56 protein-coding genes and 4 pseudogenes are annotated in these 55,640 nt (G+C 72.3%); 22 read left to right on the plus strand and 38 right to left on the minus strand.

Features of this window, described 5'->3' with window-relative positions:
• Both ABZV31_RS26085 and ABZV31_RS26090 read right to left on the minus strand, forming a co-directional pair.
• The coding region (locus ABZV31_RS26085; RefSeq protein ID WP_355898316.1) for a maltotransferase domain-containing protein at nt 1-578 on the minus strand (578 nt) is incomplete at its 3' end.
• A gap of 71 nt (nt 579-649) precedes the next feature.
• On the minus strand, nt 650-955 hold the full coding sequence (locus ABZV31_RS26090) for a DUF5133 domain-containing protein (protein ID WP_355898319.1): 306 nt from the start codon (nt 953-955) through the stop codon (nt 650-652).
• A gap of 305 nt (nt 956-1,260) precedes the next feature.
• Between ABZV31_RS26090 and ABZV31_RS26095 the strand changes: the two genes are divergently transcribed.
• Both ABZV31_RS26095 and glgX read left to right on the plus strand, forming a co-directional pair.
• The gene (locus ABZV31_RS26095) at nt 1,261-1,770 is read left to right on the plus strand and encodes a pep a2 (RefSeq protein ID WP_355898321.1); all 510 of its coding nucleotides are present in this window, start codon (nt 1,261-1,263) and stop codon (nt 1,768-1,770) included.
• Nucleotides 1,767-3,908, plus strand: coding sequence for a glycogen debranching protein GlgX (gene glgX, locus ABZV31_RS26100; protein ID WP_355898324.1), 2,142 nt, complete (start codon nt 1,767-1,769; stop codon nt 3,906-3,908). The genes ABZV31_RS26095 and glgX overlap by 4 nt, the downstream gene beginning before the upstream one ends.
• Nucleotides 3,909-3,996: 88 nt before the next feature.
• On the opposite strand, the gene ABZV31_RS26105 is transcribed toward glgX, so the two are convergent.
• Complete coding sequence (locus ABZV31_RS26105) at nt 3,997-4,800, minus strand: VOC family protein (protein ID WP_355898327.1); 804 nt, start codon at nt 4,798-4,800, stop codon at nt 3,997-3,999.
• Between the two features lie 186 nt (nt 4,801-4,986).
• Between ABZV31_RS26105 and ABZV31_RS26110 the strand changes: the two genes are divergently transcribed.
• Nucleotides 4,987-5,319 carry an ANTAR domain-containing protein gene (locus tag ABZV31_RS26110; protein WP_355898330.1) on the plus strand — a complete coding sequence of 111 codons (333 nt, stop codon included), beginning with the start codon at nt 4,987-4,989 and terminating at the stop codon, nt 5,317-5,319.
• Between the two features lie 59 nt (nt 5,320-5,378).
• Here ABZV31_RS26110 and ABZV31_RS26115 read toward each other — a convergent pair whose 3' ends face one another.
• A complete protein-coding gene (locus ABZV31_RS26115) occupies nt 5,379-6,170 on the minus strand; it encodes an RNA polymerase sigma factor SigF (protein WP_355898333.1) in 792 nt (263 codons plus the stop codon).
• Nucleotides 6,171-6,541: 371 nt separating this feature from the next.
• On the opposite strand from ABZV31_RS26115, the gene ABZV31_RS26120 reads away from it, so the two are divergent.
• The 4 genes from ABZV31_RS26120 to ABZV31_RS26135 all read left to right on the plus strand — a co-directional run bounded on the left by ABZV31_RS26120 (nt 6,542) and on the right by ABZV31_RS26135 (nt 9,237).
• The gene (locus ABZV31_RS26120) at nt 6,542-6,997 is read left to right on the plus strand and encodes a MarR family transcriptional regulator (RefSeq protein ID WP_355898336.1); all 456 of its coding nucleotides are present in this window, start codon (nt 6,542-6,544) and stop codon (nt 6,995-6,997) included.
• Complete coding sequence (locus tag ABZV31_RS26125) at nt 6,994-7,851, plus strand: ATP-binding cassette domain-containing protein (RefSeq protein ID WP_355898339.1); 858 nt, start codon at nt 6,994-6,996, stop codon at nt 7,849-7,851. Before ABZV31_RS26120 ends, ABZV31_RS26125 begins: the two co-directional genes overlap by 4 nt.
• Nucleotides 7,811-8,515, plus strand: coding sequence for an ABC transporter permease (locus ABZV31_RS26130; RefSeq protein WP_355898342.1), 705 nt, complete (start codon nt 7,811-7,813; stop codon nt 8,513-8,515). Before ABZV31_RS26125 ends, ABZV31_RS26130 begins: the two co-directional genes overlap by 41 nt.
• A 191-nt stretch (nt 8,516-8,706) precedes the next feature.
• On the plus strand, nt 8,707-9,237 hold the full coding sequence (locus tag ABZV31_RS26135; protein ID WP_355898345.1) for a hypothetical protein: 531 nt from the start codon (nt 8,707-8,709) through the stop codon (nt 9,235-9,237).
• Between the two features lie 76 nt (nt 9,238-9,313).
• On the opposite strand, the gene hemC is transcribed toward ABZV31_RS26135, so the two are convergent.
• The 5 genes and pseudogenes from hemC to ABZV31_RS26160 all read right to left on the minus strand — a co-directional run.
• Nucleotides 9,314-10,249, minus strand: coding sequence for a hydroxymethylbilane synthase (hemC, locus tag ABZV31_RS26140; protein ID WP_355898348.1), 936 nt, complete (start codon nt 10,247-10,249; stop codon nt 9,314-9,316).
• 81 nt (nt 10,250-10,330) lie between these two features.
• Nucleotides 10,331-11,107: an NPP1 family protein gene (locus ABZV31_RS26145; RefSeq protein ID WP_355898351.1), complete on the minus strand. Its 777-nt coding sequence runs from the start codon at nt 11,105-11,107 to the stop codon at nt 10,331-10,333.
• Between the two features lie 137 nt (nt 11,108-11,244).
• On the minus strand, nt 11,245-12,228 hold the full coding sequence (locus tag ABZV31_RS26150) for an ATP-dependent DNA ligase (protein WP_355898354.1): 984 nt from the start codon (nt 12,226-12,228) through the stop codon (nt 11,245-11,247).
• Between the two features lie 86 nt (nt 12,229-12,314).
• Nucleotides 12,315-13,002, minus strand: a pseudogene (locus ABZV31_RS26155) (response regulator transcription factor).
• Nucleotides 12,999-13,259 (minus strand): annotated as a pseudogene (locus ABZV31_RS26160) (ATP-binding protein); the annotation flags it as partial. The pseudogenes ABZV31_RS26155 and ABZV31_RS26160, both read right to left, overlap by 4 nt.
• A 149-nt stretch (nt 13,260-13,408) precedes the next feature.
• On the opposite strand from ABZV31_RS26160, the pseudogene ABZV31_RS26165 reads away from it, so the two are divergent.
• The 4 genes and pseudogenes from ABZV31_RS26165 to ABZV31_RS26180 form a co-directional block, all read left to right on the plus strand.
• A pseudogene (locus tag ABZV31_RS26165) lies at nt 13,409-13,594 on the plus strand (hypothetical protein); the annotation flags it as partial.
• Between the two features lie 104 nt (nt 13,595-13,698).
• A complete protein-coding gene (locus ABZV31_RS26170) occupies nt 13,699-14,079 on the plus strand; it encodes a hypothetical protein (RefSeq protein WP_355898357.1) in 381 nt (126 codons plus the stop codon).
• Nucleotides 14,076-14,543, plus strand: coding sequence for a peroxiredoxin (locus tag ABZV31_RS26175; RefSeq protein ID WP_355898360.1), 468 nt, complete (start codon nt 14,076-14,078; stop codon nt 14,541-14,543). The genes ABZV31_RS26170 and ABZV31_RS26175 overlap by 4 nt, the downstream gene beginning before the upstream one ends.
• A gap of 79 nt (nt 14,544-14,622) precedes the next feature.
• Nucleotides 14,623-16,953, plus strand: a complete 2,331-nt coding sequence (locus tag ABZV31_RS26180) for a SpoIIE family protein phosphatase (RefSeq protein ID WP_355898363.1) — start codon at nt 14,623-14,625, stop codon at nt 16,951-16,953.
• On the opposite strand, the gene ABZV31_RS26185 is transcribed toward ABZV31_RS26180, so the two are convergent.
• From ABZV31_RS26185 to ABZV31_RS26200, 4 genes are all read right to left on the minus strand, one after another.
• A complete protein-coding gene (locus tag ABZV31_RS26185; RefSeq protein ID WP_355898366.1) occupies nt 16,954-17,388 on the minus strand; it encodes a cupin domain-containing protein in 435 nt (144 codons plus the stop codon).
• Nucleotides 17,389-17,899: 511 nt separating this feature from the next.
• Entirely contained in the window at nt 17,900-18,835 is a 936-nt protein-coding gene (gene ligD, locus ABZV31_RS26190) for a non-homologous end-joining DNA ligase (protein WP_355898589.1), read from the minus strand.
• Between the two features lie 92 nt (nt 18,836-18,927).
• Nucleotides 18,928-19,542, minus strand: a complete 615-nt coding sequence (locus ABZV31_RS26195; RefSeq protein WP_355898368.1) for a DNA polymerase ligase N-terminal domain-containing protein — start codon at nt 19,540-19,542, stop codon at nt 18,928-18,930.
• 79 nt (nt 19,543-19,621) lie between these two features.
• Nucleotides 19,622-20,452, minus strand: a complete 831-nt coding sequence (locus ABZV31_RS26200) for an aldo/keto reductase (protein ID WP_355898371.1) — start codon at nt 20,450-20,452, stop codon at nt 19,622-19,624.
• Between the two features lie 272 nt (nt 20,453-20,724).
• Between ABZV31_RS26200 and ABZV31_RS26205 the strand changes: the two genes are divergently transcribed.
• The gene (locus tag ABZV31_RS26205; RefSeq protein ID WP_355898374.1) at nt 20,725-21,741 is read left to right on the plus strand and encodes a TauD/TfdA family dioxygenase; all 1,017 of its coding nucleotides are present in this window, start codon (nt 20,725-20,727) and stop codon (nt 21,739-21,741) included.
• A gap of 13 nt (nt 21,742-21,754) precedes the next feature.
• Here the strand turns inward: ABZV31_RS26205 and ABZV31_RS26210 are convergent, their stop codons facing one another.
• From ABZV31_RS26210 to ABZV31_RS26230, 5 genes are all read right to left on the minus strand, one after another.
• Nucleotides 21,755-22,819, minus strand: a complete 1,065-nt coding sequence (locus ABZV31_RS26210; protein WP_355898377.1) for an LLM class flavin-dependent oxidoreductase — start codon at nt 22,817-22,819, stop codon at nt 21,755-21,757.
• A gap of 67 nt (nt 22,820-22,886) precedes the next feature.
• On the minus strand, nt 22,887-24,389 hold the full coding sequence (locus ABZV31_RS26215) for a metallophosphoesterase (protein WP_355898380.1): 1,503 nt from the start codon (nt 24,387-24,389) through the stop codon (nt 22,887-22,889).
• 258 nt (nt 24,390-24,647) lie between these two features.
• A complete protein-coding gene (locus ABZV31_RS26220; RefSeq protein ID WP_355898383.1) occupies nt 24,648-25,841 on the minus strand; it encodes a glycoside hydrolase family 64 protein in 1,194 nt (397 codons plus the stop codon).
• A 154-nt stretch (nt 25,842-25,995) separates the two neighbouring features.
• The gene (locus tag ABZV31_RS26225; RefSeq protein ID WP_355898386.1) at nt 25,996-26,751 is read right to left on the minus strand and encodes a dienelactone hydrolase family protein; all 756 of its coding nucleotides are present in this window, start codon (nt 26,749-26,751) and stop codon (nt 25,996-25,998) included.
• Nucleotides 26,752-26,879: 128 nt separating this feature from the next.
• Nucleotides 26,880-27,500, minus strand: a complete 621-nt coding sequence (locus ABZV31_RS26230; protein ID WP_355898389.1) for an L-threonylcarbamoyladenylate synthase — start codon at nt 27,498-27,500, stop codon at nt 26,880-26,882.
• 452 nt (nt 27,501-27,952) lie between these two features.
• Between ABZV31_RS26230 and ABZV31_RS26235 the strand changes: the two are divergent.
• A pseudogene (locus tag ABZV31_RS26235) lies at nt 27,953-29,486 on the plus strand (helix-turn-helix domain-containing protein).
• 695 nt (nt 29,487-30,181) lie between these two features.
• On the opposite strand, the gene ABZV31_RS26240 reads toward ABZV31_RS26235, so the two are convergent.
• The 8 genes from ABZV31_RS26240 to ABZV31_RS26275 form a co-directional block, all read right to left on the minus strand.
• Nucleotides 30,182-31,414 carry a cytochrome P450 gene (locus ABZV31_RS26240; protein WP_355898392.1) on the minus strand — a complete coding sequence of 411 codons (1,233 nt, stop codon included), beginning with the start codon at nt 31,412-31,414 and terminating at the stop codon, nt 30,182-30,184.
• Nucleotides 31,411-32,649, minus strand: coding sequence for a cytochrome P450 (locus ABZV31_RS26245; RefSeq protein ID WP_355898395.1), 1,239 nt, complete (start codon nt 32,647-32,649; stop codon nt 31,411-31,413). The genes ABZV31_RS26240 and ABZV31_RS26245 overlap by 4 nt, the downstream gene beginning before the upstream one ends.
• Nucleotides 32,646-33,251, minus strand: coding sequence for an ATP/GTP-binding protein (locus ABZV31_RS26250; protein ID WP_355898398.1), 606 nt, complete (start codon nt 33,249-33,251; stop codon nt 32,646-32,648). The genes ABZV31_RS26245 and ABZV31_RS26250 overlap by 4 nt, the downstream gene beginning before the upstream one ends.
• A complete protein-coding gene (locus ABZV31_RS26255) occupies nt 33,226-33,585 on the minus strand; it encodes a DUF742 domain-containing protein (protein WP_355898401.1) in 360 nt (119 codons plus the stop codon). Before ABZV31_RS26255 ends, ABZV31_RS26250 begins: the two co-directional genes overlap by 26 nt.
• Entirely contained in the window at nt 33,582-34,004 is a 423-nt protein-coding gene (locus ABZV31_RS26260) for a roadblock/LC7 domain-containing protein (RefSeq protein ID WP_355898403.1), read from the minus strand. The genes ABZV31_RS26255 and ABZV31_RS26260 overlap by 4 nt, the downstream gene beginning before the upstream one ends.
• Nucleotides 34,001-35,614 (minus strand): ATP-binding protein, encoded by a 1,614-nt coding sequence (locus tag ABZV31_RS26265; protein ID WP_355898406.1) that lies wholly within the window; start codon nt 35,612-35,614, stop codon nt 34,001-34,003. The genes ABZV31_RS26260 and ABZV31_RS26265 overlap by 4 nt, the downstream gene beginning before the upstream one ends.
• 294 nt (nt 35,615-35,908) lie before the next feature.
• Nucleotides 35,909-36,376 (minus strand): hypothetical protein, encoded by a 468-nt coding sequence (locus ABZV31_RS26270; protein ID WP_355898409.1) that lies wholly within the window; start codon nt 36,374-36,376, stop codon nt 35,909-35,911.
• A gap of 187 nt (nt 36,377-36,563) precedes the next feature.
• Entirely contained in the window at nt 36,564-37,040 is a 477-nt protein-coding gene (locus ABZV31_RS26275; RefSeq protein ID WP_355898412.1) for a TIGR00725 family protein, read from the minus strand.
• Between the two features lie 186 nt (nt 37,041-37,226).
• Here ABZV31_RS26275 and ABZV31_RS26280 point away from each other — a divergent pair, with 186 nt between their 5' ends.
• On the plus strand, nt 37,227-38,576 hold the full coding sequence (locus ABZV31_RS26280; protein ID WP_355898415.1) for a transaminase: 1,350 nt from the start codon (nt 37,227-37,229) through the stop codon (nt 38,574-38,576).
• Between the two features lie 50 nt (nt 38,577-38,626).
• On the plus strand, nt 38,627-39,067 hold the full coding sequence (locus tag ABZV31_RS26285) for an Lrp/AsnC family transcriptional regulator (RefSeq protein WP_355898417.1): 441 nt from the start codon (nt 38,627-38,629) through the stop codon (nt 39,065-39,067).
• Nucleotides 39,068-39,356: 289 nt separating this feature from the next.
• Here ABZV31_RS26285 and ABZV31_RS26290 read toward each other — a convergent pair whose 3' ends face one another.
• From ABZV31_RS26290 to ABZV31_RS26300, 3 genes are all read right to left on the minus strand, one after another.
• Entirely contained in the window at nt 39,357-40,484 is a 1,128-nt protein-coding gene (locus ABZV31_RS26290) for a PP2C family protein-serine/threonine phosphatase (protein WP_355898420.1), read from the minus strand.
• A 60-nt stretch (nt 40,485-40,544) separates the two neighbouring features.
• Nucleotides 40,545-41,747, minus strand: a complete 1,203-nt coding sequence (locus ABZV31_RS26295; RefSeq protein ID WP_355898422.1) for a glycoside hydrolase family 64 protein — start codon at nt 41,745-41,747, stop codon at nt 40,545-40,547.
• 367 nt (nt 41,748-42,114) lie between these two features.
• Nucleotides 42,115-43,002, minus strand: a complete 888-nt coding sequence (locus ABZV31_RS26300) for a Gfo/Idh/MocA family oxidoreductase (RefSeq protein WP_355898424.1) — start codon at nt 43,000-43,002, stop codon at nt 42,115-42,117.
• Between the two features lie 157 nt (nt 43,003-43,159).
• Between ABZV31_RS26300 and ABZV31_RS26305 the strand changes: the two genes are divergently transcribed.
• Nucleotides 43,160-43,447 (plus strand): hypothetical protein, encoded by a 288-nt coding sequence (locus ABZV31_RS26305; RefSeq protein ID WP_355898427.1) that lies wholly within the window; start codon nt 43,160-43,162, stop codon nt 43,445-43,447.
• A gap of 149 nt (nt 43,448-43,596) precedes the next feature.
• A complete protein-coding gene (locus ABZV31_RS26310; protein WP_355898430.1) occupies nt 43,597-44,415 on the plus strand; it encodes an SAM-dependent methyltransferase in 819 nt (272 codons plus the stop codon).
• A gap of 102 nt (nt 44,416-44,517) precedes the next feature.
• Here the strand turns inward: ABZV31_RS26310 and ABZV31_RS26315 are convergent, their stop codons facing one another.
• Nucleotides 44,518-45,438, minus strand: coding sequence for a helix-turn-helix transcriptional regulator (locus ABZV31_RS26315; protein ID WP_355898432.1), 921 nt, complete (start codon nt 45,436-45,438; stop codon nt 44,518-44,520).
• A 100-nt stretch (nt 45,439-45,538) separates the two neighbouring features.
• Nucleotides 45,539-45,769, minus strand: a complete 231-nt coding sequence (locus ABZV31_RS26320; protein ID WP_355898435.1) for a DUF397 domain-containing protein — start codon at nt 45,767-45,769, stop codon at nt 45,539-45,541.
• A gap of 315 nt (nt 45,770-46,084) precedes the next feature.
• Here ABZV31_RS26320 and ABZV31_RS26325 point away from each other — a divergent pair, with 315 nt between their 5' ends.
• The gene (locus tag ABZV31_RS26325) at nt 46,085-46,540 is read left to right on the plus strand and encodes an ATP-binding protein (protein WP_355898591.1); all 456 of its coding nucleotides are present in this window, start codon (nt 46,085-46,087) and stop codon (nt 46,538-46,540) included.
• A gap of 28 nt (nt 46,541-46,568) precedes the next feature.
• The gene (locus ABZV31_RS26330; protein WP_355898439.1) at nt 46,569-47,114 is read left to right on the plus strand and encodes a hypothetical protein; all 546 of its coding nucleotides are present in this window, start codon (nt 46,569-46,571) and stop codon (nt 47,112-47,114) included.
• Between the two features lie 37 nt (nt 47,115-47,151).
• Here the strand turns inward: ABZV31_RS26330 and ABZV31_RS26335 are convergent, their stop codons facing one another.
• Complete coding sequence (locus ABZV31_RS26335) at nt 47,152-48,024, minus strand: oxygenase MpaB family protein (RefSeq protein WP_355898442.1); 873 nt, start codon at nt 48,022-48,024, stop codon at nt 47,152-47,154.
• Nucleotides 48,025-48,275: 251 nt separating this feature from the next.
• Here ABZV31_RS26335 and ABZV31_RS26340 point away from each other — a divergent pair, with 251 nt between their 5' ends.
• Both ABZV31_RS26340 and ABZV31_RS26345 read left to right on the plus strand, forming a co-directional pair.
• Nucleotides 48,276-48,521, plus strand: a complete 246-nt coding sequence (locus ABZV31_RS26340; RefSeq protein WP_355898444.1) for a WhiB family transcriptional regulator — start codon at nt 48,276-48,278, stop codon at nt 48,519-48,521.
• A gap of 145 nt (nt 48,522-48,666) precedes the next feature.
• Nucleotides 48,667-48,924, plus strand: coding sequence for a DUF5133 domain-containing protein (locus ABZV31_RS26345; protein ID WP_355898447.1), 258 nt, complete (start codon nt 48,667-48,669; stop codon nt 48,922-48,924).
• A 108-nt stretch (nt 48,925-49,032) separates the two neighbouring features.
• Here the strand turns inward: ABZV31_RS26345 and tgmB are convergent, their stop codons facing one another.
• The 3 genes from tgmB to ABZV31_RS26360 all read right to left on the minus strand — a co-directional run bounded on the left by tgmB (nt 49,033) and on the right by ABZV31_RS26360 (nt 50,684).
• Nucleotides 49,033-50,016 (minus strand): ATP-grasp ribosomal peptide maturase, encoded by a 984-nt coding sequence (gene tgmB / locus ABZV31_RS26350; protein WP_355898450.1) that lies wholly within the window; start codon nt 50,014-50,016, stop codon nt 49,033-49,035.
• A gap of 15 nt (nt 50,017-50,031) precedes the next feature.
• A complete protein-coding gene (gene tgmA / locus ABZV31_RS26355) occupies nt 50,032-50,223 on the minus strand; it encodes a putative ATP-grasp-modified RiPP (RefSeq protein WP_355898453.1) in 192 nt (63 codons plus the stop codon).
• A gap of 119 nt (nt 50,224-50,342) precedes the next feature.
• The gene (locus tag ABZV31_RS26360; RefSeq protein WP_355898456.1) at nt 50,343-50,684 is read right to left on the minus strand and encodes a YkvA family protein; all 342 of its coding nucleotides are present in this window, start codon (nt 50,682-50,684) and stop codon (nt 50,343-50,345) included.
• 260 nt (nt 50,685-50,944) lie between these two features.
• On the opposite strand from ABZV31_RS26360, the gene ABZV31_RS26365 reads away from it, so the two are divergent.
• Nucleotides 50,945-52,042: a hypothetical protein gene (locus ABZV31_RS26365; protein WP_355898459.1), complete on the plus strand. Its 1,098-nt coding sequence runs from the start codon at nt 50,945-50,947 to the stop codon at nt 52,040-52,042.
• Nucleotides 52,043-52,195: 153 nt separating this feature from the next.
• Here ABZV31_RS26365 and ABZV31_RS26370 read toward each other — a convergent pair whose 3' ends face one another.
• From ABZV31_RS26370 to ABZV31_RS26380, 3 genes are all read right to left on the minus strand, one after another.
• Complete coding sequence (locus ABZV31_RS26370; RefSeq protein ID WP_355898462.1) at nt 52,196-53,398, minus strand: hypothetical protein; 1,203 nt, start codon at nt 53,396-53,398, stop codon at nt 52,196-52,198.
• A gap of 3 nt (nt 53,399-53,401) precedes the next feature.
• Nucleotides 53,402-53,770 carry a hypothetical protein gene (locus ABZV31_RS26375; RefSeq protein ID WP_355898465.1) on the minus strand — a complete coding sequence of 123 codons (369 nt, stop codon included), beginning with the start codon at nt 53,768-53,770 and terminating at the stop codon, nt 53,402-53,404.
• A gap of 146 nt (nt 53,771-53,916) precedes the next feature.
• A complete protein-coding gene (locus tag ABZV31_RS26380) occupies nt 53,917-55,017 on the minus strand; it encodes a YihY/virulence factor BrkB family protein (RefSeq protein WP_355898467.1) in 1,101 nt (366 codons plus the stop codon).
• Between the last annotated feature and the right edge of the window lie 623 nt (nt 55,018-55,640).

The following is a 55,640-nucleotide window of genomic DNA, read 5'->3' on the forward strand; positions in this document are numbered from 1 at the left end:
ACCAGCAGCACCAGCGGCTCGGAGGCGGTCACCAGCTCCCGCAGCGGGTGACGGGCCAGCACCGCCTCCACCTCCGGCGTCAACGCCGCCGCCAGGCGCGTCATGACCGGCAGCGAGTCGTCGTGCATCACCTCGGCGGCGGCCAGCACCGTGTCGCGCTCCGGCCCCTGAGGTACCCCGGCCGCCGCCCGGGTGTGGAGCTCGGCGCCCTCCTCCAGCACCAGCCCGGTGTCGATGCCGGCCGGGACCTTGATGCAGGCGGTGTGGCGCCAGGTGGTGATCGGATCGCTCCAGGACTCCACGTGGTACGTCCAGCGCCCGGTCGAACCCGGCGTGACCTCGGCACACCAGCGGTCGGTACCGGCGGCCGGTTCGCGCATCGGGGTCCAGGGGCCGGGGCGGCCCTCCGGATCCGTCAGCACGACGTTCGCGGCCACGGCGTCGTGGCCCTCGCGGAACACGGTGGCCGAGACCTGGACCGTCTCGCCCACGACCGCCTTGGCGGGGCGCCTGCCGCACTCCACGGCCGGACGGACGTCCCGCACCGGAATGCGGCCGATGACCGGGGTCGAACTCATGGGTGTCACCTCCACCGTGCTTGAGGCCGGGCTCGCGCCCGGCCGGGTTTTTCGGACTGCGTCGGGAGGGCCTACCTCCCGGCTAAGGACCGTCTGTCGGACGCCTTCGGCGGCGGGCCCCGTCTCGCGACGGCGCTCACGTGCGGCCGGCCGCTCTGCTCGCTCAGATAGGTGACGAGGTTGGTCCGCAGATAGCGTTCGGCGGCGTCCGCGGCCTCCCGTGCGCAGCGCTTCCCCATCAGCACGCACAGGGTGTAGCCGGAGTCCTCGAAGGTGGCCCGGACCGTGCGGTCGTCGGGCGACGCGAGCATCGCGCGTTCCCACGCCCGGTAGCGCCGCAGATGTCGGGCGACTTCGGCTTTGGCGGGTAGCAGCATGGCGCCGTTCACCTTTCGGGAAGCTCTCGATGGGCACGTCTCCCGACGGTCGGGGCGGTGGCCGTGAACGCAGAGGCACGGTCCCGTTACGGCGCTCGAGACTTTCACTCATGGTGCACGTTCAACGACTCACCGTCCTGTTGGATCTTCAACCAGCCTTCCCACCTGCTCGTGTTGCACGAATGGCGTAGTGGGCTCAGTGTTGATCCTGACTCAGAGGCAACAAGTGCTCACGCTTCGCGTTCGGGGTCCGCGCCCGTGGGGCGAGGAGGAGCGCGAATCTCGCCGGTGAGGAGCCAACGACGATGAAGACCGCAGTGCCCTGCTACTACCACCTCGACGTGGAAGTCAGCCCGGAACGGGTCGGACAGGTCAGGCGCATCCTGGCCGCTCACCTTCGGTTCTGGGACCTGGAGGACCTCGTCGAACCCGTCTGCCGCAGTGCCGAGATGCTGCTGAAGGCCATCGACGAGCACGCGACCGACAAGCGCACGTCCATCGAGATGTGGTGGAACGGTCAGCACCTCATCACCGCCGTCGGCGGCAACGACCACGAGCTGCGCCCCGACCAGGACCTGCGCGGCTGCCTGGCCCGCATCGCGGCGATGAGCGACGGCTGGGGCTGCTGTGCCTCCGACACCAGCAAGATCATCTGGTTCTCGCAGCGGGCCCGCGCCGGTCAGCGCGTCCCGCTGGTCCCGAAGGCGCCGGCCCCGAACCTGCGCGAGGGCCTGCAGACGCCCCGCGAGGTGCCGGTCACCGCTCTGGCCTCCCCGGCCGGTACGCCGGGGGCCGTCCTGGAGGAGGCCCGGTGACCGCGCGGTCGCGCCGGAAAGGGGTGCCCGTGTGGAGCGGGTACCCCTACCCGTTGGGCGCCGCGTACGACGGGGAGGGCACCAACTTCGCGCTGTTCAGCGAGGTCGCCGAACGCGTCGACCTCGTCCTCGTGGACGACGACGGCACCCATCGCCGCGTACCGCTGACCGAGGCCGACGGCTTCGTCTGGCACGGCTACCTGCCCGGCATCGGGCCGGGGCAGCGCTACGGCTACCGGGTCCACGGCCCCTGGCACCCGGCCGCCGGCCATCGGTGCAACCCGAAGAAACTGCTCCTCGACCCCTACGCCAGAGCGGTGGCCGGGCAGGTCGACAACCATCCCTCGCTCTACGAACGCGCGCCCAACGGCCCGGACCCGGCCGACAGCGCCGGGCACACGATGCTCGGCGTGGTCACCGACCCGGCCTTCGACTGGGGCGACGACCGCCTGCCGCGGCGGGCGTACGCCGACACCGTGATCTACGAGGCGCACGTCCGCGGCCTCACCCGCACCCACCCCGACGTCCCGCCCGAACTGCGCGGCACCTACGCCGGGTTGGCCCACCCTGCGGTGATCGAGCACCTGGCCTCGCTGGGCGTGACCGCCGTCGAGCTGATGCCGGTCCACCAGTTCGTGCACGACGGTGTGCTGCAGGGCCGCGGCCTGGCCAACTACTGGGGCTACAACACGATCGGCTTCTTCGCGCCGCACGACGGCTACGCCGCCCACGGCACGCGCGGGCAGCAGGTCGCCGAGTTCAAGGCGATGGTCAAGGCGCTACACGCGGCGGGGCTCGAGGTGATCCTGGACGTGGTGTACAACCACACCGCCGAGGGCAACGAGAAGGGCCCCACACTGTCTTTCCGGGGCCTCGACAACGCGTCGTACTACCGCCTCGTGGACGGCGACTGGGCGCACTACTACGACACCACCGGCACCGGCAACAGCCTGCTGATGCGCCACCCCTACGTACTGCAGCTGATCATGGACTCGCTGCGGTACTGGGTCACCGAGATGCGCGTCGACGGCTTCCGCTTCGACCTCGCGGCCACTTTGACCCGGCAGTTCCACGAGGTGGACCGGCTGTCGGCGTTCTTCGACCTGATCCAGCAGGACCCGGTGATCAGCCGTGTCAAGCTCATCGCCGAGCCCTGGGACGTCGGCGAGGGCGGCTACCAGGTGGGCAACTTCCCGCCGCTGTGGTCGGAGTGGAACGGCAAGTACCGGGACGCGGTGCGGGACTTCTGGCGCGGGGAGGACCACACGCTCGGCGAATTCGCCTCCCGGCTGACCGGCTCCTCCGACCTGTACGCGCACAACCGGCGCCGCCCGCGCGCCAGCGTCAACTTCGTCACCGCGCACGACGGCTTCACCCTGCGCGACCTCGTGTCGTACAACGACAAGCACAACGAGGCCAACGGCGAGGGCAACCGGGACGGCGAGAGCGTCAACCGGTCCTGGAACTGCGGGGCCGAGGGCGACACCGACGACCCGGCCGTCCTCGAGCTGCGGGGCCGCCAGCAGCGCAACTTCCTGGCCACGCTGCTGCTGTCGCAGGGCATCCCGATGCTCTGCCACGGCGACGAGCTCGGCCGCACCCAGCGCGGCAACAACAACGCCTACTGCCAGGACAACGAAGTCTCCTGGGTCGACTGGCGGTTGACCGACGAGCAGCGCGCCCTGACGGACTTCACCCGGTACGTCATCGGCCTGCGCGCCGCCCATCCCGTCCTGCGCCGCCGCCGTTTCTTCCAGGGCGAGACGGCGACCCGGGACGACCAGCCGCTGCCCGACCTGCTGTGGCTGCTGCCGGACGGACGGGAGATGGCCGAGGAGGACTGGCAGCGCTATGACGCGCACTCCGTCACGGTCTTCCTCAACGGCGACGCGATCGCCGAACCCGACCCGCAGGGCCGGCCGGTGGTGGACGACTCGTTCCTGCTGCTGCTCAACGGCTACTGGGAGCCGGTCGATTTCCGCCTGCCCGACGCCACCTACGGCGAGCGCTGGACGACGCTCCTCGACACGGCCGAGCCGGGCGTGCCGGACGAGGCGGAGCACAAGCCGGGCGGGCACCTGCGCGTCGAGGCGCGCAGCCTGGTGCTGCTGTCCCGGCCGCCGGGAACCCGCCGGTGACCAACGGCCTGCCCGCGCCGCACCGCCTGTCGGTACCGCGCCATACCCCCTGCCGGCCGGGCGACAGGGGATGCGTTGGTGGCATGGCTCAGGCCACGCGGCGCGACGTCACTGTGAACTGGGCGCCGTCGGGGTCACGGAGCACGGCCTCGTCGGTGCCCTCCCGCAGGACGCTGCCGCCGTAGGCCTCCGCGGCCCGGGCACCGGCGACCACGTCGGCCACCCGGAAGTGGATCTGCCAGTGCGGCCGGATCGTGGGGTCGGGCGCCGCCTCCAGCGCCCCCGACTCGATGCGCGCCACGACCTCCCCGTGGCTGCGCAGCACCACCTCGTTCCCTTCGTAGCGCACCTCGCAGCAGCCGGGGCGCTCCGAGGCCCAGTCCAGGACCTCGCCGTAGAAGATGGCGGCGTCGAAGGCGTCGCGCGTGTGCAGCCGGAAGAAGGTCGGCGCGGCCTTGCGCCAGGTCTCCCAGTCGGTGAAGAGGTCGCCCTCCCAGATCCCGAAGGTCGCGCCGTCCCGGTCGGCCAGCAGGGCGGCCCGCCCGGGAGGAAAGGAGATCGGGCCGACTGCGGTCGTACCGCCGCGCTCCTGCACCCGGGAGACGGCGTCGTCGGCGCTGGGCACGGCGAAGTAGGGCGTCCAGGCGACCGCCGTCTGCCACATGGAGGCCACCGCGGCGATTCCCGCGACCGGTGCGCCGTCCGCCAGCGCGATCCGGAAGCGGTCGCCGAGTTTGGCCGAGCGCCACTGCCAGCCCAGCACGGCCTGGTAGAAGTCCTCCGTGGCCTCCAGATCGCGGCTGGTCAGGCTCACCCAGCAGGGAGCGCCGCACACCGAGTGCGTGGAGACGACATCCGTCGTAGGGCTGGAGGGTGTCGTGTCGTCGTTCATGGCACGTCCTGGTCTCGTCGACCGGTGGCCACCGGTCTCACACCAGTGTCCAGCCGGAACCCGTGGGAGCGCCTGTCGAGTACCCTTCCGGCTCCTTCGAAACGGCGCCGGCAGCCCGTCTCCCGCGGCGCGTTCCGGCGCGGTCGCGCACTGGCGAAGGGCTGCCCGAGTGACGACGATGGATCCGTGGCACGAGAAACGCGCGAGCCCGGCGACGAGGCGGATCGGATCTTCGAGCTCCAGGAAGAGGTCGAGCACCTGAAGGCGGCCGTCACTTCCCACGCCGTCGTGGACCAGGCGATCGGCATGATGGTCGCGCTCGGCCGCATCACGCCGGACCAGGGGTGGCTGGTGCTGAAGGACGTGTCCCAGCACACCAACATCAAGCTCCGCAATGTCGCGGAGCTGGTTCTCATCTGGGCGCGGACCGGAGACATGCCGGAGGAAATCCGGGCGGGGCTGGAAGACGCGCTCGATCGCCACGGGCCGACGCAGATTCCGGGGGCGCCGCCGGAGTGAGCCACCGGCGGCGCCGGCGCCCGCCCGCGGGGGCGGACCGGCAGGCGCCGCCGCGGGGCTCAGCCGGTCTCGGCGAGCAGTTCCTCGCGCAGCTGCGCGAAGCACCCGCTGAGCAGGCGCGAGACGTGCATCTGCGAGATGCCGAGCTGCTGGGCGATCCGGCTCTGCGTCATGCCCCCGAAGAACCGCAGGTACAGGATGGTCCGCTCGCGCTCGGGGAGCGCCTGCAGACAGGGCTTGACGGCCACCCGGTCCACGACGAGGTCGTACCGCGGGTCCGCCTCACCCAGCCCGTCGCCGAGCGCGTAGCCGTCGGTGCCCGGCACCTCGGCCTCCAGCGACAGCGTGGCGAAGCAGTCCAGGGCCTCCATCCCTGCGCGTACGTCGCTCGGGCTCAGCTGGGTGTACTCGGCGATCTCGGCGAGGGTCGGCGCACGGCCCGGCGTCGTCTGCGCCAGCTCCTTCACGGCACGCCGCACCCGGTTGCGCAGGTCCTGGACCCGGCGCGGTACGTGCAGGGTCCACATGTGGTCGCGGAAGTGCCGCTTGACCTCGCCGGTGACGGTCGGCACGGCATACGCCTCGAACGCGTAGCCGCGGGCCGGGTCATAGTGATCGACGGCCTTGACCAGGCCGAGCGCCGCCACTTGGTACAGATCCTCCAGGGCCTCGCCGCGCCCCCGGAACCGGACGGCGATCCGCTCGGCCATGGGCAGCCACACCTGGACCAGCTCGTCCCTGAGCGCCTTGCGCTCCGGTCCCTCGGGCAGGCGCGCGAGTCGCTCGAACGCCTCCGCCGTGTCGGGGGCGTCGTCGTGCGGGTGGGCCTTCTTTCTGCCGGTGGTACGCATGGGATGCGCCTCCCTCAGCAGGTGCTGCATGGACGGACACCATGGGAGGCGCGGGCTCGGACCAGGCGGAGAGACATCCGGGCCCGGCGCGCCGGCTCCCACGGACGTGCCTCCTGTCCGAAGCACTGAAAAGCCGATTCCCGATGTCACCGAATTCGAAACAACTCCGGGAATGCGGTCACAGACTGCCACCGCGCGATTCTCAATTGTCGCACCGGAAGCCGGCGAATTAGTGCGGCACAAATACTGTGCATTTCAATGACTGCGGCGGACACCCGTCCGTCGACAGCCTCCCCGCCCCGCGGCCCGGCCGACCGCTCTTGACCGTCCCTTGGGGCAATTACCTCTGACGCAGAGGTAATCTCGGTTACGTGGAACCGGAGACCTTCCCCGAAGAGCTGGCCGACGCCCTCGTCGGGGTCCAGCGGCTGATCCGGCGCCGACTGCAGGCCGGGCTGGCCGTGCCGCGGCTGCGCGGCGCCGAGGTGGAGCTGCTGCGCCTGGTCGAGGCACGCCCCGGCATCGGCATCTCGGAGGCCGCCAAGGAGCTGTACCTGGCGGGCAACTCCGTGTCGACGCTGGTCAACCACCTCGTCCGGGACGGCTACCTCGTCCGTGAGACGGACCCCGCCGACCGGCGGGCCGCGCGTCTGCTGCTGACCGGGGCGGCCGAGGCCCGGCTGCGCGACTGGCAGGAGCGGCGCGCCGCCCTCGTACGCCGCCAGGTGGACCGGCTCGACGAGGCGGACCGGGACGCCCTGCGCGCGGCGATCCCCGCCCTGCGCAGGCTGGCCGAGAACCTGCACGAGGAGGCCGAGAAGCCATGACGCGGGACGCTGCCGCCGAGCCGCCCGACGCCGTCACCTGCGCCCAGCTCGCCTATGCCTTCGGCGAGACGAACGCGGTCGACGGCCTCGACCTGTCGGTCCGCCAGGGTGAGGTGTTCGGCCTGCTCGGCCCCAACGGCGCCGGGAAGACCACGGCGATCCGCTGCATCACCACCCTCCTGCCGGTCCCCGCGGGCATGGTCCGCGTTTTCGGCCACGACGCCGCCACGGACCGCATGGCAGTACGCCGGCTGCTGGGCTACGTCCCCCAGCAGCTGTCCGCCGACGCCTCCCTCACCGGCCGGGAGAACGTCACCCTGTTCGCCCGTGTCTTCGACGTCCCCCGCCGCGAGCGCGCCGCCCGCGTCGCCCAGGCCCTGGCCGCGGTCGACCTCACGGACGCCGCCGACCGGCTGGCGAACACCTACTCCGGCGGCATGGTCCGCCGTCTGGAACTGGCCCAGGCCCTGGTCAGCGCGCCTCGCCTGCTGATACTCGACGAACCCACCATCGGTCTCGACCCGATCGCCCGCACCGGTGTGTGGGAGCACATCAACGCCGTCCGCGCCGCCACCGGCATGACCGTCCTGGTGACCACGCACTACATGGACGAGGCCGACCAGTACTGCGACCGGGTCGGCCTGATGCACCGCGGCCGCATCCGGGCCCTCGGCACCCCGGCCGAGCTGCGGCGGGGGCTCGGCGAACGCCGCCGCGCCGAGGGCACGGCCACGGACGCGCTGCCCACGCTGGAGGACGTCTTCCGCGACGTGGCCGACAGCGGCCTCGACAAGCAGTCAGGAGATTTCCGCGATGTCCGAAGCACCCGCCGCACCGCCCGCCGCGTCGGCTGACCGCGCCCGCGCGGACGGCATCGGCCTGCTGGTGCAGCCCCCGCAGCCCCGCGCGGGCTGGCGGCTGCTGCCCGCCCGGGTCGTCGCGATGTGCGTGGTCGAACTGCAGAAGCTGCGCCACGACCGCACCGAGCTGTACACCCGCGCGGTGGAGCGGGACGCCGGCGTCCTCAACAAGCTCCTGGTCACGCCGACCCCGCGCTCGGCGCTGATCACCGGCAAGGCGTTCGCGGCCGGGGTGAAGTCGCTGATCCAGGCCGTCGTCGTGATCGTCATCGCCGCCCTGCTGGGCGTGGCGCTGACCTGGAACCCGCTGCGGCTGCTCGGCGTCGCCGCGGCCGTGATCCTCGGCTCAGCCTTCTTCTCCTGCCTGTCGATGACCATCGCGGGCATCGTCCTGAGCCGGGACCGTCTCATGGGGTTCGGGCAGGCGATCACGATGCCGCTGTTCTTCGGCTCCAACGCCCTGTACCCCGTGGCCGTGATGCCCGGCTGGCTCCAGGCCGTCAGCAAGGTCAACCCGCTGAGCTACCAGGTCGATGCCCTGCGCGGGCTGCTGCTGGGCACGCCCGCGCACCTGGCTGCCGACTTCGGCGTCCTCGTGGTGGCCGCCGCCCTCGGCATCACCGCGGCCTCCTGTCTGCTCGGCCGGCTGGCCCGGTGACGGCGCCGCCGGACGTGATGTGCGGCACGCCCGCGGCGGTCGCGCAAAGCGCCCGGTGGCGGATTCTTCCTGCGCACGGCTTGATCAACGATCAGAGGCGGCGAATTCCCTGGCCACAGCGCATTCTGGCCATTTGACAGTGCGCTCGGCCCACAGATAGGAAGCAGCTCTTGGAAGTCGAGAGGTGCATTGTGTACGAGCCGAACGTGGTCGGGGACTGGCAGGAGTACGACGAGCATGCCGGTCTACGGGTCCGCGTCCACCGCCTGGAGCCGGCCGAGCCGCCGCGCGGACGCGACGACGCCGCCGAAGGGCTGACGTACTTCCGTTTCCGCGTCACCGTCGAAAACCGCGGCGGCCGGCACTTCGGCATCCACCTCGAGGACGGTCAGATCGACGTGCGGATCGGCCCCGACGGGGAGGGCGCGTTCGTCGACTGGCGCAACTCGCAGTTCATCGAGGGCTTCGACGTCTATCCGCTGCGCCGGGCCACCGCGGTCCTGTACGCGGCGGGCCCGGAGGCCTCCCTGTCCCAGGTGGACGTCCAGATCCAGCTGCGGGTCGACGACGAGTGGACCGACCGCCGGCTGTGGACCGGCGGCATCGGCGTGCACGAGGAGTCCGTCGCGGCCGGCGCGACTTGCGCCGGCGGGCCGGGCGGACTGGCGCACCAGGTGAGCACCTTCCTGCGCGACCAGGCGGAACCGGGCGCCACCGGCTGACGACGTCCGGCTCAGGTGCTCCGGCGCCAAGCCTCCGGTGCTTCGGCGCCTGTGCGCCGGCGTCCCTGCTCCCGCGTCAGTGCGGGATGCCGTCGATGATCTCGCGGGCGCCCTGACGCAGCAGGGCCACGGCGACCGACGTGCCGAGCGTGGCCGCGTCCAGGCGGCCCGCCCACTCGTGGGCGTTCAGCCGCGTCTTGCCGTCGGGGGTGAACACACAGGCCCGCAGGGCGAGTTCACCGCTGCGGTCGACCTGCGCGTACCCGGCGATCGGGCTGTTGCAGTGCCCCTGCAGGACGTGCAGGAACATGCGCTCGGCGGTGGCCGCGCGGTGGGTGTCCCGGTCGCCGAGCGCGCCGACGGCGTCGATGAGCTCGGTGTCCCCCTCGCGGCACTGCAGGGCGAGGATGCCCGCGCCGATCGGCGGCATCATCGTCTCGGGGGACAGCACCTCGCTGATCACGTCCTGTCGTCCGATGCGTTCGAGACCGGACACGGCCAGCAGCAGTGCGTCCGCCTCGCCGGCCGCGAGCTTCTCCAGCCGGCGGTTGGCATTGCCGCGGAACGGTACGCACTGAAGGTGCGGGTGCGTCGCGGCCAGTTGGGCGATACGGCGCACCGAGGACGTGCCGATCCGGGTACCGGCCGGGAGCTCGTCCAGGGTGAGCCCGCCGGGGTGCACGAGCGCGTCGCGGATGTCGTCCCGCTTCAGGAACGCGGCGAACGTGGTGCCCGCCGGCAGCGGGCGGTCGGCGGGCACGTCCTTCAGGCAGTGCACCGCGAGGTCCGCCGCACCGGCCAGCAGTGCGGCGTCGACCTCCTTGGTGAAGGCACCCTTGCCCTCCACCTTCGACAGGTCGCCCAGCCACTTGTCGCCGGTGGTCTTCACCGGCACCACCTCGGTGCGCACGCCCGGGTGCACGGCGGCCAACTCGACACGGACACGCTCCACTTGGGCGAGCGCCATGGGCGAGTCGCGGGAGACGACGCGGATCAGTTCGGGGACGGACATGCGGGACACGATAGACCGTCGGGACGGCCACCCGGTGCCGTACACCGACACGTGCCCCGCAGGCGCCGCAGGCCTGCCGGATCAGGCGTTGGGGTCGAAGGGGATGCCGGACGGCTCGGCCTTCTGCAGGTGGTAGGCGAAGTTGCCGTCCTTCAGGCCGAAGACGGCGTGGCCGAAGTCGGCCTGGCTGAGCTTGTCGCGCAGGCCCGCGGGGTAGCCGTTCCAGCCGACCAGGTCGGGGAACTGCCAGGTGTGGTAGTGGTTCTCGGGTGGCTCGTCGTTCGTGTTCGCCGGGCGGAAGCAGTGGGTGCCGATCCCGTCCTTGTGGTACACGATCTTCGGGTGGGTGCCGTCCCAGCGGATCTGGTCCCGGCTGTAGACGTTGAAGTTGCCGTGCGCCGAGGTGGAGACGTACTTGGCCTCGTTGTTCTGCACCCAGACCACGACGTGCTCCCAGTCGTGCCGGTGCCCGCCCAGACCGCTGCCGGCGACGGCCTGGTCCTTCTCGAAGTACAGGGCGTACATGACGGCGCACCAGCCGTTGTTGCACTTCTCGCGCGCGTAGCCGTTGGTGTTGTCCAGGTCCCAGGAGTCGCGGCAGTGCCCGTTGAGGGCCCCGCTCGGGTTCAGGCCGGGGTTGACGGTGCCGTCCGGGCCGATCGCGGGCGTGGGGTAGCAGCCGTCCGTGTCGTAGTCGTAGGCGGGCTGGAACGTCTGCTCCAGGCCGTCGGCGTCGGCAGGCAGTGCCTGCGGCGGATCGGCGAGCGCGGTGGCGGGGAAGGCGATGACCAGGGCGACGGCGCCGGCCAGTCCGGTGAGCCATCTTTGGCGGTGGTGTGCGAATGTCCGTGACGACACTGCGTCCTCCTCTTGGGCGCAGCCCAACGGCTGTGGGGGGCAAGGCAGTTCAGCTTCCCCTAGCCTCACTCCGATGCCAAGGGGTCGCATGCGTCACCATGGTGAAGACCGCTTCATTCTTTGCCCCTGGCACGGCGTCAGGTGTCTGCGTCGTCCGGCAGATCCGCCGCCGCATCCTCGGGGGCGAGGTCCGGGCGCAGCCGCAGCCAGGACGGCTGGCGGAGCATTCCGGCCCGGGTACGGACGCTGTAGCGGACCTCGCCGACCAGGCGAGGCAGCACCCAGTGCGCCCCGGGCGCCGCCGGTACGGGGTCGAAGGGGCACACGTCGGTCGCCAGATCCCGCAGCAGCGCGGCGAGCTCGGCCCGCTCGGTCTCGCTCCATCCCGTGCCCACGCTCCCGACGTAGCGCAGCCGCCCGGCCGCGCGCTGGCCGACCAGTACGGCGCCCGGCAGGCCCGTCAGCCGCCCCCTGCCCGGCAGCCAGCCGCCCACGACGATGTCCTCGCTGCGCATGTTGCGGATCTTGATCCAGGCCCGGGAGCGCAACCCTGGCTCGTACACCGAGTCCAGCCGCTTGCAGACCAGGCCCTCCAGTCCGTGCTCGCGGGTGGCGGCCAGGGCCTGGGCGCCGTGGCCGACGAGGGCCGCCGGCGTCGACCAGTACGGCCCCTCCAGGCCGAGTGCCTCGAGCCGCTCGCGGCGCCGGACGTAGGGGAGCGTGAGCAGGGAGCGCCCACCCAGGTGCATCACGTCGAACAGCACGAGGTGGACGGGGACCTGCGCCGCCCGGCGCGCCGCCCGGCCGGGGGCGTGGGCCAGGCCCATGCGGCCCTGCAGCAGCTGGAAGTTCGCGCGTCCTTCTTCGTCCAGCGCCAGAACCTCCCCGTCGAGGACCGCGGGCGTGGTGCCGAGGGCGTGGCCGAGGGGCCCCAGTTCGGGGTAGGCGGCGGTGATGTCCTCCCCGGAACGGGCCCGCAGCACCAGGCTGCCGTCGCCCGCGAGGTAGGCCACCACGCGCTGGCCGTCCTGCTTCGTCTCGTACGCCCAGCGCGCGTCCTGCGCGGCGGGCGGCAGGGTGCCGGGCGTGGCGAGCATGGGAGGGATCAGCGGCAGGGTCACGGCTGAGTTGTCGACGAACCGACCTGTCGCCAAGCCCTCTTCGGGGCACTTTCCCCTGAACGGGCTCGCGGGGCGCGGGCCGGCGGTCAGTGGTCGGCCGGTGGCGGTGCCGCCTGCACCAGCCCCGACTGGTAGGCGATGACGACGAGTTGGGCGCGGTCGCGGGCGCCCAGCTTGGTCATGGCCCGGTGGACGTGGGTGCGCACCGTCAGCGGGCTGACGCAGAGGCGCTCGGCGATGTCGTCGGTGGAGCGCCCCGCGGCCGCCGGCGCCGTCACCTCGCGCTCGCGGGCGGTGAGCGCGGCGAGCCGCTCCGGGGCCGCGAGGCGGGCACCCGGCGCGGGAGTGGCCAGAAAAGCGGCCGATGAGGACCCTGGTGGCCGGCCGGGAGAGCAGGGAGTCAGCGGCGGCGACCGTGCGGATCCCGTCGAGCAGGCGTCCGCGGTGACGCCCCTTGCCGAGGAAGCCGCTCGCCCCGGCGCGCAGGGCCTGGGCGACGTACTCGTCGATCTCGAAGGTGGTCAGGATCAGCACGTGGGTGCCGGACAGGTCCGGGTCGGCGCAGAGGGAGGAGGTGGCGGCCAGACCGTCGGTGCCGGGCATGCGGATGTCCATCAGGACGACGTCCGGGCGGTGGGCGCGGGCCAGGTCGACGGCCTCCGTGCCGTCCGCGGCCCCGGCGACCACCTCCATGTCGTCGCAGGAGTCGATCAGGATCCGGAAGGTGGCCCGCAGCTGGGCCTGGTCGTCGGCGAGCAGTACACGGATGGTCATGCACTTTCGTCTTCCGGTTGCCGGGGTGTCGGGTGCAGCGGCAGCGTGATGGTGACCTCGAAGCCGCCCTGGGGGCGGTGCCCGGCCTCCAGCGCGCCGCCGACGGACTGGGCGCGCTCGCGCATGCCGATCAGGCCGTAGCCGCGGCCTTGGGCCGGAGCCGTGGGGGCCGGGGTGGTGCCGTCGTCGGTGACGGTGATGGTCAGCCGGTCGTGGGCGTCGCCGAGCCGTACATGGGCGGCCGCCGCCGCGGCGTGGCACGGTACGCGGGAGCGGATCCGTCAGCCTGGGGGCTGACCGGACCCCTGCGGACACCGCGGGCTGCGGCCGGCCGTGGCGTCCGGTGTCCCGGGCTCGCGCAGTGCGCACGAGCAGCAGGCCGGTCGCTGGCAGCACGACGAGCGGCATACCGGCCGACGACACGCCGATCACCGCTGTCGCCCACCGCCGCGACCGGTCCTCCGCCAGTGCCTTCATCGATGGCTTCCGCCGCGCCGTCGGCTGCCCACCAGGGGAGCATCAGCGCCACAGGCCCCTGGACGGGGTCTGGTGCACGGTGCGCACCTGGTCGGAGCGAACGGCGTCGGCCTGAGCAGCTCGTCTGGAACCCGATCAGCTCGTCTGGAAGAGGGGAATCCGCTCCGCCTGTTCCTACCGTCGAGTAGGATCGCGCGGCAGGTCACCAGAGGAGGAACCGTGCCCCGGTCCGAACGCTCGCCCCTGCTGCTCGCCGGCCTATTGGCCACGGCGGGTGTCGCCCACTTTGCCTCTCCGCGGCAGTTCGACGCGACCATTCCGCGCGCGCTGCCGGGCAGCCCCCGGACGTGGACCTACGCCAGCGGCGTCGCCGAGCTCGCGCTGGCCGCAGGCCTGGCCCTGTTCCGGACCCGGCGGGCGGCCGCGCAGGCGACGGCCGCGTTCTTCGTCGGCGTCTTTCCCGCGAACGTGAAGATGGCCGTGGACTGGCGGCACCGCCCCGCCCGGCAGAAGGCGGCGGCCCTCGGACGGCTTCCCCTCCAGGTGCCCCTCGTGCTGTGGGCCCGCGGCGCCGCCAAGGGCGCGGAGGGCCGGTCGTGACGGCGCAGGTGAAGGTGGGCGACAAGGTCGAGGACTTCGCGCTGCCCGACGAGACGGGCACCACCCGGACGCTGTCCGAACTCCTCGGCGACGGGCCGGTGGTGCTGTTCTTCTACCCCGCCGCCCTCACCCCCGGCTGCACCGCCGAGGCCTGTCACTTCCGCGATCTGGCCGCCGAGTTTGCCGCCGTCGGCGCGCGGCCCGTCGGGATCAGTGGTGACTCCGTGGACCGCCAGCAGGAGTTCGCCGGACGGCACGGCCTCGGGATGCCGCTGCTGTCCGACGCCGACGGGACGGTCCGCGAGCGGTTCGGCGTGCAGCGCGGCTTCTCCCTGGCGCCCACCAAGCGGGTCACTTTCGTCATCGCGCAGGACTGCACGGTCCTGGAGGTCGTCCGCAGCGAACTGCGCATGAACGCCCACGCCGACCGGGCGCTGGCGGCCCTGCGCGCGCACGGGGGCTGACACCCCGAGGGCCGAGCCGCGGCCGTGTCCGTCGCCGTCGCGCTTGATGTGGTGTGACGGAGGCATCATCCTGTGTGATATGGAGCCCGCTGCGGCGATCGTCGATGCCCGTGGCATCGTGATGGGGTGGAGCGAGGGTGCCCAGGGGCTGACCGGATACCCCGCCGAGGAGGCCGTGGGACGGCCGGTGCGGGAGCTGCTCGCCGAGGAGGTGCCGCCCGGGCCCGTGGCCGCGCTGGTCGGCACCGTTGTCCTGCGGCATCGGGACGGTTCCACCGTGACCGTTCCGCTCAGGGCATGCGCCGTGCTGGGCGAGAACGGTGCGCCGGACGGTTTCGTGCTGACCGCCGAGTCGCCCGGCGGGCCGGAGCGCACGGTGGCGGGGCAGGCCTTCCAGCAGGGATCCATGGCGATGTCGGTCCTGGACACCCGCCTGCGCTACCTCCGGCTCAACGACGTGGCCTGCCAGGCTATGGGGGTGGCGGAGGAGAGCCTGCTCGGCCGGTATTTCCCGGAGACCGTGGAGGACTCCGAGCACGGCCGGGGCTTCCTGCGGCATCTGCGCCAGGTTGCCGAGACCGGCAGGCCGGTCCGCTACGAGAGCTTTATGGGCGCACCGGCCCTGAACCGGGAGCATGCCTGGGGCATCGAGATGTGGCCCGTACGCGACCCCTCCGGGGAGCTGACCGGGGTCGCCCTGGCGGCGTTCGACAGCAATGAGCAGTACTGGGCCCGGCGGCGGCTTGCCCTGCTGAACGAGGCGGCGGCCACCATCGGCACCACCCTGGACGTGGTGCGCACGGCCGAGGAACTGGTGGAAATCCTGGTGCCGCAGTTCGCCGACTTCGCCACTGTGGACCTGCTCGACTGGGTCCTCGGGGCGGACGAGCCGCCGGTGGTGACGAACGACGGGATCGTGCTGCGCCGAGTCGCTCACGGCTCCGTCACCGAGGGCACCCCGGAGGCGGCCGTGCAGCTGGGCGAGGTGGACGTCTACCCCGCCTCCTCCACTCCCGCACGGGCGATGCGGGAGGGGCGGGCTGTCCTCGGCCAGGCGGGTGAGCCGGACTTGATGCGGTGGGTCGCGGAGCGCAATGCGCGGTCCCCCAAGGGACGGGCCTACCGCAGGCGTGCCCATTCGATGCTCGCGGTGCCGCTGCGGGCCCGCGGCATCATGCTGGGCGTCGCAGTGGGCGTCCGCATGGGACAGCCGGAGGACTACACCGCCGACGACGCCGTCTTCGCCGAGGAACTCGCCAGCCGGGCCGCCGTTTGCATCGACAACGCCCGCCGCTTCGCCCGCGAGCGCAGGACCGCCGTCGCCCTGCAGCACAGCCTGCTGCCGCGGGGGCTTCCCGGACAGGCGGCGGTCGAGGTGGCGCACCGCTACCTGCCCTCCCGGTCGCGGGCGGGCATCGGAGGCGACTGGTTCGACGCGATCCCCCTGTCCGGCGGCCGGGTCGGCCTCGTCGTCGGCGATGTGGTGGGACACGGCATCCAGTCGTCGGCGACCATGGGACGCCTGCGCACCGCCGTGCGGACCCTCGCGGACGTGGACCTGCCCCCCGACGAACTCCTCACCCACCTCGACGACCTGGTGAGTCACCCGGCGATGGACGACGACGGCGGCGAAGTCCCGGAACTGGGTGCCACGTGCCTGTACGCCGTCTACGACCCCGTCTCGCGCCGCCTCACCCTCGCCGCCGCCGGCCACCTCGCACCGGCCGTCGTGCTGCCCGGCGGCACCCCTCAGCTGGTCACCATGACCCCGGGGCCACCGCTCGGCGTCGGCGGCCTGCCCTTCGAGGCGACCGAGCTGGAGCTGCCCGAGGGATCGGTCGTCGCCCTCTACACGGACGGCCTGGTCGAGGACCGCGACCGAGACGTCGACCACGCCACCGCCCAGCTGTGCCGCGCCCTGACCGCGCCCACCGGCACGCTCGAGGACCTCGCCGACATGGTGCTGAAGGCCGTCCTCCCCGAGCAGCCCGAAGACGACGTGGCCCTGCTGCTGGCTCGCACCCGCGCGCTGGGTGCGGACCGGGTCGCCACCTGGGACGTCACGTCGGATCCCGCGCACGTGGCCGCCACCCGGCAGGCCGCCACCGAGCAACTGGCCGCCTGGGGCCTTCAGGAGGCCGCGTTCGTCACGGAACTGGTTGTCAGCGAACTGGTCACCAACGCGATCCGGTACGGGCAACCGCCCATCCAGCTGCGGCTGATCCGCGACCAGGCGCTCATCTGCGAGGTGTCCGACGGCAGTTCCACCTCACCGCACCTGCGCCGGGCCCTCGCCTACGACGAGGGCGGCCGCGGACTTATGCTGGTCGCCCAGCTCACCCAGCGCTGGGGCAGCCGGCAGACGAGTGGCGGCAAGACGATCTGGGCGGAGCAGCCGCTGCCGGGGTGATCACTGGAACGGGCAGCCCGGGTTCGGCGCGTCCTCCGAGTACGGCGCGCCGTGCGGCAGGACGTAGAGCACGTCCAGGACGAGCGGAGTGTCCCCCAGGTTGCGGCCGAGGTGGACGTGGCCGGGACCGGCTGGTTCCTGAACGGTGCTCCCCGCCCGGTACACGCCGTCGGAGGCGCACGTGGGGTCGAAGTGACTGAGGGTGCCCTGCTTGACGAAGCCGTACAAAGGCCCGTCGTGGTAGTGCCAGCCGGTGCTCTGGCCGGGCGGGACCGTGATCTCCCGCAGGGTGTAGTCCGTGCCGTTCACAGTGGTCTGGCTGATCACGCGGGCGGTGACTCCCGGGCCCGCTGGGGTCGCATAGGCGGTGCCGCAGACCAGGACGGTGGCGGCGGTCACCGCCCCGGTTATGGCGGTACGGAGTGCGGTGTGCATACGGGGCCTCCTGCGGCGAGAGAGCGGGTACCGCCGTGAACATAGAGGCGTGGAGGGCCGGTTGGGGGCGGAACCCGTGCGTCCGCGTCCGGGCCCCGTGCCTCCGCGTCAGGCCCCCGTGCATCCGGGTCCGGGCCCCGTGCATCCGGGTCCGGGCCCCGTGCCTCCGGGTCTGGGCCCCGTGCATCCGGGTCTGGGCCCCGTGCCTCCGGGTCTGGGCCCCGTGCCTCCGGGTCTGGGCCCCGTGCCTCCGGGTCTGGGCCCCGTGCCTCCGGGTCTGGGCCCCGTGCATCCGGGTCTGGGCCCCGTGCCTCCGGGTCTGGGCCCCGTGCCTCCGGGTCCGGGCCCCGTGCATCCGGGTCCGGGCGTGCATCCGCGTCCGGGCCCTGTGCATGGGGGGGCCAGGCCCTGTGCCTCCGGGTCCGGGCCCCGTGCATCCGGGTCCGGGCCCGTGCATCCGCGTCCGGGCCCTGTGCATGGGGGGCCGGGCCCTGTGCATCCGGGTCCGGGCTCAGACGGCGGCGCGCCCGGACGGGCGCTCGCGCACCACCTCCCGCGGCTTCTTGTCCTCGCGTAGCCCGAGGAAGCTCGGGTGCCGCAGCATGCCGTCCCGGGTCCACTCGGTGAAGGCGATCTGCGCGATCAGCTCCGGCCTCACCCAGCGGGCGCGCGCTTCGCGCACCGGCCCGTCGAACGGCGGCGCCGAGGTGTGCAGCGCGTCGAGACGCTCGCGCAGCGTCAGCAGCGTACGGCGGTCGAAGCCGGTGCCGACCTTGCCCGCATACCGCAGCCGGCCGTCCTCGTAGTACCCGAGGAGCAGGGCGCCGAGCCCCACGCGGCTGCCGGCCGGTTCGGTGAATCCGCCGACGACGAACTCCTGACTTCGGGAACACTTGAGCTTGAGCCAGTCGGTGGACCTCCGCGGCTGGTAGGGGCTGTCGGCGCGCTTGGCGATCAGGCCCTCCCAGCCGCGGGCGCAGAAGGCGGCCAGCAGTTCCGCGCCGCCCTCGTTACGGTGCGGGGTCAGCCGGAGCGGGGAGCGGTAGGTGAGCGCACGCCGCAGCAGGGACTTGCGGGTGCGCAGCGGCAGCCGGGTGGTGTCGGTCCCCTCCAGCCGCAGCAGATCGAAGACGTAGTACGTCACCGCCACCCCGCTCGCCTCGATGTCGCGCCGCCGGGTGAGGCCCATGCGGCGCTGGAGCCGGGCGAAGTCCGTCCGGCCGCCCGTGAAGGCCACGACCTCGCCGTCGATGGTGAAGTCCGTGCACTCCTGCGCGGCGAGCGCCTCGACGATCTCCGGATAGGTGGCGTTGAGGTGCTGTCCGGTCCGGGACAGCAGCTGGACCCGGCCGCCTTCGCGGACCGCCAGTACGCGCACACCGTCCAGTTTCCGCTCGAAGATCCACCCCCCGGGGAAGTCCCGCCGGTCACTGAGCGTGGCAAGCATCGGCTTCGCGGCCAGCTCCACCCCCGGCGGGGCCTTGCGCAGCAGCCGACGCTGCTCGGCGGGCACGGCGGCCGGCAGGTCCGGCACGACCGTCACTCCTCACCGCCCTCCGCGGCCACCTGGGAGAGCGTGCGGCCGGTGCGGACCGAACGGGCCCGGCGGGGGTCGGGGCTGCCGTGCCCGTTCGCCCGGTTGCCGCCCTTCTTCACCAGAAGCCAGGCTTCCTCCTCGCCGTCGCCCCGGCCGCCACGGAAGCGCGTGAGGGCGTACTCGCCGTGCAGCTTCGAGCCGTGCAGGCGGAACGTGGCGTGCCCGCGCTCCAGCGACTCCGCGAAGTCGACGGGCCGCCCCTTGCGGTCGTGGCTCAGCGGCTCGTAGGTGCCGCGGTCCCAGACGCTCACGGTGCCGCCGCCGTACTCGCCCTTCGGGATCACGCCTTCGAAGTCCTCGTACTCCAGCGGATGGTCCTCCGTGGGCACGGCGAGCCGTTTGTCGTGTGGGTCGTCGGACGGGCCCTTCGGGATCGACCAGGACTTGAGCACGTCGTCCACCTGCAGCCGGAAGTCGAAGTGCAGGGTGCTCGCGTCGTGGATCTGCACCACGAACCGGGGCTGGGGGCCGGAGGACGCCCTGTGCCCCGACGGCTCACGGGTCCGTACGAAGTCACGCTTGCCGCGGTACTCCCGCAGCCGCTCGTCGGCACCCACCGGCGCCTCCTTCTCACGCGATCGCGTCGTGCGCTCCGAGTACCCCCCGGGTATCAGGTCCAACGCCGGGCGGTGCAGGTCAGAACTCCTCGTGCACCTCCGGATCCCCGCCGTGCCGGTGCGGGACGCGGTCGGCGAGGGCGCGCATCTGGGCGGGGCCGAGTTCGAAGCCGAAGATGTCGAGGTTCTCCCGCTGCCGCCGGGGGTCGGCCGACTTGGGGATGGGGACCGCGCCGAGCTGGATGTGCCAGCGGAGCACCGCCTGGGCCGGCGTCACGCCGTGCGCCTCGGCGACGGCGCCGACCGCGGGATCGTTCAACAGCCGGGAACCCCGGCCCAGCGGGCTCCAGCTCTCGGTGAGGATGCCCTTGTCGGCGTGGAAGGCCCGTATCTCCTGCTGCGGGAAGAAGGGGTGCAGCTCGATCTGGTTGACGGAGGGCAGGACCCCGGTCTCCTTCTCCAGCCGCTCGATGTGCTCGCGCGTGAAGTTGGAGACGCCGATCGAGCGCACCAGGCCGTCCTCGCGGAGCTTGATCATGGCCTTCCAGGACTCGACGTACCTGCCGACGCGGGGGAGCGGCCAGTGGATCAGGTACAGGTCCACGTACTCCAGCCCCAGGCGCCGCCGGGACTCCTCGAAGGAGGCGAGGGTCTCCTCGTAGCCGTGGTGCCGGCCGGGGAGTTTCGTCGTCACCACGATCTCCTCGCGGGGGACGTCGCTGCGGGCGAGGGCGCGGCCGACGCCCGTCTCGTTGCGGTAGTTCGTGGCCGTGTCGATGAGGCGGTAGCCGATGTCCAGGGCGCCGTGCACGGCCTGCTCGGCCTGGGCGTCGTTCATCGGCCAGGTGCCGAGGCCGATGGCGGGGATCTTCGTGCCGTCGTTGAGGGTGTGCGCCGGGATGCTGATCACGTCGAACCTTCCCGTTGACTGTGCCGTACGGCCAGTATGGGCAGCCCCCGTCCCACGGGTGCCGCGGTCCCGCTCGCCGACAGGGTGAGCAGCGATCAGCCTGCGGGCGCGCGGTCGTCCCGGTCACCATGTCCCCGGACGACAAAGCCACCTCCCAGGCGCGGTTTCCAGGACACGGTGATGAGGGAGTTCGCGGCGCAGCGCCCTGTCGCCGCCCGCCGGAAAGCCTGCCACCATCTCCGTGGAGCGTAACGACGACCATCGGAGCGCGCATGACGGCGGGTACGGAAGCAGCGGGTACGGAAGCAGCGGGTACGGAAGCAGCGGGTACGGAAGCAGCGGGTACGGAGCGGACCGGCGGGATCGAGGTGAAACCGGTCGCCGGGCACATCGGGGCCGAGATCACCGGGGTCGATCTGGCCGCCGACCTCGATGACGCCCAGGTCGCCGCGATCCGCGCGGCGGTGCTGCGCTGGAAGGTGGTGTTCTTCCGTGGGCAGCGGCTGGACCATGCCCGGCACGTGGCGTTCGCGCGGCGGTTCGGCGAGCCGGTGGTGCTCCGGCGGCGGGGCAGCGCGTCGCCGCCGGACGTCCCCGAGGTGGAGACGACCGCCGACCGGCTGGAGCTGGGCGGACGCTTCGGCATGGACCACGACGAGTGGCTGCAGCGCCGCCGGCACACGCTGCTGCGCGGCTGGCACTGCGACCACGGCGCGCGCGTCGACCCGCCGGCCGCGACGATCCTGCGCGCCGAGACCGTCCCGCCCTACGGCGGCGACACCACCTGGTCCAACCTGGCGGCCGCCTACGCCGGACTGTCCGCGCCGGTGCGCGCCTTCGTCGACGGACTGCGCGCCGAGCACCGGCTCGGCGTCGGCTACCAGCCCCGGCCCGGCGACGACGCGTACGTCCGGCACCTGCTGGACCATCAGATCGCCACCGTGCACCCCCTGGTGCGGGTCCACCCGGAGACGGGCGAGCGGGTGCTGTTCGTCAACGGCTACTACGTCGAGCAGATCGAGGGCGTCTCCCGCGCCGAGAGCGCGGCGATCCTCCAGATGCTGCTGGAGCAGGCGGTCCGGCCCGAGTACACGGTCCGTTTCCGCTGGGAGCCCGGCAGCGTGGCCTTCTGGGACAACCGCGCCACCATCCACCTCGCCCCGAGCGACAACGCCCACCTCGGCTCCCCGCGGATCATGCACCGGGTGATGCTCGCCGGGGACGTACCGGTGGGCGTGGACGGCAAGCCGTCGGAGCCGGTCATCGGCAGCGAGCCGGGACGCTGGTGACGCGCCCGGCGCCTCAGGCTGCCGGCCGGGTCGGCTGCCGGCCCAACGCCGGGCCCAGCTTCGTCGCCATGTCGGTGAGGATCTGCACGTAGTCCTCGTGCTCGAAGGTGAACGGCAGCGCGAACGCCACCTCGTCGACCTCGCGGAACGTGGCGTGCGCGTGGAGGCGCTCGGCGATCTCCTCCGAGGTGCCGACCAGGTCCGGCGCGAACAGCAGGCGCGCAGGGCCCTGCGGGGAGGTGGTGCGCGGCAGGCACTTGGCGGCGTACTCCTCGTACTTCGCGCGCTGCTCGGGCGAGGCGGAGTCGGTGGGGATGACGACAAGGCCCTGGGAGACGCGGGCGTCCTCGCCGTCGGGGTGGGCGGCGCGGAAGGCTCGGATGTGGGACAGCTGGATCGCGGCGAAGTCCGCCGCCTCGCCCGGCCCTTCCACCTTGACGACGCTGCTGGTCAGGAAGTTCATGCCGTGCTCACCGGCCCACTGTGCCGAGCGCAGGCTGCCGCCGCCGTACCACAGGCGGCGGCCGAGACCGGGGGAGTGTGGCTGGACCCGGTCCGAGCTGAATTCGACATGCGGCTGCCGCCGCGTGGCCTCGAACCCCTCGACGCCGCTGAAGTCGGTGGCCGGCTTGCCGCGTACGAAGTCCAGCAGCCGCCGCACCCGCTCGTAACCGAAGTCCTCGGCGTCCGCCGTGTCCGGGTACAGCGCGTCCTTGACCTGCTCGTAGTGCATCGGCGGGCCCACGCTGACGCCCGGGTTGAGACGCCCGCCCGACAGAAGGTCGACCGTCGCCAGGTCCTCGGCCAGCCGCAGCGGGTTCTCCCAGCCGAGCGGGATGACGGCCGTGCCGAGTTCGATGCGGCGGGTGCGCTGCGAGGCCGCCGCGAGGACGGCGACGGGGGACGAGATGCCGTACTGCAGATGGCGGTGGCGCACCCACGCGCTGTCGAAACCCAGCCGCTCGCCCAGCTCGATGATCTCCAGCGTGGACTCGTGGCCGCGGCGCGGATCGGCCTCGTCGAACAGCCCGATGGTGAGGAACCCCAGCTTGCGCAGCGGTCGTGAGGTGGGTGGCACGGGCTCCTCCGTCGTCCACGGCACACAGGTGCCGTACACCACTTCTGTGCCGATCCTACGGTCCTGATCAGCGCAGGGGGATGGTCACCTCGTCCTCGACCGGCGGTTGGAGTTCCTGGGCGCGGTTGCCGGTCGCGGCGAAGCAGCGCAGCCGGACCGCTTCCGGGGTGACGTCCAGGCGCAGGAAGGACTTGAAGAACGGCGGGCTGTAGGTGGCCGAGCTCGGGGAGAACAGCTGCGTGTAGATCTTGCGCACCGGGAAGCGGATGCGGGACGGACGGTCCGGGCGGCGGCCGGCCCCCAGCAGGCTGGCGACCAGGCGGATGCGCCGGGTGACCCGGACGGGCGAGCTCTGGGTACGGGTCGGCGGGATGCCGAGCCGCTCGGCGACGACGGCCGTCGCCTCGACCTCGGTGAGGGTGAAGAAGCGGCGCAGCCGCAGCCGGCGGCCGTAGAGCCTGCTGTAGAAGGCCAGGGAGTCGCCGCGCCGCGGGTAGCAGCGGAAGTCCTGCTCGGTGACGTTCGCGACCGACACGGGCGCGATGGTGTGGGTGGCGTGCATGAACGCGCCGCCGCCGCCCGAGACCACGTACTGGATGGTGCGGCCGTCCACGTCCACCGGGTAGCGCTGGTAGTTGTGGATGTCGCCGCCTATCGCCGCCACATAGTGGTGGGCCGGGTCGGGGACGATGTCGTCGACGGTGCCGCCGCCCTCGATGGCGCAGGGGTGGTGCTCGCCGTCCACGTACAGGGGCGAGCCGGTGATGAGGATCTTCGGGCGCGGCCCCTGCGACACCTCGCGCAGCCACGCGCCCTGTTCGGCGTCTATCGTGCCGAGCAGACCCGTGTCGATGCCGATGATCCGTATCGGCCCGGCGTCGATCGCCCAGTACGGGCCCGGCTGGACGGCCTGCTGGGCCGGGGCCGACCGCAACGCCCTGGCCTCGGTGAGGCGTTGCTCGTCGGCCGGGCGCGGCCGGCGCCACAGCAGCGCACGCCACCAGGCACGGCTCAGCGAGCGGGGTTTCGGCTCCGGCGGGAGGGGCGGGGCGTCGCCGCAGAAGACGCGCATGAAGCCGCCGAGGTCCTCGTACCAGTCGTGGTTGCCGGGGATCGCGTAGATCGGCGCCGGGTAGTCCTGGTACGGCCGGAAGAACTTCGTGCCGTAGTCGTCGGTGCTGCCGACCGGGTAGATCACGTCACTGGCGATCACGGCGAACGCAGCGTCCTGACCGACCTTCAGAAAGCCCGGCACGACCGCGTATTGGGAATCGTCGCCCTCGCCGGTGTCCCCGATGACCATGAAGGAGAAGCGGTCGGGGTCCGCGCGCCGGATCACCTTGTCCGCGGGGGCGCCGGCGGCCGCCCGCGCGGCCACCCAGCGGCTGCGGGTGCGGCCCGTGGGGTCCCCGAACCAGGACGCGACCACACCGTTGCGCGCCGCCCACAGCGTCCTCGGGTCGAGCCACGACAGCTTCTCGACCCTGCCGGGCATGAGCTGCCGGTACGCGCCGCGTTCCGCGGTTCCCCAGCCGGCGCCTTCGACGGTATCGCGTGAAGAGTCAGACACGCCGTGCACCGTAACAACCACCTGTGCGGGGCGCCCCGGTGGGGCCCGTCGACATCAACTCCCGCCCCGCACCTGCCGATCCGGGTCCGTGCAGGGCATCGAACTCGACGGCACCGGACGCCCCGCGCCCGCTGCCGCGCCACCTCGTGCGTGAGGTGACGGGCAGGGACGGCGCGCGGAGCCCGCGGTGGATTCCGGGTGCGTCGGAGCTTTCGACGGCCGTCATGAGCGCCTTGGGAAGCGTTCCGTGGGTGCGGCTCAGCCGAGGGGGTCGAGGGTGAGGTAGGCCTGCTGCGGGCTGGAGTCGTGCACCAGCGACTCGTGGTTGCCCACGTCGTCGAAGGGGAACGCGTAGGCCTTCCCGTCGGCCATCTGCGCGTGGATGATCCGCGCGTAGTGGTTGGTGACGGCGTCCTGATAGAAGTTCGCGGTCGTGGTGTCCGGCTGGTCGGGGTTCACCAGGAGCGTGGAGCGGTTGAAGCCCGCGCACAGGGTGCGGGAGATCGGGCCGCGCACGGCGTCGTTCGGCGCGTCCAGCAGCTTGTGGCAGCCGAAGATGCTGTCGGCGTCCGGCTTCTGGAAGCTGGTGACGACGGCGCCGGAGCCGTTGGTGAAGTTCATGACGTTCCCGGAGACCCGGCCGTAGTACTTGGTGTTCGGCTGGTCGGTGAACGGGGTGACGGTGAGCGTCGTCGTGGCGTACTTTTGCCAGACCCGGTTGACGTAGTCGTCCATCACGCTGTTCGGCAGGGCCCCGGTCTCCAGGGCATGCCCGGGTGAGAGCGCTCGCAGCACGGTGCCGTCGGACCGCGTCTGGATCAGACCGCCCCATCCGCCCGGCTGCGTGCGCAGTGCGTTGAAGACGGCACTGTAGCCGCCCGCCTTCAGGTGCCCGGTGCTGCTCACGCTCCCGTCGGCCCGCTGAACCCCCACCGCGTAGGGCGCGGAGAACATGTCCACCTGCGTGCTGTTGAGCCACAGCCCGGAGTCGTTCAGCGTGTACTCGGACCAGTTGAAGAGGATGTCCCGGTTGGGGTCGCTCGGGTTCTGCACGGCGGGCTGGACGAGTCCGCCGGTGGTCAGCTTGAACACGAGCTTCTGGCCGTACGAGAAGTAGATCCGGCCCGAGAACTTCGGGATCCGGATGGTCTCCGACTGCCCGGCCGCCGGCCCGGGGATCGACGCGTCGGGCGCGGGCGTCGGCGGGTTCCCGCCGGCCGGCCACGGGTGGAACGTGCCGTTCGCGTCCGCCCAACCCTGCTGGCCCGTGGCCAGGGACGTGCCGAGGTCGTAGATGTAGAGCGGGTCGCCGCGGCCGGAGTTGTTGGTGACCTTCAGGGGGATCGTGTCAGGCACCGCGGCCTGCGCCGGGGCCGGTGCTCCGAGCGCGAGCAGCCCGCCGACCAGGGCGGTCGCCCCGGTTGCCGCCAGGACCTTGACTCTTGTGAGCACGCTCCACCTCCGTGGGGGTGCGGTACGGCCACTTGGTCCGTACCAGGATTGAGAGCGCTCTCAGAGTTGCGCCGGGGTGCGTGCATGTCAATACGTGCGGCACGTGGACTAGTTGGGGCGCCCGCGGTCCCGGGACCGCGGACACCCCGCGGTCTCAGAAGGTCCGCTGCAGCAGGTCGAGCAGCGCCGCCCAGTGCCGCTCGTCGGCCTCCCGGTCGTACGAGGCGGTGTCGGCCTGCGTGAAACCGTGCTGGGCGCCCGCGTAGACCTCGCAGCGGTGGCGGACGCCCGCCGCGGTGAGCGCGTCCTCCAGGCGCTCGATCTGCTCCGGGGGCAGCGAGGGGTCCTCGTCCGCGTGGTCGAAGTACAGCTCCGCGGTGACGTGTTCGGCGACCAGGTGCGGGCTGTCCGGGGCGTCGGTGGCGAGCCGTCCGCCGTGGAAACCGGCCGCGGCCGCGACCCGATCGGGATAGGTGCCGGCGGTCAGCAGGGACAGGCGGGCGCCCATGCAGTAGCCGGTCAGCGCGACCGGGCCGTCGGCGACCAGGGGGTGGTCGGCCAGCCAGCGCAGGTACGCTCCGGCGTCGCGCATCGCCAGGTTGGGCGTGAGGGAGGGGATGAGCGGACCGACCCGGTCCCAGATCTCCGGGCGTGCCTCCGGGTCGATGAACTCAGGCAACTCCACCACCGGCGCACGCCCGTGACGGTAGAACACGTTGGGCACGAGCACCGTGTAACCCGCCGCGGCGAGCCGGTCGGCCATCGACCTCAGGTGCGGCCGCAGTCCGAAGGCGTCCTGGTAGACCAGCACGGCCGGACGGGGACGGCCCTCGCCGGGATGGGCCAGATAGGCGTCGGCGGTGCCGTCCTCGGTCGGGATGTCAACGGCCTGTCCCGGTACGGCGGTCATGGCGTGGCTGCCTCTCTGCGCAGTCTCCGGCAAGGGCACTCACCGGCTGGGCGGGCGGATCATGGTCATGATGGTACGTGTCGTCCGCGACCCTTCGCCCGCCCCTGTCCCGGCCCGCGGCCTCGGCCTCACTCGAACCGCGACGTGTCGCCCGCCCCGCGCCGCACGATCTCGGCCTCACCACCGGAGAAGTCGATGACCGTGGTCGGCTCGGTGCCGCAGTCGCCGGAGTCGACCACCGCGTCCAGCACGTGGTCGAGCCGGTCCTTGATCTCCCAGCCCTGGGTCATCGGCTCCACCTCGTCGGGCAGCAGCAGCGTGCTGGACAGCAGCGGCTCGCCGAGCTCCGCGAGCAGGGCCTGGGCGACGACGTGGTCGGGGATGCGCACCCCGACGGTCTTCTTCTTCGGGTGCTGCAGCATGCGCGGGACCTCCCTCGTCGCCGGGAGGATGAAGGTGTAGCTGCCGGGCGTCGACGCCTTGATTGCGCGGAAGACGTCGTTGTCGATCCGGACGAACTGGCCCAGCTGCGCGAAGTCCTGGCACACGAGGGTGAAGTGGTGCCGGTCGTCCAGGTGGCGGATCGCCCGGATCCGTGCGATGCCGTCCCGGCTGCCCAGCCGGCAGCCCAGGGCATAGCAGGAGTCGGTCGGATACGCGATCAGCGCCCCCTCCCGCACGCTGTCGGCGACCTGGCGGATGGCGCGCGGCTGGGGGTTGTCGGGGTGCACGTCGAAGTACTTCGCCATCCGCCGAGCTTATGCCGTGCACCGGCGGCTGCCGCGCAGGCGGGTTGCAGGCCGCTCACCGCGCCGCCCGTGCCACGGCGCCGCGGTGCCCGGTCCCGCCCGCCCGCCCCGACCGGTACGGCCTTCAACTTCGTGGGCGTACTCGCCGCATCCCGGGGAACCAGACCTACGGACCGCTCGGGGACTCTCCCCCGACCCCGGGCGCGCGGCTTCGCCGGCCGTCACCTCCCCCCGTGAACCGCCGGCGAAGCCGCCTTCCGTCCCGCGCCCGCACGCGCCGTCCCGCGCCCGCACGCGCCGTCCCGCGCCCGCACGCGCCGTCCCGCGCCCGCACCGCGCCGTCCCGCGCCCGCACGCGCGGCGTGCCCGGCTCCGGGCGGCCGCGACGTCCCCTGGTAACGTCCACGATCGAATACGCCGAGGTCGATGCGACGGACGAGGAGAGGGCCGACATGGCCGGCCGGGAGGACGGGGCCGTCAGGACACACGGGCGGCAGAGCCGTCACGCGACATGGGCGGAGGAACTTCTCGACCAGCTGCGGCCGACCGGGCGTGACGTGCGCAAGGTAGTGGCCTGGCTCGCCGAAGCCGTGCACGGGTCGGCCTGCCTCCGGGACGGCACGGGCACCCTCCTCGCCGGACAGCCGGTGCCCCTGGACGAGGACCTGGTCGCGGAGGTCGTCGCCGGCCGGATCGCCTCCGCGGCACTGGAGGACCGGGGACGCCACGTACGGCTGGTGCGCGTGAGGAGCCCGCACCTGCGCTCGGCGGGTGTGCTGGCCGTCTCCCGCGCGGCCCCCTTCGACCGGCAGACCTCCGAGATCGTCACCCACACCGCCGGAGTGGTCGAACTGCTGCTGCGGGCCCACGAGACGGCCGCGGCCGACCGCCGGCTCGAACAGGCGATGTCCGCCCTGCGGCTGGCGATCCTGCAGCTGCTGATGGTGGAGGACACCGTCTCGGCCCGTCGCGTCGCCGCGGGCCTGTGGCCCGGGCTGCTCGACACGGACACCGCCTGCGTCTACGTCGTGGAGACCCCCTGTGACGAACGCGACCGGCTCGCCGCCGAGTGCCTGGACGCGACGGACGGACGGGCCCTGGTCGTGCGCTGCCCGGCGGTGGACGAGCACGTGATCGTGGTCGCCCCCGTCGAGACCGTCGGCGAGGAGCTGCGTTCGCTGGTCGGCCGGCAGCCGCACACGTTCCTCGGTGGCAGCACCCGGCACAGCCTCGCCCGGACCGCCACGGCGTACGGGCAGGCCGTGAGCGCCCTCGCGGTCGCCCGGTTCCGCCCGGACGGAGCGGCGGTGTACGCCGAGCGCACCCACCCCGAGCGCCTGATGGATCCAGAAGCGCTGCACGCCTGGTCGGCCCGCCTGCTGCGGCCGCTGGACGCCCTGCCGCACCACACACGGGCCGAACTGCTCGCCACCACCCGGCTGGGCCTGGAGTTCACCGCCGTGAACACTGCCAAGATCCTCGGAGTGAGCCGCAACACCGTCCGGGCCCGCATGGAGCGCGTGGAAGGACTGCTCGGTACGGACTTTTCCCACCTCACCGTCCGGGCCGCCGTCCACCTCGCCCTGAACACCCAGGCGGGCCTCGGCCACGAGCCGGCCGGCGACCCGACGCCGGGGGCCGGCGCCGTGCGCTTCGGCGACCTGCTGACCGGGGCGGCGCTGCGCACCTGGGCCCACGAGCTCCTCGGGCGCCTGACGGCGGACGCGCGGGACCTGCGCGGCACGCTGCGCGCCTGGATCTCCGTCGGCGGCAACGCCGAACGTGCCGCACAGCTGCTCGGCGTCCACGCGCAGACCGTCCGTGAGCACATCCGCGGCGCGGAGCCCGTCCTGGAACGCCAGCTCCTCGCCTCCGGCAGCGACCTGTACGAGGTCGTCCTGGCCCACCTGGCGGTGGGCGACCTCGAACCGCCCACCCTGGACAGGGGCGAATAACGGCATTCCGGACGCACTTGTGCACGGGTGAGCCCTCCGAGCGGCCGAAAGGGCACCGGTGCGGTACCCAACGGCTTCGGACAGCACGTAAGTTCAACGCGCCGCTGGGACAGCCCGCGGCCCGCGCGTGCGGAGGCGGGACCGGAACGGGGGACCGGTCGCGCCTCCGCACGGACACAGGTGCCCCCCGGCACAGCCCCGCCGCGGCTTCTCCGGTGTGGTCCGGAGCGGCGCACCCCCTCTTGTGAGCAACACCACCGCACGGCCGATTCCATTGCGGGAGGCGGCAGTTGGGGCGCCCGGCATTCAGTGGGAGCGGTTGCGCGCATCGAGTGACCCGAGGCGTCTGATCGGCGGCGTCCTCATCGCCGACGCCGTCGGCGGCGGCACCCTTCTGCGCAACCGCCGCGCGAAGCGGGCGGCTGCGCCCGCGAACGCGAAGCCCACACCCACACCCAACGCCCACACCCACCACGGTCACGCACGCAGTGCTGTCGGCGCAGCGCACGGGCACGCGCGTGGCGACGCCCGCGCGGCACCGTCACGTGCGCGACGCCCGCGCGGCACCGTCACGTGCGCGACGCCCGCGCGGCACCGTCACGTGCGCGACGCCCGGGCACGGCACCGTCACGTGCGCGACGCCCGGGCACGGCACCGTCACGTGCGCGACGCCCGGGCACGACGAACTCTGCACCGCTCGGGTGCGCCCCCGCGGCCTGACCGCGCTCAGCCGCCCAGCCGCACCGGCACCTCCTGCCAGCCGAAGGCGATGAACGACGGCACCTGCCGCAGCTCGCCGTCACCGACCGCCAGCCGCAGGTCCGGGAAGCGGTCGAAGAGAGCGGGCAGCGCGGTCAGGGCCTCCAAGCGGGCGAGCGGCGCGCCGATGCACCGGTGCACGCCGATGCCGAACGCGAGGTGGTCGTCGGCCCCGCGCGCGGCGTCGAAGACGTCCGCGTCGGGCCCGTAGTGCGCGGGATCCAGCCCCGCCGCCGCATACGTCGTGATGATGGCGTCCCCGGCCGGGATGGTCACGTCGCCGACGGTGAGGTCGCTCACCGCGAAGCGCAGCGGCAGGGAAGCCAGGGACGGGTGCACGCGCAGCGTCTCCTCCACGACGGCCTCCCAGCCGATCTTCCCGCTGCGCACCGCCGCCAGCTGCTCGGGGTTCCTGAGCAGGGCGACGACCGCGTTGCCGATGAGGTTGACCGTGGTCTCGAAGCCGGCCCCGATCACCAGCAGCAACGTGTACAGCAACTCCTCGTCGTCGAGTCGGTCGCCGTCCTCGTCCCGGACCCGGATCAGCTCCGTGGTCATGTCGTCGCCGGGGTGCTCGCGCTTGTGGGCGATCAGCGCACCCAGCACCGTGCCGATCTGCTCCTGTACGAAGGCGGCGTGCTCCGGGCTCGGGTCGGAGGTGTCCATGATGGCCGCGACCAGCCGCCCGGTGTCCTCCTGCAACGCGTCGGGCACCCCGAACAGCTCGCAGATCATCCGCATGGGCAGCGGATGCGCGAAGCCCTGACGCACGTCCACCACCTGCCCGTCGGCACCGGCGGCCGCCAGGGCGTCCAGCAGCTCCGCCGTGATCGCCTCCACCCGCGGCCGCATGGTCTCGGTGCGCCGGTGCGTGAAGCTCGGCGCGACGAGCTTGCGCAGCCGCGCGTGGTCGGGACCGTACGTGGAGAGCATGTTCACCACACCCACCCAGCCCAGGATCCAGCCCCACGAGGGGTGGTCGCCGATCTCGGGCCACAGCCGCCAGTGCAGCCTCGGGTCCCTGCTGACCTGGGGGTTCAGGATCAGCTCCTTGAGGGTGTCATAGCCGGTGGGCGCCCAGGCGGGGATGCCGCCGGGCAGCTCGACGGGCACGATCGGGCCGAGGGCGCGCAGCCGGGCGGTCTCGGCGGGTATGTCGGCGCCGAACGGGTCAAGGGCGATGCGGTCGGTCACGGTCACGGCAACTCTCCTGGCTGGTCGGGGGAGCGGGGGCTGAACCGGACGGGAAGGGACCTCAGCGAGCGGTGGAACGGGCCGGGCCGCCAGGTCAGCCGCTCGCGGGGCAGGACCGGCTCCAGGTCGGGCAGCCACTGGGTGAGCCGCTCGATGGCCTCGGTGGCGATCAGCAACGTGTGCTGTTTGACCGGGCAGGCGTGCGGACCCGCGGACCACGACAGGTGCGAGGCGTCGTTCGGGTGGCGGCCGCCGGTGACCTCCTGCTCGGCGAAGTGGGCGAGCGCGCCGTAGGAGATGACGACCGGCACCGCGGCCCTGATCCACACGCCGTGGAAGGTCACCGGCCGACGCGCGTAGTGGATGCCGTAGTTCGCCAGCGGCGTCTCGTGGTGCAGTACCTCCACCACGGCGTCCATCACCGGGCGGGCGCCACTGGTGAGGGTGGAGTAGTACTCCGGATTGCCGAGGATGCGGGACAGCGCGTTGGACACCAGGTTCGCCGTCGGCTCGTGGCCCGCGCCCAGGGTGAGGAACACCTGCCAGGTGACCTCCTCCGGGCTCAGCTTCGCCGGATGGTCCAGCAGCCAACTCGGCAGGTCGTCGCCGCGCCGCTCCGCCTTGGCCGCGATCAGTTCCAGCACGTACCCGCCGTACTCCGCCTCGCCCTCGGCCGCCTGGGCGCCGCCTTCCATCATCTTGCCCAGCGCCGCGTTCAGCCGGTCGCTCTGGCTGTCCGGCAGCCCGAACAGGCTGTTGAACACCAGCGCCATCAGCGGCCGCGCGAAGTCGGCCACCAGGTCGGCCTCGCCCCGCGGCCCGATGCGGCTCACCAGCTGGTGCACCGCCCGGTGCACCCGGGCCCGCAGGTCGTGCGGCTCCACCCGGTCGAAGGTGTCGATCAGCGAAGTGCGGTAGCGGACGTGGGCGGCTCCGTCGGCGAACAGGGTGTTGGGCCGCCAGCGCATCATGCCGAGGATCGGCGCGTCGTCGGCGACGGTGGACTCCCACGGCCGGGGGTCGCGCGAGAACGTCTCGGTGTCGTGCAGCAGGTCCAGCGCGGCACGCCGGTCCGTGACGACGTACGCGGGCACGCCCGGCGCGAGCTCGGCCCAGCCGACAGGGCCCTGGGCGCGCAGCGCGGCGTAGTAGCGGTACGGGTCCAGCGCGAAGCCGTCCTCCCAGAGCCGCACGGGCGCCGAGAGGGAGAAGGCCTGCTGGGCGGGGGAGGAGGTGGTCACCGGCTCTCCGAAGGTGGGCGGTCGATCAGGTGCTGAACCAGGGCGAGCAGCGCGTCGATGGAGGAGTTGGCGTCCCGGGCGTCGCACGTCACCATCGGCGTGGTCGGCTCCAGGTCCAGGGCCGCGCGCAGCTGCTCCTCCGTGTAGTGGCGCGGCGCGTCGGGGAAGGCGTTGAAGGCGACCGCGTACGGCAGCCCGGTCTCCTCCACCAGGCCGAGCACGTCGAACGAGGCGTCAATACGGCGGCTGTCGACCAGGACCAGCGCACCGAGCGCCCCGTAGGCGATGTCGTCCCACAGCGAGCGGAACCGCTCCTGCCCGGGCGTGCCGAACAGGTACAGCACGATTCCGCCCGGCAGGCTGATGCGCCCGAAGTCGATGGCGACGGTGGTCGTCGACTTCTCCCGCACCCCGGCAAGGTCGTCCACCTGTGCGGACGCCTCGGACAGCTGCTCCTCGGTGTGCAGCGGGCGGATCTCGGAGACGGAGTCGATGAGCGTCGTCTTGCCCACCCCGAAGGGGCCCGCGACCAGGATCTTCACCAGGTCGCGGGCGGTGCCGGGCAGGTGGATGCCACTAGTGCTTGAGGGCGCGCAGGCCATCGGCCACTCTCTTCAGCAGGTCGGGGTCGAACCGTTCGGCGGGCGGGATCGGTGCGCGGGCCAGCACCAGGTTCCGGTCGATCAGATCGCCGGCCAGGACGCGGACCGCGGAGACCGGCAGCGCGAGCAGCGCCGCCGCCTCCACCACCGTCAGCGAGCCGCCGTCCAGGGTCTCCAGCAGGGCCAGGTGGGCGGCCGGGAGGTCGGCGGGCGCGGGCTCGCCGCTGCCGGTGAGCACCGACAGCCGCTCCAGGTGCGGTCGGCTGGGCCGGGCCACGCCGCCGGTCGACAGGTACGCGGGAACCAGGGGACGGCCGCCACGGCGGCCGGTCATGCCGGTGCGCCGCCGTCGGCTCCTCGGGGCGCGGCCGCCATCGCCTTCTCGCCCAGCCGCGCCACCTGGGAGTGGACCCGGTGCGCGAGCAGGTCCAGGCGCACCTCCGGGTCCCCGTACGCGGCGACGCAGGTGCCGTGGTCGGTCGGGACGATCAGGACGTAGCCGTGGTCGGACTCGATCACGACCTGCCGCACCTCGGCCCGGTCGCGGTCGGCGAACGCGGCCGCCGCGGTCCGGCACGCGCCCTGCACGGTGCTGGTGATGGCGGCCACCCGCTCGGCCGAGGGCTGCGAGAGCGCGTCGGTGTACCCGGTGACGAGCCCGTCCCGGGTGAGCAGGACGGCGGCCACGACGTGAGGCACCTGCAGGATCGGTTCCAGCACCCATGCCGTGTCGCCTGCCTCGCGGCTGGTCATCGAGCCGCTCCCCCTTCTTGATCGGTCTGATTCTGATCGCTGTCGTGTGTTGCTGTGTCGTCCCGGTGCCGCTCACGTGTGGGCTCCGGTACGGGGTGGTCGGCGCCGGACCGCGCTGCCGCGGTGCCGGACTGCAGCGCGCCGAGCGCGGCCGCGGCCGCCTCCGGCCGGCGCGCCGACGGCTGCGGGGCGGCCGGGGCCGGGGTGGAGGCCGTGGGGCCGGCGAGGCGCGTGCGGCGGCGCCGCTGCGGCAGACCGCCGCCGACGTCGAGCGGGGCCTGATGCCCCGGTACGGCGGGCTGCGCCTCGTCGTGCCGGCCCCTGTCGTAGGAGTGCGCGGCGGGCTCACTGCTCGCGGCGTCGTCCCGGTCCGGCGTGGGGGCCTCGCGGTGTACGGAGGTGCCGCCCGACGTGGTGGTCTTGCGGCGCGCCGCTGCGGTCTCGCCCGGCGCGGTGGCTTCGTGACGTACCGAAGCGGTCTCGCCGGAGGTGGTGGTCTCGCGGCGCGCCGCTGCGGTCCCGCCCGGCGCGGCGGACGTGCGTGTCGAGCGCGGGGCACTGGCCGCGGGGGGCTTCTCGGCCGGGTCGATTCGGCTGAGGAGGTGGCTGTCGATGCGCAGGACCGCGCGCACGCCGCCGTAGGGGGAGGGCGAGGACACGTCGACGCTGAGGTCGAACTGCCGGGTGAGCTGTCCGATCGCGGCGAACCCCATGCGCGGCGGGTCACCGAGGTCGGTCAGCAGGATCGGCTCGCTACCGGCCACGAGCCGCTGAGCGCGCGCCCGTTCGTCCGGTGTCATGCCGAGGCCCGCGTCGTCGACGGTGACGCAGACGCCGTGGTGGACGTGTTCGAGGTTCACCACGACCTCGGTGTCGGGCGCCGAGTGCCGCAGGGCGTTGTCGAGGAGCTCGGCGACGATGATCGCAACAGGCTCGACGGCGTGGGAGACGAGCGCGGTGCCCGCTGCCAGGTGGTTGTGGACCTGCACCCGGTGATATCCGGCGAGCCGGGCCTGGCCGCCGGTCACGGCGTCCACCAGGTGCGACTCCTCGCGGGCCAGCCCGACCCAGGCCCCGCACACCACCGCGGCGACCTGGGCCCGACGCAGCGACTGCTCGTTCTCGTGGTCCAGCGCGAACAGCGTCTGCGCCAACTCGGGGTCGTCGTACCGCTGTTGGAGACCGCGCAGGGCGTCCTGCAGCCGGTACAGGGCGGCCTGGATCTCCCGCGTGGCGCCGCGCATCCCGGCCTGGGCGGCGGCGTCGATCCGGGTGCGCTGTGAGGCCAGCTCGGCGCGCAGCGCGTCCAGCGCGTTCTCCAGCGCGATGCCCAGCGGCGTTCCGGTGATCTGCGGTTGCAGCGGTCCCGGCACGACGACGTGCGGGTGGGCCGACTGCCGGGCGACGGCCGGGATCCGCTGTGCCGCCAAATGCTCGACCTCGTCGCTCAACGCCTTTTGCACGGCGTTGAGTTGGGAGCGCAGGGCGGCGATCCTGTCGCGCTGGGCTGCCTGTTGGCGGCGGGAGCGCACCAGGCCGCCGCCGAGCACGAGCGCGGACAGTGTGCCGGCGGCGAGACCACCGGTCACCAGGTCCGGTACTTCGATCATCGAGTCGGTTCCAGAAGACGTCGGGCAGGGCTGAGTCCGCGGCCCTCTCATGAGGTGCTCGCAGCACAGTACACGCTGTCATTGACCGGTCTCGCACGGTGGAGGGGAACTTCGCTGCGAAACTGCCCGGTCTCTGTTCGTTTCTGTGCCGAGTGTCTGAATTGCGTTGCACACTCGATCAGTTGATCAGCCGTCAGGAGACCGGCAGGGTCGTCGGCGCCTCGTTGGTGGGTCCGCCGATCCACGCGCGACTCGTTGCCGAAGGACGGGCGGCGGGACGGGCCGTCCCACCCGTCACGCGCCACGCAGCGGCGCCAGCACGGCGAGCGTCCCGTTGGCCTGGCGGAGCGCCAGCTCCAGGGTGGCCGGCTGGTGCAACGAGCTGGTCCCGTCGGGCGGGACCAGCCACTCCAGGAACCGGGCGGGCCGGTATGGCGGAGGTACGGCGACCCACGACCCCCTGCTCGCGTGGCGCACCCCGGCCCCGATCCACCGGCCGGCCGGGTCGGGCGGCAGGAAGAAGCCGACCCGGTGGGCGGCCGTGTCCACGAGCGTCGGCCCCGGGACCGGCAGGGACGGACGCCACAGCATGTCCAGGGTGAGCAGGCCCAGTTGGTCGGGAACGCTGAGCACGTCCCAGAAGCGGCCGGCCTCCAGTAGTGCGATGCCGCTTCCCTGATCCCACGCCCGTTTGCACGCCCGGGGATCCGGCGCGGCCGCGGCCAGCCACTCCACGCCGAGGGTCCACATCGCACTGGTCATTTCCGCTCCGGTGTCGCCCGCCGGCCCGTCGGCAGGATGAGGCAAGGAAGCAGCCGGGCGCGGACCGTCAGCTGCACACCCACCCGGCATGTGCATGCTGGTAGATATTTCTATCGGGCGGAAGGGGTGGCCTGGGCTGGCGTTTCCGTCCAGGTCGTTCGAGACTCGTCGCCGTGTTCGAGGGATGTCAGAGATCCGGGAGCACTGCCTCGACGGCTTCGGCCGGCGTGGCCACCTCGATCGGACCGTGACCCCCGGCGGTGGCGGACGGGGCGACCGGAAGGGCCCAACTGCCCAGCAGTGCCACCGTCTTGCCCGCCCGCAGCGCCAGCGCGATCTCGCTGAGCGTGCCCCAGCCTCCGCCCACCGCGATCAGCGCATCGCAGGTGTTCACGAGGACGCCGTTGCGCAGTTCGCCCAGCCCGGTCGCCACCGCGACGCTCAGGTGCCGGTTCCCGGCGCTGCGGTCCTGGCCCGGCAGCAGTCCGACGACCGTACCGCCCGCCGCCCGCACGCCCTCCGCGCACGCCTCCATGACCCCGCCGAGGCCCCCGCACACCACGACCGCGCCCCGCCCCGCGAGGAGCTCCCCCACCCGCCGGGCCGGCTCCGCCTCCTCCGCGGAGGCCTGCCCGGGCCCGGCGACGGCGATGCAAGGACGCATACGACCCATGGAACGGCCGACGCGACCTCCCAGCAAGGGGGCGGCGGCTCGTGGGGGACTCCGGGCGGGCCCGGACGCACGAATCGGGTGTTGTGACGATTGAATCTGAAGCCAGACCTTGCTGCCGGGGCTGTTTCGCTCGTAGGCTTCCGCTATTCCGTCACCGCCGACCATCGGGACATTCCAATGGACCGCACCCGCCTGCAGCACCTGCTCACCCGGGAGACCGCCGAGGCCGAGCGGCGCAACCCGCGCTCGAAGGCCGCTTACGACCGTGCCGAGCACCTCTTCGGCCGGGTGCCGATGACCTGGATGAACAAGACCGCCGGCGCTTTTCCCCGCTACCTGGACTCCGCCCGGGGCGCCCGGATCACCGACATCGACGGACACGAGTACATCGACTTCTGCCTGGGGGACACGGGCGCCATGGCAGGCCACTCGCCCGCGGCGGTGGCCGAGGCGGTGCGACGCCGGTACGCCGAGCTCGGGGGAGCGACGGCGATGCTGCCCACGGAGGACGCCGAGTGGGTCGGCGCCGAACTGACCCGGCGCTTCGGGCTCGCCCGCTGGAGCTTCTCGCTGACCGCGACCGACGCCAACCGGTGGGCGATCCGGCTCGCCCGGGCCGTCACCGGCCGCGCGAAGATCCTCGTGAACAGTTACTGCTACCACGGCAGCGTCGACGAGTCCCTCATCGTCACCGGCCCGGACGGTCATGGCACCGCCCGCCCCGGCAACGTCGGTGCCCCCTGCGACGTCACCCTGACCAGCCGGGTCGCGGAGTTCAACGACCTGGCGCAGCTGGAGCGCGAACTCGCCCACGGCGACGTCGCCGCCGTCCTCATGGAACCGGCGCTCACCAACATCGGCATCGTGCTGCCCGAACCCGGCTACCTGTCCGGCGTACGCGCCCTGACCAGGGAGTACGGCACCCTTCTCATCAACGACGAGACGCACACCTTCTCCGCCGGACCGGGCGGCTGCACCGCGGCCTGGGACCTGGAGCCGGACCTGCTGACCATCGGCAAGGCGATCGGCGGCGGCATGCCGGCCGGCGCCTACGGCCTGTCCGCCGACCTCGCCGACCGGCTCCTTGGTCGCGACGACCTGGACCTGGTGGACATGGGCGGCGTCGGCGGCACCCTCGCGGGCAACGCGCTGTCGGTCGCCGCGATGCGGGCCACGCTGGAACACGTCCTCACCGACGAGGCGTTCGCCCGCATGGCGAAGCTGTCCGAACGCTTCGAGGCCGGGGTGCGGGCCGGCATCGAAGCCCACGCGCTGCCGTGGTCGGTGAGCCGGCTCGGCGCCCGCACCGAGTACCGCTTCGCCGCCCCCGCGCCGCGCACCGGCACGGAGTCCGCGGCTGCCGCCGACGCGGAGCTCGAGGACTTCCTCCACCTGTATCTCGCCAATCGGGGCATCCTGCTGACCCCGTTCCACAACATGGCCCTGATGTGCCCCGACACCACCGAGCAGGACGTCGACACGCACACCGAGGTCTTCGCCGCCGCCCTGGCCGAACTGGCCGGCTGAAAGACACGGCTGGGCTGGGGCGAGCCGGCCGGAAAGGGAGAACGACGCACGTGGACGAGATCGACCGGGCCATCCTGCGCGAACTGCAGACCGACGGGCGCATCGCGTACGCAAACCTCGGCCCCAAGGTCGGCCTGTCCGCCTCCGCGGCCCGCCAGCGACTCCAACGGCTGCTGGATTCCAAGGTCGTTCAGGTCGTCGGCGTGACCGACCCGATGGCCATGGGCGGGCAGGCCATGGCACTGCTCGGCATCGGCGTGGACGGCGATCCACGCGCGGTCGCCGACGAACTGGCCGAGCGCGCCGAAGTGGTGTACTCGGTTTTGACCTCCGGCGGCTTCGACCTGTTCGTCGAGGTGGTCACCCCCGGGCCGAGGGACCTGCTGGACTTCGTCAACGACGTGGTCCGCCCGATCGAGGGCGTCCGGCAGGTCCAGTCGTTCCCGTACTTCGGGATCCATACGCACCGGTTCCTGTGGGACGTCGGCTGACTCCGGCCGCGGGGAGGCCGAGATGCCGGGTCGATCACAAGGGCGTCCCCGGCTGCCCCTGATCACCGGCCGCGTCGTCGCCGTCGTAGCGGGGATGCCGAGGCCCTGATCGCTTACGCGCTGGAGATCACCGGCTCCGGCCGTCAGGACGCGGCCGGCGGGGCCGGCACGCCTGGTGGGCTCCGCGGCCGGCTGGACCGGATCCTGCCGCACAGCGACACCGAGGGCGAGCACGGCGGCGGGCCCTGTCCGCGGCGGCTTCGGCGGCGCAGGCCGCCTCCGGCTGCGGTCAGTGGCCGTCCGGTGGGGTGGGTGTGAGGACGAGCATCGTGACGTCGTCGCGGACGGTCCCGCAGTGTGCGAGGAGGTCGGCCAGAACGTGGTCGGCCAGGACGGCCGGGTCGACGTGCGCCAGGTGGGGCAGCCGGTCGAGGAGGGGGTAGAACGCGCCGTGGGCGTCCCGGGCCTCGGTGACGCCGTCGGAGGCGAGGAACAGGACGTCTCCGGGCCGCAGCAGCACGGTGCCCCCGTCCTCCTGCGGGGCGCTGTCGGAGAGGCCGAGACCGAGCGGCGTTGACGGCGTGACCTCGACCTCCGTGGCCTTCCCGTCCCGCAGCAGCACAGGAGGCGGATGGCCGCAGGCCATCACCCGCACCGCACGCGCGTCGCCGGAGAACTCGAGCAGCACGGCGGTCGCGAACAGCTCCGCGTGCCGCACCTCCTCCGCGTCCACCACCAGTCGGCGGTCGAGGGCGGCCGCGACCGTCGCCAGGTCCGGCCGGTCGAGCACCGCCTCCCGGAAGGCCCCCAGCAGTGAGGCGACGGTGGACACCGCAGCCAGGCCGTGCCCCTGCACATCACCCATGACCGCCCGCACGCCGTGGGGGCTGAGGCGCACGTCGAAGAAGTCCCCGCCGACCAGCGTCCCGCGCTGCGCGGCCCGGTACAGCCCCGCGCAGCGCACCGGACCGACACGCTCGGGGACCGGCGGGACGACGGCACGCTGTGCGGCCTCGGCGACCGTGCGCTCCAGGTCCAGCTGCGCGTCGCGGCGGCTGCGCACGAAGGACACGAACACGCTCAGGACGGCGACGAAGCAGATGGTCAGCAGGTCGGTGTCGCCAGGGTGGTTCAGCTGTAGGGCCGGTACGGTCAGCAGGGCGACCACGAGGCCGCCGAGGAGCGCGGTCGCCAGCGGCCCGTACGACAGCACGGCCAGGGGTGGGATGGCGCCCAGCAGGAAGCCGATGTCGAGCGGGCCGGGGCTGACGATCTCGGCCGCGCACACCGCCGCGACGAGCGCGACCGGCAGCACCCGCACCCAGCGGGGCGGTGGGGCGCCCCGTAGCCAGCCCCGCTGGTCCGGGCCCCGCTGGTCCGGGCCCCGGCGCGGCGACAGGGCAGGAACTTTTCCCACACCACCAAACTGCTACGCCGGAACCCGTCGCGCACGCCGAGCCCCGCCCCGCCGCGGCCGCTAGAACGGCGTGAGCGTCAGCCGGATCCCGGTGGGAGCCGTGTCCTGGATGTAGGAGGCGAAGTCCGCCACGTCGTCGAAGGCGAACCCGTACGCCCGGCCGTCCTCGGTGGCCGCGTGCATCGCCTTGGCGTAGTGGTTGGTGACGCCGGTGCGGTAGAAGGACGAGGCGTCGGTCACCGGCTGGGCGGCGTCGGCGAGCAGCGTCGAGCGGTTGAAACCGGCGCCCAGCACCGCGGCGACGGGGCCGGTCGTGCCGTCGTTGGGCGCGGCGAGGGCGCCGTCGCAGAACAGGACGTCGCGGGTGGAGGGCTTGTCGAAGGCGACCTGGGCAGGCCCGTCGAAGGTGAGCCTCCCGCCGCGCACCCGGCCGGTGAAGGTGCCCGCGTTGGTGGTGACCTTCAGGTCCCTGCCGGTGTACGTGCTCCACACCTCGTCGATGTACGGGGCGAAGTAGTCCTTGGCGAACAGGTCGGCGTCCAGGCCGTGGCCCGGGGCGATGATCCGCGTGTCGTCCACCACCAGCTTCGCGAACTCCTCGACCTGCCGGACGGCGGCGAAGGCGGCCGCCCGCCCGCCGCTGCGCACGGTCCCGGTCGTCTGGTCCTTCGCGCCGGTCAGGCGGATGCTCATCGGCACGCTGAACATGTCGACCATGGTGGTGTTGCAGAACATGCCCGAGGAGTTGTACGTGAACTCGGCGCAGTCGTGCAGCACCGGGTAGTTGGGGTCCGACGACACCCAGCCCGCCGGATACTGCAGGGCGGCGTTGCCGTTGCCGTCGGTGACGGCCTTGAACTTCAGCTTCTGCCCCAGGGACACGTAGATCCGGCCCGACATGAACGGCAGGGACAGCTGGGTCTCGCCGCCGCCGGCCAGGCTGATCGCGTAGTCGGTGAAGCCGTCGGCGCCGTTGTCCGACAGGGCGATCGGTGCGAGCGTCCCGTCGGGGGTGACCCGGACCTGCCGGCCGTCCTGGTTGCCCACGATGTACACGTGCACGGAGGCGTTGTCGAAGGCGCCGCTGTTGTTGACGATCGTCAGCGGCAGCGCGCCCGCTGCCTTGGGCGCGTTCTTCTCGGGGGGCGTGCCCGCGAGGGCGTGGGGAGCGATCGCGGCGACGGCCGGCGCGGCCACCGCCGCGCCGGAAAGAGCGACGAGGAACTTGCGGCGGCCGAGGGTGCGCTGGTGACGGGGTGCCATGTGGGGGGTGTCTCCTAAGTGCTCGGACGTGCGTGAGGGCAGCGGCGAACACGGCCTGAGAGCGCTCTCGGTGCCGTTGCCGGGGCCCGATGCTACGCATCACCGGCACGCGGGCCAACCGGCGTGCTCTGCGCCCAAATCCCTTTGAGCTGCGGTGACTTGAGAACCCCGCTCGAGATGGTCATCGCTTAACCCGCCGTTAAGGATCGCTTAAGCAGCCTGGCGGCGTCGACGCCGGGCAACGCGCCAACCGCCGCCCGGCTGCGCGAGCACACGGGGCCTCGCCGAAGCGCCGGCAGCTGACCTTCCCACCACACGGACGGTCCGCCCCGATGAGGGGACGGCGGGTCGGCCTACAGGCCCTCGCTCAGTCGGCGCTGCGGGCCAGCAGGGCCTCGGCCGTCGCGAGTATCTCGGTGACCCGCAGCCCGAACGTGGCGTCGCACGGGTGCGGACGCCCGGTGCGGGCGGCGGCGAGCAGGGCGTCCGCCGCTCGGACGAAGGCGGGGACCGCCCCCTCGGAGCTCTCCGGAAGGAGCGTCACCCCGGCCTCGCCCCGCAACTCCACGTCGGCCCCTGCCGCCGCCGGCGGAGCGGTGAGGCTCAGGGTCAGAGTGCTCGAGGCGCCGCCGACGTGGGTGAGGACCACATGAACGGTGTCCCCGGGGCCGTGAGCCGCGGCCGCCACGCGTCGCACGTCGCCCAGGACCGGCAGCAGCACCGACAGGGCGTGCGGACCGACATCCCACAGGGCGCCCCTCTCCCGCCGCCACGGCGAGGCTGCGAACGGGCTGTCGCCGGTGAACACCGCGCCGAGCCACTGCGCCCGCGCGGTGAACCAGCCCTCCCTGCCCGCCTGTTCGGCGATCCAGGCCTTCGGCTCGGGGTGGAAGCGGCTGGTGAAGAAGACCACCGAGGCCACGCCGGCCGCGCGGACGGCCTCGACCACGGCACGCCCTTGGGGCACGGTCACCGCGAGCGGTTTGTCGAGCAGCAGGTGGCACCGGGCTCGTGCGGCGCGCACCGCCAGGTCGGCCTGGACGTCCGGCGGGAGGGCGACGGCGACCGCGTCCACGTCGGCCAGCAGTGCGTCGACGTCGTCGTAGGCGCGTGTGCCGTGACGTCCCGCCAGTTCCTTGGCGGCGGCCGTGCGGCGCCCCCACACGCCGGCGAAGTCCAGTTCGCCGTGCCCGCTCAGGGCGGGAGCGTGGACCAACTGCGCCCAGGGGCCGGTGCCGAGCAGTCCGATGCGCATGCCGCCGCCTCTCCACTGTGCCGAACAGGGGACGACCGGGTCCCGGAGGCCGGTCGTGGCCGAGCGTGCCACAGAAACCGGGTGATCGAGCAAGCCCCTGCCGGAACACGGGGCCGCACGCCCCGACGCTCGGGGGATCGGCGGCTCAGGCGGCCCGGTGCTGCTCTCCCGCGGCCCCTTCGGCCGTCCCGGCCGCGGCCGGGACCGCGTCGGCCCCGGTGTCCCGGCGGACGCCCGGGATGAGACGGAGATGCCTGCGGTGTGCGGCATGACGACGCCGCACCGGAGCGGGATCGAACACGCGCTCCTCTATCCGGTCCATGACCAGCAGCAGAACGGACACGAGCGGCAGCAACAGAACAGCGACAACGACCACGGCGTCCCCCTCGGCCGACACAGTGTGCGGGTGCTCCGAACCGTGCTGTTGATGGGTTCGGACAAGTGAAGAATTGGTGACGATCGGGGCGGACGGCGCAGGAGGCGCCGGCTGTCGTTCATTCGTGGACTGGTTCGGGCAAACGCGGGTTCCCTAGGATGTACTCTCTGACAGGCCAGCCCAGTTGGCGCGGTGGAGTCTGTGATTCTGGGGGAACGATGCACACGGAGAAGCAGCTGTCCACGAACATCGATGAGAACGTGCCGACGGCCGCGCGTATGTACGACTACTACTTGGGCGGCAAGGACAACTACGCGGCCGACCGGGCGGCGTGCGAGGAACTCGACAAGGTCGTCCCCAGCACCCGCCGACTCGCACTGAACAACCGGCGCTTCCTGCAGCGGGCCGTCAGGACGCTCGCGCAGGAGTACGGGATCCGGCAGTTCCTCGATCACGGATCCGGGCTGCCCACCCAGGACAACGTCCACCAGGTCGCGCAGCGCATCGACCCCACCACGCACGTGGTCTACGTGGACAACGACCCCATGGTGCTGGTCCACGGCCGGGCGCTGCTGCAGCAGGACGAACGCACCGCCGTCATCCACGCAGACCTGCGGCAGACCGACGAGATCTTCTCGCACCCGGACACCCAGCGCCTGATCGACTTCTCGCAGCCGGTGGCCGTGCTGTTCAACTCGGTGTTCCACTGCATCCCGGACAGCGACACCGACGGGCCCCTCGCGGTGGCCCGCCGCGTCCGCGAACGACTCGCGCCCGGCAGCCTCATGCTCATGTGCCAACTGGTCAGCGAGGACCCCGAGGTGCGCGACTTCGTCACCAACTTCATGGACCAGGCCACGCAGGGCCACTGGGGCCGGGTGCGCCAGGAGAAGGACGTCGCCGAGTGGTTCGAGGGCCTCGAGATCCTCGAGCCGGGCCTCGTCGAGGTGTCCACCTGGCGGCCCGACACCGAGGTGGCTCCCCGTCAGCTCACCCACGAGTGGGTCGAGTTCGGTGGCGTGGGCTTGATTCGCTAAGGATCCAGCCGCTGGAAGAACGCCCCTCCGGGAACGGTGGTTCCGTGAGGGGCGTTCGCGTCTGTGCGTCCCGCAGGCGACGAGGCCTCGGCGGCGACGCACTCAGAGTGCGGAGTAGCGGTCCTCCATCGTCTTGCGCAGCAACGCCAGGGACTCCTGGGGCGTCAGGGCCTCGTCGGCCAGCCTGTCCAGAGCGATCCGGTACTCCTCCGTCTCGTCGCGGTCCTCGAGGAAGTTGGCGCTCTTGATGTGCTCGAGGTAGACGACGTCGGGAAGGTCGAGCCCGCCGAAACGGAGATACGTGATCGGGATGGCGGGCGCGGACGCGTTCGTCACGTCCAACGGCACGATCTGCACTGTCACGTGGGGGCGTTGTGCCATGTCGACGAGGTGGGCGAGCTGCTCACGCATGACCGCACGGCTGCCCAGGACACGCAGCAGGACCGACTCGTCGATGACCGCCCATAGTTGCGGGGCATCCGGTCGCAGCAGCAACTGGGCCCGCCGGGTGCGCAGTTCCACCCGACGCTGCACCTCGCCGGCGGACGCCGTGGGCAGTCCTCGTTCCACCACAGCCCGGGTGTACGCCGGGGTCTGCAGCAGACCGGGAACGTACTGGATCTCGAAGGTCCGGATCGCGGCGGCCGCCTCCTGCAGTCCGACCAGCCGGTCGAACCACTGGGGCATCAACCGCTTGTCGTAGCGCTGCCACCATCCGGGCTCGCCCGCGCGCTGCAGCAGCTTGAGGAGGACCGAGGACTCGTACTCATCGGTGCCGTAGAGCTGCAGCAGTGCGCGGACGTCCGTCTCCGCCGGAGGCCGTCGGCCCTTGCCCGACTCGATGCGCGAGAGCTTCGCGGCGCTGAACCCGAGTTCGCGTGCCGCTTGTTCCTGGGACAGGCCGGCATCCTCGCGGAAGCCCGCCAGCTGGACTCCGACCAGCATCTTCAGCAGTGTCGGGGCCGGTTCGGGACGATCCAGATAGGGTTCGAGACGGGAGATGCGATGCGACTCGGCGGACATCCTGACTCCCAGTAGGCCGGGCAGACTTGAGAGTTACACTATCGCACTGCGCCGCCACGGACCGCATCCGCCCGCACAAGTCGGGGAGTTGCCTTCCGCTTCACAGCAGATGGTCGAACTCGCCCTCCTTCGCGCCCGCCAGGAACGCTGCGACCTCCGCCGGGGTGTAGACCAGCGCGGGGCCGTCGGGGTCACGGGAGTTGCGCACCGCGATGTCTCCGTCGACCAGAGCGGCGACTTCCACGCAGTTGCCTTCGGCGTTGCTGCGCCGGCTCTTGATCCAGCGGGCGTCCAACGAGCTGGCCCGCACTCCGTTCTGCACTGGTGGCACCGCTGTCTCCTTGCTGTTCACGTTCCGTCGTGCGATGTGCCCGACTGTCCGGGAAGGACCGGACCGCTTCGCTTCGGACCTTCCCACTCCCGCGCACTTTCACGGGAAATTTCGCGTGCAATTGCACGCGGGCGCTGTCAGCGTGGATAATAGCTGTGGCGTCAACTCCTCGGTGGGCGCCGTTCGGTGACCTTGCATCAGGGAGATGCCGTGCCCTCACCTGCGAGCCGGGAGCTCGGATCGTCGAGTGCAGTCGCCTCGTGGGCGAACGAGCTCGTTGTGCCCGACGGGGTTGCAGGGGCGCGGGCCGCCACGCTGAGAACCGCGTCCTCCCGGGAGCCGGACGTGGTCACCAGCGCGCTCGCGTCCGCCGCGCTGCGGATCGAGTGCGGCCGGGAGGGCTTCGCCCGGGCCCGGGAGTTCACACGCGAGACGCTGCGCCGCTGGTCGCTCAACCACCGTGGAGACGATGCCGCCGTCGTCGTCACCGAGCTCGCCACCAACGCCGCAAGGCATGCGGTGCCGTGTGCTCCGGCGGGCGAGGCGGATGTGTGGCTCGGCCTCGCCCTCGGCGCCGCTCATCTGGTGCTCACCGTCTCCGACCCCTGTGACAGCCGTCCCGTGTCCGCGCCCACTGCGGGCTCCGACCTTCTGGAGCACGGCCGGGGCCTGTGCATCATCGACGCCCTGGCGGAGGAATGGGGCTGGGCCCCGAGACCTCCCGTGGGCAAGACCGTCTGGGCGAAATTGTCGACCTGCCCTCCCCACTGACATGGCCGCCGCGGAAAGGCCCGACGCCATGCGCACCGCACCGACGGAGCAGCCGAGTACACAGCGCACCGATCACGAGACGCCGTCGACCGGCGTGGCCAGCACCACGCCTCTCGCGGCGCTGGGACAGGTGCCCTGGCGCGACATCAGGGATTCCACCGGCTCCGCAGCCGCCATCCCCCTGCTGCTCAACAGCGTGGCCTGGGGTGACACCGAGACCGCGCGAGCCGCCCTGGACGATCTGCGCCAACGCATCTGCCAGTACGGTTTCGTCGTGGAGCAGGCGACCGCTGCCACGGTTCCGTTCCTGTGGGAGCTCGCCCAGCTGCCCCACGTGACCTGCCGGCCACAGATCATCCAGTTGCTCAAGAACATCGCCGACGCCCGGCAGTGGGAGAGCGTCGCCGCCGTCTATCCCAAGCTCCTCAACCACCGCGAGAACCCCGTGGTGTGGGAGCGGCGGGCGCGTCAGGCCGTCCGGGCCCGGCGCGGTGCGCTGCATACGCTGCTGGCGGAGCAGGACAGCGAGATCGCCCAGGCCACGACGGAACTGGCCGACGCGCTCGGTGAGTGACCCCCGCACTTCCAGGCCGCGGTGATCGCCCGTTCGGCTACGCCGTCTGCCGCGCAGGGGCCAGCGCCCAGCGGATTCCGCAGGTCACCGCACTGCCGAGCGGTCGTACGCACAGCGCCTCGGCCGGCGGGACCCGGGGCAGCCACAGCGCCCGCGAGGCCCAGGCGGGCAGGAGCGAGACGGCATTGGCGGCGATGACGCCGTACGGGACGCGCGCCAGAAGCGGTACAGGCGGGTTCAGTAGCAGGAAGCGCGCCGCGCTGCGCGCCTGCCTGGTCGCGCGCAGCTCGCCGCGGTAGGCGGCCAGCCGCTCGGCCAGTTCGCCGCGGTTCGTCGGAGGGTCCGGGACGCCGAGCGCGGCGGCGATGTGCGCCATGTCCGCCACATACGCGTCGCAGCCCTCGTCGTCCAGCGGATGTGCACCGTAGCGCTGGTGGGCCCGCAGGAAACTGTCGACCTCCGCGACGTGCACCCAGCACAGCAGGTGGGGGTCCGCGGCGTGGTACGCCTGCCCCTCGGACGTTTTGCCGCGTACCGTCGCGTGGACGGCCCCGACCCGGTCGCAGGCCTCCCGGGCGCTCTCGGCCGGGCCGTAGGTGGTGACCGCCAGGAAGGCGCTGGTCCGCTGCAGCCTTCCCCAGGGATCACCCCGGAATCCCGAGTGCGCGGCCACGGCGGCCATGGCGAGCGGATGGAGGGACTGGATCAGCAGGGCCGACAGACCTCCGATGAACATGGAGGCGTCACCGTGCACCCGCCTGATGGGGCGCTCGGGGCCGAACCAGCGGGGGCCGGGGGTGCCATGGATGCGGGCACGCCTCTCGGGGCCGTCCGGACCCGCCACCCGGACGAAGATTCCGTTGCCGAGCCGCTCTCGCAGCGCGAGGCCGCCCGCCGGGAGAAGTCGCATGGGAGGTGTGTGCTCCTGTGCTCGTAATGCGTGCTATTCAGCCCAATCTTGGCTGAAGGCCCGAAAAGCACCTATATTGCGGATACCTCTGCCGGGTCGTGCGGCGCCGTGAGGCCGCAGACGGGAGCTGCCCGGACATGTGCGGCCGAGTGTTCAGCGGAGGCCCCGGTGAGCGTTACCCAACGGATCGAGCGCGGCGCGTGGTGCCGCCGTGAGGTGATCCGCACGCCCGATGCGGCTGGGATCCGGCCATGAACTGGCGCGAGCGCGGAGCCTGCCGTTTCGAGGACCCCGAGCTGTTCTTCCCGCTCGGGGAGAGCGGCCTGTCGTTGCGGCAGATAGCACAGGCCCGCGCGGTGTGCCACAGGTGTCCCGTGCTGCGTGAGTGTCGGGCCTGGGCCCTGCGCAACGGCGAGTACGACGGCGTCTGGGGCGGCATGACCGCTGGGGAGCGCCGCGCCGCGGCGCGGCTCGGATCCGAGGACCGCGGTCGGTGAGAACCGGCGGGCCCCTGGTGTCGATCAGTGGCGAACCCATCAGATATCGACTGAATTTCGTCAATTGTGCGCCCCGAGGCGGTCGGCATGCATGGCACGGCGTGCCTGGGGCATACGGAGCAAAAAATCGAGAGAGGGGCGCTCCGTGCTGGTTCCGGACCCGAAGGTCGTCAGGACGTTGCTGACTCGGTACGCATCGCTGAAGATCGCTCAGGCCGAGAGGGAGAGGGCCGAGACGGCTCGGGAGCTGGAGGACGTCAGTTACACCTTGTGCGTCATGATGGGGACCACCAGCATCCACGACGCGATCGCCAAGGCGGACGCCCTGCTGCTCGCGTCCGGACGCATGGCGGACGTCGCGACGGACACCGACGGGGACAACGGCCTGCCGCTGGCCGTATGACCCCTCGGAACACACGCGGGCAGGGGCCGTCCGTGGCACGGAGTGCCGACGCGACGGACGGTCGTCGCTCACGAATTGGCCACGGACGTGCTCGGGCGGACCACCGGATCAAGGAGCCACGGTGCGCCTGCCGTTGGCGTGCTCGGGTTCCTGCGGATCGGGGCGGGCCAGCCACTCCGCTATGGTGCGGGCGATCGGCTGGCCGGTCTCCACCTCGACGAATCCGAACTGACCCGACTGGTTGCACTCCAGGAACCACCAGGTCCCGTCGGCGTCCTCCGCGAAGTCGAAAGCACCGTAGGCCAGTTCGGCCCCCTGTATGTAGGCGCGCACGGCCGTGGCGACGCGGGGCGGGACCTCGGCCGGCTGCCACAGCGTGGCGGACGAGGCGAAGCGGACGTCCACCTCGTCGGGATCCGCGTCCGCCGGGGCCGCCTTGCGGGCGGTCAGCAGCGTGTCGCCGACGACGGTCAGGCGGATGTCGGCGCGCTTGACGATCCGTCGTTGCAGCAGGGTGGGGCCGTAGGCGACCGCGCCGAAGTCCGTGTCCGGCGCGACGCGGCTGGTCGGCACAGCCATGGGCGGTTCCTGCGGGTGCACGCCGGAGACCGGCTTGACCACCAGGTCCGGGAAGCGCTCCGCGAAGTCCCGGGCGGCCTGCGGGAAGGTCGTGATCAGCGTGGCGGGCACGGGCAGGCCGCTGCGCTGGGCGAGCCGCAGCTGCCAGGGCTTGTGGCGTGCGCGGTGAGCCGCGTCGGGATGGTTCATCCAGCGCGCACCGGAGCTGCGCAGCATGCCATAGAGCGCCTGCGAGGACTCCTCGGTGAGCCATGCCGAGGGCTGGGCCGCCCGTGCCGCCGGGACTCCGGGCCGGCGGACCCAGACGGACCGCAGGCCGCTCATGCTCACCAGCCGGCCCCCGGACGACAGGTGGCCGCGGAAGGAGCCGTGCACGTACTCGCCCGAGAGCGCGACGCCCGCGGTCAGGTCGGCCGGGTCGAGCCGGACCACCGGAACTCCGGAGGCGTTCAGGTGCATGACCACCATGTCCGCCGTCACGTCCTCCTCGCCGGTGAGGATCAGTACGGTCATCGTTGCCGGCCGTGTTCAGTCGTCGAAGTGCGTCTTGGAGCCCGCCGTGGACGTCGTGGTGCCCAGTTCCCGCAGAAGGGCATGGTCGGATGCGGCGATCCGCCCGTCGAGGAGCACGTTCAACTGCAGTCCGGAGTCGTAGACGTATGGAGTGGTGACCTCCAATTCCACTGCCGCACGTGCATAGTTGAGCGCGAACGGTTGCATCGTCTCTCCCTGTCGGTGCAGCCGCGATCAAGCGGTTCTCACTCCGCGGCGTCGCTTGTCCCGCTGACGTGATTCGGTTTTCCGAGACTTAATACGAATCGAACGGGTGAATGGTTTCCTCACGGAGCGTAATCAGTGGCGTCTTGGCCTCCGCGGCGGCCGAAACGCGAGGGCCGGCGCGCCGGTGCGGGCCTCTGTTCGTCGACCGCGCCGTGCAGCGTGCGCAGGGCGAGGAGCAGGACGCCGATGTCGTCCAGGTACACCGGGTCGGGCAACAGGTCGGTCGGCAGGACGAGGTAGAGGACGGCACCCCAGAAGACCCAGCGCGGTCCCGTGGGAAGCCCGGCGCGTCGCAGATCCTGCCGGGCACGGACCAGCCGCACCAGCAGGCCCACGGCCACGGCGAGCACGCCGGCCGCGAGGACAGCGGCGACGAGGAGCACCTTCGCGGTGGAGTCCACAGTTCGCTCCTCCTCTTTCCGTGTTGCCGGAAGACACCTGCCCTTTGTCGGATTCCCGGTTGCCGCGTCCCTATGGCCGCCTGACGGAGGAGCAGCCGTGCGGCGTTGCGAGCCGGCCCGAACGCGCCGCCCGGGTGATGTCATCCCTGTGCCTCACCCGAGTGGCGCGGCGTCCGAGGGGGCCTTAGTAATGGTCAGGGTAAATCGCGTGTCGCGCTTCGGAGGCGCAGGAGCGGCCGCACCACCCCATGGAGCCCAGGATGACCATCCGCTCTTCACCACCCCAGTCGAACCAGTCCGTCATCGCCTTCACCAAGGAGATCCACTCCGCCGAACCGCCGTCAGAGGTCGTGGGCGGAGGAGAGGCCGAGCGCTCGGACGGCGATCCGGTCCGTGGCCTGGTGCAGGCCGCCGTCAGCGCCCGGCCCCTGGAGGAGATCGTCCGGCTCGTCACCCTGCTGGAGGAGTCGCCGGAGTACGCGGATGCCGTCGTCCACGTCCTGCGCGCGGTCGCAGTGGACCGTCCCGTGGAGGACGTGGCCCGTCTGGTCGCCGAGCTGACCCGGCCGCCGCGTCCGGCCGACAGCGCGGACGACACGATCCGCGCGGCGGTCGGGAGCCGCTGTCCCGAGGACGTGACGCGTCTGATGGTGCTGCTCCACCGGGCACCGCTGCAGCCGCACTGCGGTCGGGAAGCGGCCCGGGCGGCCGCCACCGGCCGGCCCGTCGAAGAGCTCGTGGAGCTGATCGGGCGGCTGGCCCGGGAGGCCCGGGAGCGGCACGACCGGCCGTACGGGGCCGGGTGCGAGCTGATAACCATCGTGGACGGGGCGGCGATCGGGAGCGTTGCCGGTCTCACCTTCGGCTCCGGCGCTCTGCCCCCGCCGCCCGTCGACGAGCCCCACGAGCGCGGAAGCGAACCGTCCGGCGGCTCACCTGGAGACGATCGGCCCGGAAGGACCGTCTTCTGGCCGAGTTGGCTCGCCGCGGCCGCCCTCGTGGTCTGCGGAACGGCCTACTTCCCGGTGCGGCGGGAGGGCACGTCCCCCGGCGCCTACGGGGTCACCCTCGCCGTGTCGGGACTGTGCGTGGCGCTCGCTCTCGTGCTCGCTCTGCGGGCCACCGTCGCGGTGCTGGTCTGGGGGGCGGTGCTGCCGGCGGCGCTGGCGGCGGCCGGGTGGTGGGAAAGCAGGTTCCCCTCGGCGGCGCTGGCCCGGGCCCTGAACATCACGGTGGCTCCCCCCTGGAGCGCCGGCACCACCGCGGTGTGCGCGTCGCTGGCGTCGCTGGCGGCCCTGCTCCTGCTGCTGATGGTTCAGCTGGCGGAGCGGCATCCGCCGCCGCGACCGACGGACTGACCACGACCGTCGCGAGTTCTCCGACGGACTGACCACTACCATCGCGAGTTCGGCCCCGCCCGCCGGTCCTCCGTATCCAGGCTGCGGCGCCTGACACGTCCCGGCGCTCCGAGCGGACACGTCCCGCGCCCTCCGGGCGCGAGCTGACCGGGCTCAGCCCCGGGACCCGTGGGGCGGGGAGGCGGCACCGTCCGAGGAGGCCCCGTCGGCCTCCGTGGCGGGATCAGGGGTGGCGCCGGGGCGCAGGGACAGGGCGGTGCCCTTGAACCGTTCCAGGCCGCGCGCCAGCTGCTGGAAGGGCGACCCCACCGACGTGCGGGCCTGCTTCCTGCCGGGGAGGAGGCCTTCGGCCTCGGCCTCGCGGTACGCGGCGAGGGCCTCATGGGCACGCTCGGCCGCCTCCCGGTACAGGTCCCGGGACTTCGTCATGGCCTCGAGGGCCTCCGCGTACATCGCCACGAGCTCGCGCGCCCGGGCGAGCTCCTCCTCGACGGTCGTCAGGTGCCACTGTTCCCGCAGCGCGGTGAGGGCCTCGCCGGCACCGTCCGGGAGGGGCCTGGGCAGCGCGGCGAAACGCGTCACCGCGTCGAGGAGTTCCGTCGGCTCCGTGCCGTCCAGGAAGACGCTGCGCACGGAGAACTCCTGCGGGTCGTAGCCGGGCGCCGCTGGGCTGCCGGGCAGGACGACGGCGCCGCCGCGGGGCACCTCGGCCCCGAACTCCTCCAGCGCCCAGTTGACGGCCCTGATCCGGTGCGGCGCGGCGCGGTGCTCCACCACGCGGTGCCGCAGGCCCGGCGGCAGCAGCCGCACCAGCGGACGGCGGCCGCGCTCGTCGGGGGTCATGGCCTCGTGGACGACGACGTGGATGCTCCAGGTGTCCCGCACCGCGTGCCGCAGGACGCGCCGGAGCGCCTTGTCGTCGTCCGGGAGGGGGTTGCTGTCCCCGAAGCGCAGCCCCGTGACGGCTTCGTGGTTCCAGCCGGCGTCGGGCTCCTGTGGCCAGAACATGGCCGCGGGAGAAGGCCACTGCGGATCCCAGGGCCGCTCCGCCTCCGCCACCAGCACCCACTGCCGCCCGTCCCCCGAGCCGCGGCCGGGCGACAGCGCCAGCCGGGCGCGTACGGTCACCTGCTCGGCCACCTGCCAGCGGGCCTCGAAGACCCGCTCCGCGGCGCCCTCGCCGTCCTCCGGTTCCAGATGATCCTGCGGTTCCAGATGGTCCTGAAGGACGTCGTCGGCCTTGAGTTTCTCCAGGTGGCGCCTTACGACGTCCTCCGCGGCCGGTCCGGCATGGCGGCCGCGGGCCAGCCACACCGTGTGCGGAGTTGCGGGACGGGGGGAGGAGGAATTCGACATGAGTCAAGCTGCGGGCGGGGACGACGGCGTGCGCTTCCAGTATCGCCACGGGGGATCATGACCCGTCGGGCGGGGCCCGACCGGCAGGCCGGCCCCGCTGCGGACGCGCCGATCCGTGCGCCCGGCATCGCGCCGAGCGCGCCGGTGGGGGAGCGCCGCGGTGCCACCGGCGCTCGTCCCCTCGTCGGGACTGGGCTCGCTGCCCGCGATGGTGTCCGGGTATCCGGCCTCCTGGCCCGCGTCGTGGCTGCCCGGCTTGACGCCGGTCCTGGCGCCGGGCTGCCCGCCGCTCGTCGTGCCGTACCCGCCGGGCACGCCGGGTGTGCTGTCGGCGTCGGCCTGCTCACGGCTGATGTGCCGGGTGGCGCGCACATTGGCGTGCCACTCCGGATAGGGGTAGCTGAACGGATGGGAGGCGGCGCGCTCCTACGACTTCTGCTCCAGTTTGCGGGGACCGTCGGGTGGATCGGGGGTTGCCATGCCACCTGGGTACCCAGCGTCTCCCTCGCTGTGTGGGCTCAGAGGCCCTCCTCCATGCGCTGCTGATCCTCCTCGTCCCAGGTGCGGGTGTCCCGGGGCTCCACGTAGGGCTCGCCGTCCGCCGGGTGGCCTCCGTCGATGACGCGCTGACGTGCCATTTCCGCGTCGAATTCCAGGCCCAGCAGAATGGCGAGATTGGTGACCCACAGCCACACGAGGAAGACGATGACGCCGGCCAGCGTGCCGTAGGTCTTGTTGTAGGAGCCGAAGTTCGCCACGTAGAACGCGAAGCCCGCCGAGGCGACCAGCCAGATCAGCAGCGCGAGCAGGCTGCCCGGTGTGATCCATTTGAAGCCTCGGACCTTGGCGTTGGGCGTGGCCCAGTACAGTATCGCGATCATGACCGTGACGAGGACGACGAGGAGCGGCCACTTCGCGATGGACCACACGGTCAGCGCGGCCTCCCCGATGCCGAGCGCGGCGCCCGCCTGGCGGGCCAGGCTTCCGGTGAAGACGACGATCAGGGCGCTGGCCACGGCGAGCACCATCAGAAGTACGGTCAGTGCCACCCGCAGCGGCAGCACCTTCCACACGGGGCGCCCCTCCGGCACGTCGTAGACCGCGTTGGCGGCCCGGATGAACGCCGCGACATACCCGGAGGCGGACCACACCGCGGCCAGCAGCCCCACCACCGCCAGCAAGGAGCCGACGCCGGGGTTGTTCTGGAGCTGTTCCACAGCGCGCGAGATGATGTCCCGCGCGGAGCCAGGCGTGAGTTTCTGCAGGTTGTCGAGCACCTGCTGGGTGGCCGACCTGCCGGCGACACCGAGCAGGGAGACCAGCACGAGCAGCGCCGGGAACAGGGACAGCACTCCGTAGTACGTCAGGGCGGCGGCGCGGTCGGTCAGTTCGTCGTCCTGGAACTCCGCGACGACCCGGCGGAGCACCGCGAGCCAGGAGCGAGCGGGCAACTCGGTGGGCGAGTCGGGCGCGTCGCGTTCGGCCGAGGCGTCCGGTCCGAACGCCTCGGGCCTGGCCTCCTGCGCACGGCCGTGTTCCCGCCCGTCGCCCTCGTCGTGCGCTCGGGTGTCCTTGCCGGTGGAGTGATCCCGGTGACCGGGAAGGTGCGGACGGTCCATGGTGTCCGGGTATCCCCGACAGGCGTCACCATGCCCCATGTTCTGTCCGGGGCCTCGTCCGTGTGCCGGGGCCTCGCGTGCGGCACACGGAGCGCGTGGGCCGCGCGCCGGGTGCGCGGGGCGCGCTCCATCCCCGCACGGTGCACTCGTGCCGTACACCGGCCCCGGTTTCGACAATGGTTTGCGAACGGGGCTCGCCCACCATCCGCATCGGGGCGGGCCCCGTTCGCCCGGCGTGGGTGGGCGCAGCCCTCAGGCACGCCCTGAAGGACCGCGAGAATCCTCCCTATCGACCGGCTGGAGGGGACCGTGCTCATGCGGGCCTGGGCGTCCAGGCGGTTGGTGTGCCAGGGGACGAAACCGGCCCAGAAGGCGGGGCGGACGAGCAGCCCCGTGCCGATGCCCAGCCAGGCCGAACCGAGCACGGCCAGGGGGCGGTTTCGACCACCCTGGGAGCGGGACGGCGGACGGGGCGGGCGGCCCGGACGGCGTGAGGGCTGCCAGGTCAGGGAGATCACCGCCCACACGCACAGCAGGCCCAGCACGAACAGCCAGCCGCGGGCGGATCCGGCAATACCGAACCGCCCGCCCGCCCACCAACGCTGAGGCCGGCAGGCGGTTTC

The organism is Streptomyces sp. NPDC005202, from assembly GCF_040608235.1.
Taxonomy (GTDB): Bacteria; Actinomycetota; Actinomycetes; order Streptomycetales; family Streptomycetaceae; genus Streptomyces.

Coding starts and splice junctions, on each gene's coding strand:
- ABZV31_RS26090 (WP_355898319.1), bottom strand. CDS start 955: ATGCTGCTACCCGCCAAAGCCGAAGTCGCCCGACATCTGCGGCGCTAC.
- ABZV31_RS26095 (WP_355898321.1), top strand. CDS start 1,261: ATGAAGACCGCAGTGCCCTGCTACTACCACCTCGACGTGGAAGTCAGC.
- ABZV31_RS26105 (WP_355898327.1), bottom strand. CDS start 4,800: ATGAACGACGACACGACACCCTCCAGCCCTACGACGGATGTCGTCTCC.
- ABZV31_RS26115 (WP_355898333.1), bottom strand. CDS start 6,170: ATGCGTACCACCGGCAGAAAGAAGGCCCACCCGCACGACGACGCCCCC.
- ABZV31_RS26125 (WP_355898339.1), top strand. CDS start 6,994: ATGACGCGGGACGCTGCCGCCGAGCCGCCCGACGCCGTCACCTGCGCC.
- ABZV31_RS26130 (WP_355898342.1), top strand. CDS start 7,811: ATGTCCGAAGCACCCGCCGCACCGCCCGCCGCGTCGGCTGACCGCGCC.
- hemC (WP_355898348.1), bottom strand. CDS start 10,249: ATGTCCGTCCCCGAACTGATCCGCGTCGTCTCCCGCGACTCGCCCATG.
- ABZV31_RS26180 (WP_355898363.1), top strand. CDS start 14,623: ATGGAGCCCGCTGCGGCGATCGTCGATGCCCGTGGCATCGTGATGGGG.
- ABZV31_RS26185 (WP_355898366.1), bottom strand. CDS start 17,388: ATGCACACCGCACTCCGTACCGCCATAACCGGGGCGGTGACCGCCGCC.
- ligD (WP_355898589.1), bottom strand. CDS start 18,835: ATGCTTGCCACGCTCAGTGACCGGCGGGACTTCCCCGGGGGGTGGATC.
- ABZV31_RS26205 (WP_355898374.1), top strand. CDS start 20,725: ATGACGGCGGGTACGGAAGCAGCGGGTACGGAAGCAGCGGGTACGGAA.
- ABZV31_RS26225 (WP_355898386.1), bottom strand. CDS start 26,751: ATGACCGCCGTACCGGGACAGGCCGTTGACATCCCGACCGAGGACGGC.
- ABZV31_RS26230 (WP_355898389.1), bottom strand. CDS start 27,500: ATGGCGAAGTACTTCGACGTGCACCCCGACAACCCCCAGCCGCGCGCC.
- ABZV31_RS26250 (WP_355898398.1), bottom strand. CDS start 33,251: ATGGCCTGCGCGCCCTCAAGCACTAGTGGCATCCACCTGCCCGGCACC.
- ABZV31_RS26255 (WP_355898401.1), bottom strand. CDS start 33,585: ATGACCGGCCGCCGTGGCGGCCGTCCCCTGGTTCCCGCGTACCTGTCG.
- ABZV31_RS26260 (WP_355898403.1), bottom strand. CDS start 34,004: ATGACCAGCCGCGAGGCAGGCGACACGGCATGGGTGCTGGAACCGATC.
- ABZV31_RS26265 (WP_355898406.1), bottom strand. CDS start 35,614: ATGATCGAAGTACCGGACCTGGTGACCGGTGGTCTCGCCGCCGGCACA.
- ABZV31_RS26270 (WP_355898409.1), bottom strand. CDS start 36,376: ATGACCAGTGCGATGTGGACCCTCGGCGTGGAGTGGCTGGCCGCGGCC.
- ABZV31_RS26275 (WP_355898412.1), bottom strand. CDS start 37,040: ATGCGTCCTTGCATCGCCGTCGCCGGGCCCGGGCAGGCCTCCGCGGAG.
- ABZV31_RS26280 (WP_355898415.1), top strand. CDS start 37,227: ATGGACCGCACCCGCCTGCAGCACCTGCTCACCCGGGAGACCGCCGAG.
- ABZV31_RS26295 (WP_355898422.1), bottom strand. CDS start 41,747: ATGGCACCCCGTCACCAGCGCACCCTCGGCCGCCGCAAGTTCCTCGTC.
- ABZV31_RS26300 (WP_355898424.1), bottom strand. CDS start 43,002: ATGCGCATCGGACTGCTCGGCACCGGCCCCTGGGCGCAGTTGGTCCAC.
- ABZV31_RS26310 (WP_355898430.1), top strand. CDS start 43,597: ATGCACACGGAGAAGCAGCTGTCCACGAACATCGATGAGAACGTGCCG.
- ABZV31_RS26315 (WP_355898432.1), bottom strand. CDS start 45,438: ATGTCCGCCGAGTCGCATCGCATCTCCCGTCTCGAACCCTATCTGGAT.
- ABZV31_RS26330 (WP_355898439.1), top strand. CDS start 46,569: ATGCGCACCGCACCGACGGAGCAGCCGAGTACACAGCGCACCGATCAC.
- ABZV31_RS26335 (WP_355898442.1), bottom strand. CDS start 48,024: ATGCGACTTCTCCCGGCGGGCGGCCTCGCGCTGCGAGAGCGGCTCGGC.
- ABZV31_RS26340 (WP_355898444.1), top strand. CDS start 48,276: ATGAACTGGCGCGAGCGCGGAGCCTGCCGTTTCGAGGACCCCGAGCTG.
- tgmB (WP_355898450.1), bottom strand. CDS start 50,016: ATGACCGTACTGATCCTCACCGGCGAGGAGGACGTGACGGCGGACATG.
- tgmA (WP_355898453.1), bottom strand. CDS start 50,223: ATGCAACCGTTCGCGCTCAACTATGCACGTGCGGCAGTGGAATTGGAG.
- ABZV31_RS26365 (WP_355898459.1), top strand. CDS start 50,945: ATGACCATCCGCTCTTCACCACCCCAGTCGAACCAGTCCGTCATCGCC.
- ABZV31_RS26370 (WP_355898462.1), bottom strand. CDS start 53,398: ATGTCGAATTCCTCCTCCCCCCGTCCCGCAACTCCGCACACGGTGTGG.
- ABZV31_RS26380 (WP_355898467.1), bottom strand. CDS start 55,017: ATGGACCGTCCGCACCTTCCCGGTCACCGGGATCACTCCACCGGCAAG.